Origin of the sequence: Bradyrhizobium sp. 6(2017) (genome assembly GCF_011058295.2) — a bacterium.
GTDB classification, from domain to species: domain Bacteria; phylum Pseudomonadota; class Alphaproteobacteria; order Rhizobiales; family Xanthobacteraceae; genus Bradyrhizobium; species Bradyrhizobium septentrionale.
In genome coordinates, this window is record NZ_CP049289.2 from 3,938,514 (window position 1) to 3,996,184 (window position 57,671).

Below are 57,671 nucleotides of genomic sequence, written 5' to 3' on the forward strand. Positions count from 1 at the left end.
GTGCGGCCAACGGCTCAACCGTCGGCGTTACCGTGTCGTCGAGCGACGTCAACGGACCGGCTGTGACCTATTCGCTGACCGGGGACACCTCGGGCGGTGGCTTCACCATCAACGCGGCCACCGGCGTCATCACCGTCGCCGATGCCAGCAAGCTCGACTACGAGTCCGCCGCAGGCCACGCCTACACCGTCACCGCGCAGGCTTCGGACGGCACGCTTTCGAGCTCGCAGACCTTCACGATCAACGTCACCGACGTTGCCCCAATCGGTGTGAATGATACCAGCGCCAGTGCGGGAGCGACGGCCGCGACCGAAAAGGGAGGGACCAACAACGGTTCCGGCGGAGCCAACGGTACTGGCAACGTATTGACGAACGATACCGATATTAATAGCACCAGTGCGGTATTGTCTGTTGCTTCCTTCCGAACGGGAAATCTGGAAGGATCCGGCACAGCGGGCACTCTCGGCTTCGGCCTGATCGGCGCCCACGGAACGCTGACGCTCAACAGCAACGGCAGCTACAGCTATGTGGTGAACGAGACCGACGCCAGCGTTCAGGCGCTTAACGTCGGCCAGTCGACGACCGACTCGTTCAACTACACGGTCAGCGACGGCAGTCTGACAGACACGGCGGTGCTGACCGTCACCATCAACGGCGCCAACGACGCGCCGGTCAACACCGTTCCCGGATCGCAGAATGCTGCCACAATTAATACGAATGTCACATTCAGCGCTGCCAACGGCAACGCGATTTCGATTTCGGACGTCGATGTCGGCGCCGGAACTGAATCTGTCTCGTTGACGGTTGGACACGGCGTATTGACCCTGGCCACGACAGCTGGCCTTAGCGGACTATCTGGCAACGGTACAGGAACGGTGACATTCACCGGTACCGTGACAAACATAAACAATGCGCTGAATGGTCTCGTTTATAACCCAGCGGATACGTTTACGGGTACCGATACCTTGGCGATCACTACGACAGACACTGGCGGTCTGAGCGACAGCGATACTGTCAACATTGTTGAAGGGACGAACGCGGCCGCTCTCACGACGGGCCCCGATACCGTGAACTTTGTATCTGGCACAAACTCCGTCACAAGCGCGAACACTGCGGGAAGTATCACACTTACCAACGGCGACAACCTGACGGGTGGCTCAGGTAGTGACACACTTTCGGTCACAAATACCGGCACTAACAGTCTTACTTCGTTTAGCTATACCATCGGCGATGGAGCTCATTCGGACGTCGGTCTCACAAATTTTGAAACGTTGTCGATATCGGGCACCGGTAGCAATGGTGGGCATTCGATCGACGTTTCATTCACGTTCGATGCCAATTACAGCAATGGTGGTCAACTGACCGTCGATGCCACCGGGCTATCCGCCAATATAAATTCGTTCGTGTTTAACGCAGGTGCAGTTACAGCCGCGTCATCATCGTTTGCGGTTACGGGCACCGATCAATCGAGCAACACATTAATTGGCGGCGCGGGCAATGATACCTTGGTTGGAGGTAGCCAAGCTGACCTTCTCGTCGGCGGAGGAGGTAACGACACCCTCACAGGCAACGGCGGAGCCGATCAATTCCGGCTCCGAACGGACAAAGGCACGGATACGATAACCGACTATACGGATAATACCGATAAAATTGGATTCCTTGGCGGAGCGGTAGCTGGCGGATTCACGTTCGGGAATACTGTTGCTTCATCCGGTGGCACGACGCTCAGTGCAAGTGACTTGACCCAACGTGCAACGATCAGCGCTATCAGCGGGGCCAATGACGATAATCAGGTGATCGTGATTACCGGCTCTCAGAACAATTCGGCCATTACAACAACTACCGTGAGCGGCGCGACTAACTTGTACGTTATCGTGTTGGACTCGACTACCGGCAAGGGTGAAATCTGGTTCGATAGCGATTGGGGTGACACGGCAAACCGTGTGCAGGTGGCTACGCTAAACAATGTCACTACTACCGCGGCTGTCACTGCAATCACCAACACGGATATCGTTGTCTACAACGGCAGTGTGTCCCCAGCAGGTATTGCTGGGGAGCCCATCAATCTCGGGCTTGTCGCTCCTCCCGGCTACGTCGATGCTGTTACAGCAGCCATCTCGGGTGTTCCAGCCGGTTGGACACTCAGCGAGGGCTCGCTGAATGCCGACGGCACCTGGAGCGTGCAAACCAACGATGTCAGCACACTGAGCATAACAGCGCCTGCCGGATACGTGGGTGCACTAGCACTTCAAGTTACGTTGCCCTGGATAGATCCTTTTACAGATTCCAACACACTTGTGGACAACGTCGAGGCCTACGCGCCTGGCTCTCCAATCTTCGCCTGGTCCGGCAACGACCACCTGACCGGCTCGAGCGGCCACGACACGTTCGTGTTCTCGCAGCCGATCGGCAACGACGTCGTGCACGGTTTCGAAGTGTCCTCCGACGTCATCGACCTGATCAGCTACGGCTGGCAGAGCTTCAGCGACGTTCAGGCCCATACCGCCGACGACGCCAACGGAAACGCCGTGGTCACGCTTGCTGATGGCCAGACAATCACACTCGACGGCGTCCACACGGCAGACCTAACCGCAGCAAACTTCGAATTCGACGTGACGCCGACGGTCGAAAATCCGGGCGCGATGACGATCGGCGACGGCGCGATGCTGCCGCTGTCGGGCGTCATCCACAACACCGGCGAGATCGACCTGCAGGCCTCCGGCGACAACACGCTGCTGCAGCTGATCCAGACCGGGATCACGCTCAACGGCGGCGGTCATGTGGTCCTGTCCGACGATGATCACAACGTCATCGCCGGAACGGTCTCGAATGTCACGCTCGACAACGTCGACAACGTGATCTCCGGAGCCGGGCAGATCGGGCAGGGGAGCCTGACCCTGAGCAATGAGGGCATCATCGATGCCACCGGAACCCATGCCCTGGTGATTGACACCGGCGCCAACGTGATCACCAACGCTGGCACGCTGGAGGCAACCGGTGCGGGTGGCCTGGTGCTCGCCAGTGCCGTGGCCAACAGCGGTCTGATCTGGGCCAATGGCGGCGCCGTCGCCGCAGAGGGCGAGGTTACCGGCAGCGGCAATGCGCTGATCAGCGGGGCCGGCACCATCGAGTTCGGGGCAGCCTCGGCGGCAGGCGTCACCTTCGATGTGACTGCCGCCGGCCATCTGATCCTGGATGACGCCTTCCACTTCTCAGGCACGGTGAGTGGCCTCGATGGCAACGACGACATCGACATCAAGGGCATCAGCTTCGGTGCTGGCACCACCTTGAACTTCACGGAGAACCAGGCCGGGACCGGCGGTACTCTGACGGTGTCGGATGGCGCTCACACGGCGAACATCGTCCTGCTCGGTCAATACGATCCGAATGGTTTTGCCGAGAAGGCTGACACCACGAACGGCACGGTGATCACCTATGATCCGCACCACATCGCTTGAGGGGCGTGAGCGCATTTACTATGGGAGAGACCACGCGGGGAGGAGGCGAACCCCGTATGTTTACCCTCCTGCCTGTTTTGTGCCGGCGGCGGCTATCAACGCGGCCGCCGCCCATGCTAAATGGGGGGATTGGATGATTGATTTATTTGAATCTTTCGACTGCTGCCCAGGGGCGGCCAGCGATCATGTTTAGAAGGTGGCTCCGGCCAATTTCCGCGTGAGTATCCTCCGTAAAAAAGCGGACGAATTCCGGCAGTCGCTGCAAGCCTGCCAGAGCTATTTTGTCACTGCGGCCATATTCAGCCTGGCCATTAACCTTCTCTACCTGGCTGGCCCGCTGTACATGCTGCAGGTCTATGACCGCGTGATCTCAAGCGCCAGCGAGATCACGCTGCTGATGCTGACGCTTGCCCTGTTGCTGGCGTTCATGGCACTAGCTGGACTCGATGCGGTCCGCGCACGTGTGCTGACACGCACCAGCATTCGCCTCGATCGGATGATCGCGCCGCGGGTGATGACCGCAATCATCGACCATTCGGCAAAAATCGGTGGCGCGCGCAGTCAGCTGCTCCGCGATTTTGATACGTTCCGCCAGTTCATCACCGGGTCTGGAATTCACGCGGTCTTCGATCTGCCGTGGTCGCCGATCTACATCGCGGTGATCTTTTGCCTGCACCCGTTCCTGGGCGCATTTGCACTGGGATGCTCGATCATTCTGGTCCTGATGGCCTTTCTCAATGAATGGATCGTCAAGCCTCCGCTCTCCGAATCCAGCGAGGCGGCAAATCGAAATTACAGTTTCACCGAGATGAGCCTGCGCAACACCGAGGTGGTGCGCGCCATGGGGATGACCGCGGGCCTCCTGAATCGCTGGAGTAGGGACCGCGACCGCATGCTTGAGCGCCAGGTCGCCGCAAGTGATCGCGCGGCGACGATGCAGAGCATGATCCGTTTCCTGCGGCTGTCGATGCAATCCTTGATCCTCGGTCTTGGAGCCTATCTGGTGATCGAGCGCATGACCACCGCCGGTGCCATGTTTGCCGCCAGCATCCTACTTGGCCGCGCGTTGCAGCCGATTGAACAGATCGTTGGATCCTGGCGCAGTCTCGTCTCGGCCCGCGGTGCATTCCTGCGGGTGCGCGACCTGTTGGGAGCCAATCCGCCGCGCCAATCTGGACTGACGCTGCCGCGGCCCGAGGGCCGTCTTTCCGTCGAAGCGCTGTCTTTTGCCGCGCCCGGAACATCAAAGCCCATTCTGCGCGGCGTCACCTTCCAGATCGAACCGGGTGAAGTATTGGGGATTATCGGCCCCTCTGGCGCCGGCAAATCCACGCTGGCGCGTCATATTGTCGGCGTTCAGGCGCCATCCGCAGGCGCCGTTCGCCTCGACGGGTCTGACGTTTCGAGCTGGATCAGGTCGTCGCTCGGCGAGCATCTTGGCTATCTACCCCAGGATATCGAGCTGTTTGCCGATACGGTGGCCGCCAATATTTGTCGGTTCAAGGACGGAGACGACAAGGACATCATTCTGGCGGCGCGAATGGCTGACGTACACGAGATGATCCTGCGGCTCGTCGATGGCTACGATACCCAGGTCGGGGAGGGTGGCGCGATCCTGTCCGGAGGCTACCGCCAGCGCATTGGCCTCGCACGCGCCGTCTACGGCAATCCGAGCCTGGTCGTGCTCGATGAGCCCAGCTCGAACCTTGATGCCGAGGGCGACGCAGCGCTGGCCGACTGCATCACGCAGCTGAAGAAGCGCGGGACCACGGTGGTGATCATTTCCCATCGGCCGGCCACAATCGGCGTGGTCGACAAGATACTGGTGTTGCGCGAAGGCGTGGCCGAGATGTTCGGACCACGGAGCGAAATCCTGGCGCGCCTCACGCGGCCTGTGCCGGTTCCTGCAGTTCGGGGAGCGACCGGTTAGGAGAAATCATGACATTGCTTGATGTCTCAGATCCGTCGATGCGTCCCGCTGCTGCCCCACGCGGGACAAAGCGCGCGAACAAGGATGGCGCGCCAAACGACTCCATTCGCAAGGTCGCCGGAGCGGGGTGGTTGATCATTGCCATCTTCTTCGGCGGCATCGGCACCTGGGCGGTGACGGCGCCGCTCAACGGGGCGGTGGTCGCCAATGCGGTCGTGAAGGTCGATGGCAACCGCAAGAGCCTCCAGCACCTCGACGGCGGTATCGTCAAGGAATTGCACGTCAGGGAAGGCGACAGGGTGCTCGCCGGCGACCTGTTGATCGTGCTGGACGAGACCCAAGCTCGCGCGGAGCACGAGGTACTAACGCAGCAATACGCCGTGCTTCGCGCATCGGAAGTCCGGCTGCTGACCGAGCTCGACCATGGCTCCCAGCTTGTCATGCCGCCGGATCTGAAGGCGCGCTCTGACGATCCGTATTTCAAGAGCGTCTGGAACGGACAGCTCAGTCAGTTTGACACCCGCAGGGCCTCGCTCGAAGGGCAAAGAAGCGTCGTACGCGAGAAGATCAATCAACTGGGATCGCAGATCGTTGGTGCGGAAGCGCAGGTGAAGTCGTTCACCAATCAGATCGATTCAGTGCGCAAGGAGGCCAAGGACGTCGCTCCGCTCGTCGAGCGAGGACTGATCGCCCGTCCCCGCATCCTGCAGCTGGAGCGCACAGCGTACGGTCTCGAGGGCCAGATCGCTGATGCAAACGCCAACATCGCCAAGGCCCGCCAGGCGATCGCGGAGCAGGAGCAGCAAATTGCCCAGTTCGACAACGATCGGATGACCGACGTCACCAAGGACTTGCGCGACACCCAAGCCAGACTCCTGGAGGTGATTCCGAAGGCGATGAATGCCAAAGCGGTGCTGGGCCGGATGGAAATTCGCGCTCCCTATACCGGGCGGGTGGTTGGCCTCAGCGTGTTTTCGATGGGAGGCGTGATTCAGCGCGGCGACAAGATTCTGGACATCGTGCCGGACGAAGATTCGCTGACAATCGAAGCCCAGGTCGCCGTCGAGGACATCAGCGATGTCCACCCGAACACGCGCGCCGAAGTTCACCTGACGGCCTACAAGCAGCGGATCGTTCCGATCATTCACGGCGACGTCATTCAGGTCTCCGCCGACCGTCTGACGGATCCCAAGACCAACAATCCCTATTACACGGCCTACGTTCGGATCGACCAGGACGAGTTGGCAACCATGCCCAACATCCACCTTTATCCGGGAATGCCGGCAACCGTAATGATCCCGACGATTCAGCGAACCGCGTTTGATTACATCGTCGGGCCGCTGGTCATGTCGTTCAATCACGCGTTCCGGCAGAAGTGAGTCTTGGACCGATCCCTTGAGGCCAGTCTGGTTCCCTGGCGCTTAATTGTTTTGAAGTCGCTGTTGCCCCCCTGCCACCAATAATGCTGCTGTGCAGGTCTATGCTGCTCCCTGCAACAGGGCGCTCTCATGTATGACGTATACTTGGGTGGGAAAAACGATCTGCTGGTTATCCGGCGTGGACTTCCCATCCCTTCGAAATTAGGCGGAAACTGGCGCAAAAAGAAGCGCACCGTGCGATCGGTGAGCGAAAGAATTCAGGAGGACGTCGAAAAGCGTGGCTACCACTGGCGCAAGCTGGCCAGTCGGGTTCGATGAGACAGGTACGTTGAAGAGCACGTCCTGCTCTACGCTCGCCTTAAGGCTCTGGTTGCCGTTTTCGGCCAGCATTCGCTATTGCAGGTAGGTCGCGATCAGCGACAGCGAAGGTTCGATGCAACGTGAAACTCCGACAGCCCGGTTGGCGGTCTTTCTCGTGGGGAGGCCCATTATGATCAAGGGCTTCGCGGTAGGCCGCATTGGTGGTGCTGGGAGCATCGCAAGTAATGTCACGCATGGTCGGTACACCGACGCGACGCTGGCTATGCTGAGGCAGATCAGGCACTCATTTCGCATTTGAAACGCGCGGCGCGCCAACACACGCACCAGCTCCAACCTGTCCGCGCCAATGTTGCGGGAATTCCCAGCAATCTAGATTCAGCCGGGGAGGACAATCATCCGGCGCCGCTCAGGCGAGTAGGCTCGGCCTCGCACGGACGCAACGCGTCTAGGCGGGAGCATGCGTTCGTTAGGCGCTAACCGGTGACGTCGGAACGATTCAATCTCAGGGAAAGCACGCCGTCGCCGAGATCGGAATCACCAATGTCCTGGAGCCCACATTCATTGAATAGTTGACCGACGCGCTGACCGAATTGCCGCAAGCAGCAGCGGTATAGGTGAAGGTAGGTGATACGTCTGGACCGAAATACCGGCTCTTGGTGTAGGCAACCGTTGTTGCGGCATCCGAGCATACGGTCGTTTTGACTGATGCACACCTGGCGCCGTCTTCTACGGCAAAGTGGAGGCTGCCAATCAGAAAGAGACCAACGCACAGCGTGATGGTGCCGACAAGGAGCGCGATCAGAATGGGCGCGATAAGAGCGAATTCGACCGCTGTCGTTCCTGCTCGATCGAGCCGCAAGGATTTCAGGAGCTTTCGCACGGTTATCCTAATCTGATCATTGCCGTTCCGGTGAGGGGAGTCGGGAGACCGCTGGCGAGACTGAGGCCCGGGAATAATGGCGTGTAGGTAAACGTTGTTTGCACAACGATGTAATCACCAGGCTGCAAGGTTGGCATGCCGGCGGCAGAGCAATCGGCAGGCTTTGACGTGACGTCGCTCACGTATTGCAGCGCGTTCAACGAATTGATGCAGTAATACCCCTCCGACGGCGACCCCGATATCATCGAGACCCGCGTCCCCAGGGACGTGCTCTGAAGGGCATTCTGCATGGCCGTGGATAGCCCGGGGCAATTCGTCGTTGCCGGCAGATGGGATAGATCGCAGCTCTTCCAGGCGGCTTGGCCGGCCGCCTGCGTGGCGTTCTCCACCTGCATCCGCTGGTAGATGTAGAACGATACGTCGGCAACGTTCGCGAGCGCGACCGCGAGGATGATCACGAAAAAACCGAACTCGACCGCCGCGACGCCGCGCGTGTCGGCGGCGATTGCCTTCGTCCCATGAGCGAATCCCAAGGCAGCTTTGCGGGGCGAATCCAGCCAACTCGGGAGCCCAGGTTTCATAAGACCAACGTCGCTCTGCCAGGTATCGTTGTAGAGGGCATCGACAATCCCGCGGGGATACATTCGCCATTCGGCAGGATCATCCCCGTTCCGTTCACGGTGATGTCCTTGACGACCAGGGCAAAGCAGGACTTTCCGAAACCGGCCTTGTTGACGGCGCCGCTCAATGTGACGCTCGCGTTCGGCAGATAGACCAGGCCAGTGATATTCCACGCCGGGCTGTTGCCGGCTGCCGAAATGTCCACACCGCTCGTCAGCTTGGGATCCTGATAGATGGCGACGCCCGACCAGGTCCCGGACGTCGGTGCAGAGATGTCGAGCGAGCCGCCCCCGGTGGGACCATGAGCGTATGAACCCGAATTATTGCCGGAGAAGATCACCGTAAGTCCGGTACCCTTGGTCGTCGCAAACGAGTATCCGTTGGTGTCCAATTGACCGTTCTCGATGACCAGGACCGCCCCGGCCGGCGCATCGATGGAGACGTTTCCGGTGAGTTGGAGGTCACCACAGACCACGAAGGTACCGCCGAGCGACTGCGATCCGGTCCATTGGTTACTGGCCGGTAACGCCGGATCTTTCTTTTTGGTAGGTTCCTGCGGGTAGGAACTGCAGGGGTCGGGTGGAATTTTGCTGGCGAGCGCGGCATAGGCATCGGAGACCGCGGGCACATTCGAATACTGCGATATGCCGCAGCCGTTATTGGTGTTGTGCGCCGCACCGATCGGTGCCCCAAGGTTGCCGCCGTTGCATGTTGATCCGGTGTTCGACATCGCGTTGCAGGCCATGTTGGCCTTTGGTGCGCCGTTGGACCGGATCCCTTGAGGTCCAAGCGCCAGCAAACAAAAGTCCGTCGGAGCGCTCGGCCGTTTTGCAACCGAAGCGGCGCCGATCTGCTTTGCTGGGCCACCATTTAATGTTGCGTCACCTCTGTATCCGACAACCTGCGACAAATACAGCGGCACATAGCCCGAAATGGTCGCGCTATAGCAGTTGTTGCCGCCGCCTGGACATGCTGCCGCGTTGGAAACGGTGACGCTGATGTTGCCGACACCATCTACAAACCCATATCGCGACGCGACCGCCTTGGCCTCGACATCGTAGTTTAAGCCGTTGTTGGTCGCAGCGGCGAGAGCGGCCGCATCGGCCGCGTTTTGCATGCCGCGCGTCCTCATGGACCAGTTCGAAACCTCGAAGCCGATACCGAGGGCTCCCATCAGAGGAACGAGCAGGACACCCATGATTACGCTGACGGCGCCGCACTGATCCGAGCGCAGACGGCGGATATGAAAAAACTTCGAAAAAATGGCCACGACTATCCTCATTGATCATTCACGAGGACCGGAAAGCACAAATCAATGCTTCATCCGTGACGCAAAACCATTAAGAAGTTGCCTGTTTTTCCCGGAACAAGTGATGGAACGACTATTCAATTGCAGCCAGAATCTGAGATGAATTCAGGCCTTTTTGCTAGATCTTCCTCGGAAAGGCGGCCGCTCTCAGGCGCTTCAAATAGCTCTGGTCAGACCCCGTAGTCTTCCGGATCAAGGTTAACTCTCGTGCCGTATCCGGCTGGCCTGTTGCGGGGCCGCTCCCAGGCCATCGAGCAGGAGGCGGAGCCGGCGGCGCACCTGAACGGGCGCTCGCGCAATGCCCCAGCGGTTTCCGGATCAGATCGCACAGGCCGAGGCGAGGGCGTCCTGCGTCATCGGGCGACGGAGTTCGCACGGCCGCTGCTTCCGTTTCCCGAGAGAACGTCCTGCGCAAGGCATTGGCAGTGCAGGTGCAGGCGAGAACAATGTCCCTGCTCGAGGGTCCAAGAGTGAGAGAGACGAGACGGGGAGGTAGGCCCGACACTTCGATCCCCACGACCCACGGGGACGTCACAGCACGCATCCGCACCGGGCAGATTCGGCATAGGCCAAGAGCCTAGGGTCGGTGTCCGGGTAGGCCTCGCAAAAGTCGTCGATGATCGCGGCGACTTTCTCTTGGTATTTTGGCTGCCAATGCCCCAACCCGTGCAGAGCGCTCTCCTGGCAAGCAATCGAGTCCAGTTGAACGGTACGCTGCATGGTACGCAGCGCACAGTCGTGGAGGGTTGGCAAGTTTGGATCGGTAGCAAGGGCGAGAGACGGAAAAACATCCCACCACATATAGCAGACGCCGTTGAGGGGCCCGGCATCGACCTCGCTCAGGTGCGACAAATGTGGGGTGCAGCGCGGCTTGAACAGTCGCTCAAAAAAGGGCCCGATCGCCTCGATGCTGCGGATGCGCTCCTTAACCGGCACCTCGGTCGAGCAAAACCATCCGCTGTCGCCGGATGCCATCGTGTTGACTAGATAAGTCAGGCCTTGCGCGATTTGGCGATCGGCGAACCCTTCCAATGCTGGCTCCGGGTTTTCAAATAAGCGGGTGAGATAGGCTATGGCCTGAGCGGGCGCCGGATCCCACCAATCGTGGCCGGGATCGAAGTACCAAGGTGCCTGCTGAAGGCGAACTGCGCGTCCAAACGCGTGCTCAAGCCATTCCTCAAAAGTGAGCTCTTGCAGGCGCATCACAAAGACCCCGACCAACCAAGTCCGCAGACCAAATTTTCCTGGTGAGTTCAGCGAACTGGCGTTCGAACAATGACGCGGTCCATTCTCCCCCTAATGCAACGCGACAGATCGACCCTTGGCCTCCTGGATGCCGCCGGCAAGGGCCTTAGCGTATAGCTCGCGCGCCTTCGTCACATCGCCGCGCGTTCCGTAGGTCTTCCATGTGGAAAGAACGAGGGGATCATATGTCTCCGCGAGCATGAAGCTCGCCCGTGCGCTGCCCGTCTCGACAGCGCGCTCGAGCACGATCCGCGCTGCACCGATATCTCCCTGGCCGAGCAGGGCGCTGGCGCGCGCCAACAACCTGGCCGCTTCTGGACCGCCTTGCGCCTCAGCGACCGCTGGCTGCTCTGTCGCAGCCACCATCGTGGCTTGAGTCAGCGTGGGTTCGCGACCCGGTGCCGGCGCCTCGGCCCGGTCGCGCTCCTTCTTCGGAGACGGTCGCAGCTCTGTCGCCGCGCTCTTGGCGGCCTTCTTCATCTGCACCGCTTCGTCACCGGCCTTGCTCGACAGCGCCATTTGGGTCTCGAGGTCCCGCCGGGCCCTCGCAAGCTCGCGATTCAGCGCCTCGGCCCTGTCGTGCTCCGTCTTCAAAGACTGTCGCAGCTCCGCGATGGCGCTCTCGGCGGCCTTCTTCGCCTGCACCGTCTCGTTAACTGCCTTGCTTGACAGCGCCAGTTGGGTCTCGAGGTCGCGCCGCGCTGTCGCAAGCTCGCCAGTCAGCGCCTCAGCCCCGTCGTGCTCCTTCTGCAGAGACCGTCGTAGCTCCGCCATCCCGCTCTTCGCGGCCTGACTGAGCTCCGTTGCCTGATCGCGTGCCTTGTTCGCCTGCGCTGCCCGCATCTCAATGATCTGCTGCGCGCTCGCCAGTTCAAGGGCCTCTGCGCGGCGCCGCTCCTTTTCAGAAGACAGTTGCACTTCCGGCTGCATTGCCTCCGCAGCTGGTTTGCCCTGCGCAGTATCCCGCGGTGCATGTGCGATCGCCCGGTCGGCTTGCTGATGAAGCGCCGGATCCCGCGCCGATGAATCGGCCTTTTGCTGGTCTTCGCTTGGGACCTGGGTCTCCTTCTTGACGGCCTCCACATCTGCTATGCTAGGCCAGACGTTATCCTCCTCACCAATGTGTCGCGTCACATAGGCAGCGAACTCGGCGTGGAAATACCAGCCGACGAGCGACGCCCCGACCATCACCGCGGCGATCGAGGAGATGGCGCGCCGCGCGGTCCGTCCGCGCTCCTGTTTGCTTTGCGCGGCCCGCGCTTCAACCAGGACGCCAGTGACCGGGTCCGCGTTCGTAACCAGACGAGTTAATTCCGTCACCCTCGCGCGTTCGGCCAGGCCCGAGGGGAAACAAAAGGAGCGGGGCTCTTGCGACGGCGCGGGGGCGCTCGATCCAGTTTCCTTTGGCAGAATAAATTCATCTTGCAGAGTAAATTCATCACCTTCCGGTGGAAGATGTGTTGTTTGCCAATGCGTCGGTGCGATCTCGCTTGGTTTGCCATTTTCGCTGACCCACCCACGCGTCTCAGCCGACCACTGAGCCAACTCGAAGCTTCCGCTTACGTCATCCTCAAGAATGACGAATTTCCCATCCCTTGGAGCGGTGTCGATCGGGTGGCGCATGCAAAAGACGCCTATTGAAGCGGTTATTCAATTCCCAAGAAAACTTCGTGAATGCACAGACCCTACTCCACAGCATCAAAGGCCTCAAGATAATAGTCATTTGGGTGCCTGAGCTGGAGGCGGACTCGCTGCAGAGCGCGAGTCTCTGGAGGCTTCGGCAGGCCATGCAACCGGTCGGCGTTCGCCCAGAAAAGCAGCGTGACCTGCAATCGTAGATTCTGTTGGCGCACGACGCGTCCTCATCGGGTGCGACCTCGATGTGTCCGGAGAACCTGAAAGGCCTGTATGACCTCGTCGCCATCCTCAGGCACGCAATGCCCAGGTTTCCAGATCGTCATATGCGGCCCGAAGATCTCGGCCAGCTGCTCGTTCCGGAAGTTTGCCGAGGCTTTGGCCGGCAGGACGTCGGCCTTGGCGGCCATATGCTCTTGCCACTTCCCTGGAAAGCACTTGAAAGCAGCAGTAGCTCCGATGACAGCAGCGCAGCTCAAGAAGATATGCGCATAACCGGATTCACTGGCTGCTCCACGCGCTTCTTGCGCGATCAATTTGCCTGCGGGCAGACTTTTCAAAAATCGCCGGTTGGCCAAGACTGTCACGACCTGATTTGTCGCAGGCGCTATGCGCGTCCAACTACAGCTTGCTAAAGCAGATTGCCACTATTTCCCGAAGTGCAAGCCTACGAACTGCCCGTATTTTCACGGGCATTTCAAGGGCAAAGACGCAACGTAGTAGGGGCATTGCCGGAAATTCCGGATTACTTCCGTCTCCACGGTAAGGTTAAGGATGGATTACCAGGTGACAGGTTTTTGGCCCGATACTATAAACGTACTCAGTTGGCCTTGGGTTTGATCCGCCAACGGTTATTGCAAATTCATCTTGAAAAAAGGAATTTTCTCCAATGTTGAAATATTACATCAAGACCACGGAAGCCCTGAAGCGTCTGCGCGCCGACCAGGAAGGCGTGGTCTCGTTCGAGTACATTATCGTCGCGGCTTGTATCATCGGCGCAGTGGCTGCTGCATTCGGTACCGGAGCTACTGGTGCCATCGGGACCGCGCTGTCTGGCGGGATCGCCGCTATCGTCACCAAGTTCAATGCGGCCGTGTAATACGGACTCGGGGGGGCATCGGAATATGCCCCCCACTTGAATTGTACCCATTTGGCAGCACGGCAATGTCTACCAGGCGGTAGTAGTTCTGGTTCATTTTGTCAGAAGGATTTTTCCTATGTCGAAGTATTATATCAAGATCAGCGAAGCGTTGAAGAACCTGCGCACGGATCAAGACGGCGTGGTGTCGTTCGAGTACATTATCGTCGCGGCCTGTATCATCGGCGCGGTGGCTGCTGCGTTCGGTACGGGAGCTACTGGTGCCATCGGGACGGCGCTGTCTGGCGGCATCGCCGCTATCGTCACCGCCTTCAATGCGGCCGTGTAATACGGCTATCTGACGCCGGAGGAGGCATCGGAATGTGCCCCTCCGCCTTTTTACCTTTTTAGATATGCATTTGAATGTGCCCCCCCATTTTTTCGAGGCACGCCTTTCATGGATTGGATTGCTCCCACAGCCGGGTTTCTGGAAATCGTGTTGTTGCTATATGTCGCAACGATCGATATCGCGACACGATTGATCCGAAACGAAATTTGTCTAGCGCTGGCAGTCCTCGGGATCGCTCGTCAACTGGCTAATCCAATACAGGTTGCCCAGTCGCTGATCGTTGCTGCGATCCTGTTGCTGCTGCTGTTCGTCATCTACCAGCGCGGAAAGATTGGCGGCGGCGACGTCAAGTTGCTGGTTGCTCTGGCAATTGGTCTCCCGCTGACGGGCGTAATCCAGTTGTTGACCGTTACCGCTCTGGCCGGCGGCGTTCTTGCCCTGGTGCATCTGCTCATGCGCGTCCTGCCTTACCCCAGGCTCGCGCCTGCCGGATCGTCGCTCGTGCGCCGCGTCTATGTGGTTGAGCGTTGGCGCCACTTGCGACACGCACCGCTACCATACGGGGTCGCCATTGCGTGCGGAGGTATTTGGACCGTTTTGAGCAAAGGATTTTGATATGTCATCCGCATTGCGTCTCTCGATCATCATGGTGCTATTGCTCGCAACCGCTGCGCTCGGGCTTATTGGCTATAACATGAACCTGCCGAAAGTTCAGGTCCCAGCAGTAGAGGTCTCGGTGAAGGTGCCGGAGCCTCTCACTGTCGGGTACTTTGTCGCGGCCCATCCGTTGCCGAGAGGGACGCTGGCCCGCGATGAAGATTTCACAGTACGCTCGGTGCCGTCTGGTAGTGTTCCAGCAGGGGCGATCCTCGATACACCCGACGCCAAGATCGGAATTCGCGGATCTCTGGTTCGCAACTTCCTCGACACTGGCAGTCTCGTCACATCAGAAAACATCTTGCGCCCGCGAGAACGGGGTTTTCTCGCCAGCGTCCTGGCACCGGATAGCCGTGCCATCAGCATCAATGTTGATGCGGCGTCTGGTGTCTCGGGCCTGATCTGGCCGGGTGACTATGTGGATGTCGTGTTGACCCAGGAGCCGACCACAGCGACCGAGGATAAAACAGCTCAACAGCATGGCATGCTGAGTGAAACCATTGTTCATAACGTTCGAGTCGTCGCGATCGACCAGGAGATTGTGCAGGGCGGCCCAGCCAACAACGCCGCGGCCGGTAAGGTAGCGCGCACGGTAACGTTGCAGCTTGCGCCAGAGCAGGTCAAGAAACTTACCGTCGCAGGACAGCGCGGCAAGCTCACCTTGGCCGTACGGTCAGCGGTCGACCGGCAGGATACAGCGGACGCGGATACGACGGTGGTGGTTTATGCCGGCAATAGCTCTACGAAATTCTCAGTCAAGAAAGACGATAGCGGAAGCTCGCGCACCGCGCTGAGTGCAGGGAGGTAGTGGTGAGCGTCAACATGGCAATGGTCAGTCCGCCTGAAGAACTTGCGTCTCTCTCAACACGCAACCGAATCGTCTGTTTCGTAAATGACGAGCTCAGTGCAGCGGCTTTGCGCAAAGGCCTCGAAGATAGCAACTTATCGATCAAGCGCGGCACGATCCGTAATGCCATACGAATGCTTGAGACGGACACCGAGCTATTCGCACTGGTGGCAGACATCAGTGGGATCGATGATCCGTTTACCGAACTGGAAAGGTTGGCAAGCGTCTGCCCACCCGATGTCCTGGTGGCTCTGATTGGTGACAGCAGAGAGATCACCTTCTACCGCGAGCTGATGGAAATCGGCTTGACCGAGTACCTTCCGAGGCCGCTCACGCGCGATATGGTGCTGCATCAGTTGCGCCCGAAGCTGCTTGGCGACGTGAGGCCCGGCGCGGCCGATCGTGGCGGGCATGTGATCTCGATCTGCGGCGCTCAGGGGGGTGCCGGAGCAACCAGTATCGCTATCAACCTCGCATTGCAACTGGCCGAGACCACAAAAGCCAAGGTCGCGCTACTCGACCTTCATCTACAAAACGGCGAAACAGCAGTGATGCTGGGTGTTCGGCCGGGGCCTGGGCTGCGCATCGCTCTTGAAAACCCGATGCGGGCGGACACCTTGTTCCTCGAACGCGCGGCAATCGATATCGACGAGCGGCTTTGCTTGATTTCCGCCGATGAGGAGCTGGATGCGCAACTGAACATCACTGAAGCGGGAGTGAGACATGTGCTGGGCCTGCTCCGTCAGCGGTTCAACTACATCGTTGTCGACATACCAGTCCCGTTTCCGCCATCGATCCATCCGGTGATCACGCTTTCTCGCCATGTGCTGGTGCTGCTGGAAGCCGAAGTGACCGGACTTCGCAACGCCCACGCGCTCCGCAACGCCGTCACCAACATCGCGGGCAAGGATCGGGTCTTTACGTTGCTCAACCGTGCCAATCGGCCCGGGGGCCTCCCCAGGGCCACGATTGTCAAGGCCCTGGGCGCGGAGCCGGACATGGTGATTCCCGATCTTGGCAAGGGGATGACCCAGGCGGTCAATCTCGGAATCCCGGCTCTAAAGCACGTATCAGCACTGCGACGTCACCTTGCCCCGATTGTGCGGGAGATTGCCGGTATCGGCGCCCAGCGGAAGGGATGGTTCAGGAGGCTGTTCAGGTGACGAAAAAATTTGGTACGCGCGAACGCGACGACACGCCAACCCGTTTACCTTCATTGACGCCAAGGGACGGCGCGCCAACTCGTTTGCCTCCAAGCCGCGACGAACCCTCGACCGAGCAGCCCGCGATGCCAGCTTCGCTGCGGGAACGAGACGTGATGGCGGCTTCGCTGCGCGAACGAGTGATGATGCCAGCTTCGCTGCGCGAACGAGTCATTGCGCAGATTGAGCCATCGGTGGCCGCAACTGTTTCGCGCGATGTTCTTCGGCAGCAGATCGAGGAAATCATCCATGGAATAGCCAACCAGGAGCGGCTCGAACTGTCAGGTCGCGAGCAGCTTCTGTTGGCGGACGAGATCGCGGACGACATGACCGGCTACGGACCGCTCCGTCCGCTCCTGCTGGATGAATCGATCAATGATATCATGGTCAACGGACCAAGTAACATTTATGTCGAGCGAAACGGCAAGCTGGAACGGATCGCGATACGGTTCCGCGACAATGATCACATCGCATCGGTGGCGCAGAAGATTGCGTCGCAGGTTGGACGGCGGGTTGATGAATCCAGTCCGATGGTGGATTGCCGCTTGCCGGACGGCAGCCGGGTCAACATCATCTTCCCGCCGCTAGCGATCCATAGCCCCTGCATTTCCATCCGAAAATTTCCAAGTCGCCGTCTGGATATGGCCGGAATGATCAAAAACGGGTCAATGACCTCGGCGATGGGGGAATTGCTGGAGATTGCCGGCCGGTGTCGGCTCAATATTTTGGTCTCTGGAGGTACCGGTTCCGGCAAGACGACGCTGTTGAACGCCATGAGCCAATTTATTGATCACAGTGAACGCGTTGTCACCATCGAGGATGCGGCAGAGTTGCAGCTTCAACAGCCTCATGTGATCAGCCTGGAGACGCGGCCTCCCAGCCTCGAAGGCACGGGGCAGGTAACACAACGCGATCTAGTCTGGAATGCCCTGAGGATGCGTCCTGATCGGATCGTGGTAGGCGAGGTGCGCGGCGCTGAAGCGTTTGACATGCTGCAAGCGATGAATACCGGCCATGATGGGTCGATCTCCACCGTGCATGCTAACTCCGCCCGCGACGCACTGACCCGCATTGAAAACATGGTGCAGATGGGACAGCCAAATCTGCCGCTGCGGGCTATTCGATCTCAAATCGTCGCAGCGCTGGATATTATCGTGCAAGTAGAACGCATGCGGGATGGACAGCGCCGCGTTATCCAAATTAGCGAGGTGATCGGCCTGGAAGGCGATGTGATCACCACCAATGATATAGCGGCGTTCGAGTACAAAGAGGAGGATGTTCACGGACGGATATCGGGCACCTATCGGTCCACACACGCAATCCCGAAATTCAACACCCGTCTTTCCTATTATGGGCTCGATCGAGCCTGGGCTGAGGCTATGAGGCAGTTATAATGGCGCAGTCTTTGATCATCATTGACCTGGTGCTCCTGGTGTGCGCAGCAGCCATGACGTTGTGGCTCGGCGCTCGACAAAGCCGCATTGATCGTAACCTGGCGATAGTCCTACCAACCTCAGAGTCGGCGGGCCTACCCTCGATTCGTCGGTTAGAGGCCGGGTCCCGGTCGATGTTTCTCCACCGCCTAGCCAATTACAGGGCTGGGACAGCTTACGCTTGGCGCCCCGCGTACGTGCTGCTTGCCGGTGTCATCGCCGCAGCGGCAATCTTTTATGTTAATAGCCTGTTGAATTTTTCTATCCTCTACGTGTCTTTCGCGGCTGCGATTGTCGCCATCATGGTGGTGCGAGGTCTATTTGGATGGCAGCAAAATCGCCTCGCCAATCAACTTTTTCGACAGCTACCTGACACGATCCAACTGGTGACAAGTACCGTTCGATCCGGGCTGCCCGTGAGCGAAGCATTTCGCATCATTGCGCGCGAGATGCCGCAACCGACAGCCGGGCAGTTTGCGATCGTATGCAACGAAGTGACTATGGGAAGCTCTCCGGAGGAAGCTGTGGAAGCTGTCTATCGGCGAACCCAAGTGACAGAGTATGGGATCTTTGCGGTGACACTTGCGGTCCAGCTGAAGTCAGGTGGCAGTTTGACCGAAACGTTACAGACTCTGGGTGATACCGTCAGGCAGCGTGTTGCGCTCGCTGCTCGTGCGAAGGCTCTGGCAGGAGAGGTGATCTTTTCCTCTCGGGCACTTTCATTATCGCCCTTCATTGTCGGTGGGTTGCTATACGCGATCAATCCGCAAACAGTCGATCTACTGATCTACGATCCGACCGGAAACATGCTCCTGGCTTACGCGGGAGCCTCGGTGCTTATCGGGACCCTTGTGATACGTTGGATGGTTAGAAGGGAAACTGAACTATGACTTTTAGTTTCAGTTTGGTCGCCATCACCATAACACTTGCGACTGCGGCGTTGGTGTTGATCATTTACGAGCTACACTTTCGTGCGTTGAACATGCGGGTGTCAAACGCCGTGATGGGCGTTCCTGGCCGGTCAGCGCCGTTCGGAGACATGACTGGTTGGCTTTCATCGCTCGGGACGCGGTATCGGCGTTTCTACTCTGCAGAAAATCTGGACCAACTACGAACAATCGTTCAATCGTCAGGTTTCAATTCACATCGAACCTTGCCGATCTGGATCGGTGTCAAAACTGTCAGCATGTTCTTGTTTCCGATCATTGGCTTGTTTGTTGCGCAGCTTTCAGGGAAGTCGCTGACCGATGGGCTTATCTTCATTCTCATTGGCGTGGTGATCGGAATTATGGGGCCGCGGTTGATCCTGTCGGTGCTGAAACGGCGTTTTAACGCCGGCATCCGGCAAGGAACGCCGGATATGATCGATTTGCTGGTTGTCTGCAGCGAAGTGGGAATGGGTCTGGAGAGCGCGCTGGAACGAGTGGCCGCAGAAATGAGCCAGACTAATCCTGCGATGGCCCAGGTCCTGTACGGCCTTCTTGATGATCTCCGGATATTGCCAAATCGCAGCGAGGCATTCGACAAATTAGGATCTACGTCAGAAGGGCTTCGCCGGTTCGGCGTCATGGTTGGCCAAAGCCTGCAGTATGGAACGCCGTTGAGCCAGGCGCTGCGCAGCATCGCTGGCGACCTGCGGCGAGAACGTATTACCAAGCTGGAAGAAAGAGCACACAAGCTAGGCGCCAAGCTGACTATTCCGATGGTGTTGTTCATGCTTCCAGCCATGTTCATCATTCTGGGTGGAAGTCCGTTTCTGCACCTCATACGTACATTCACCAGCTTCGGGATGAAGTAAGCCATGAGCACGGTTGCCTTGTCGATAAACTGGTCTTACGAGCGGACGATGCAGCTGTTTGGCGGCATGTGGTTCATGCTGCTGGCACTTCTGCTCGCCATCAAAATTGGGGTATCGCTTACCGATCCCTGGCCATCGCTTCTGTCGAGTTTTTGTCTTGCCATCTTCTACACGCTTCTGACGGTGTTGATCATGACCAGGCCGCCGGCAAAGGCGCAAGCGCCCGGCCTGCTGCCTAGAGTAGCGGCATTCGTCGGCAGCTATATGCCATGGACAATCACCTTCTTCGGCAAAACCGACCAGGCGTTACCAAACTTGCTATCCACCGCTTGCGTGCTGATCGGCATGATCATGATGCTTGTCACGATCCGACATCTGGGCCGGGCATTCAGTTTGGTACCGCAGGCACGTTCGGTGGTGCAAACCGGTCCTTATCGATGGATCAAACACCCACTCTATCTCTCGGAAGAAATCGCGATAGTGGGTGTAGTACTGCTACACCTGACGCCGGTCACGGTGATCCTGCTGATTCTGCATATCGGCGTTCAAGTATGCCGAATTCTTTACGAAGAAGACCTGCTTCGGCGCAACTTTCCTGAGTACTCCAGTTACGAAGCATCGCGCTGGAGATTGATGCCTTATGTTTGGTGAGTGGTCATGAATGGCCGGCTTGTTATGGAAATGTGTTGATCTGCATCGAACACTGACCAGAAGGGGCCAACGTGCAGCATTTATTGCCCTGTCGAGATAGGCTTGTGAGCCGTAAAGTATTTTTCATCGCGGATCAGCGCGGCGCCGCCGCGTTTGAGATGCTGATCGTTTTCGCTTTCCTGGGGGTAAGCCTGCTTCTGCCGCTTGCCGACGTTGCTGCCGCCGGCTTTCGGTTTGTATCCGCGTGGGGGGCACTACGCTCCTTCGGGCAAAGGATCCAGTACGACCCGCCACCTGACATTACCAACTGGGCAAGCTGGAAGTCGGGACTCCCGACGTCGGTTGCAGGTTATCCCATCAACAATCTCCAGGTCCTTTGCGGTGATGCCATGGCGGCCTGCTCAGCGGCCAATTTTGCTTCGCCCAAATACTATACATACACGACGACCGTCACCGTCTCGCCCATCATCTTAACAGCCGTGTTGTGCGCCAATTCTTGTTCGTACACGCTGTCTTACTCAGAACGGTTTCAATAGGAGTGGTCCATGCGTAGCTTGCTTCGCTCTCGTCGTGGTTCCGTCGCCTTCGCCACCGTTGTCGCTTTGATACCGCTGATCGGAGTGGTCGCACTCGGGGGCGAGGCAGGATCGTGGTACGTTACTAGGCAACACGCGCAGAATGCCGCCGATGCGGCAGCCGTTTCGGGTGCCATGCAGCAATTATGCATATCGAACGCGCCCTGTGCGGTTACACAAACCGTGGACTATCGCGGTAAGCAATCCGCGGCACAGAACGCGTTCTGCAACGCGGGCGCCACCTCCTATCCCGGCTCGGTGTGCAGCGCCAGCCTTCCGACGGGAGTCGCTCAGACCGTCACGATCACTCCGCTCGGTTCATGGAACGGGACGCCCGGAAATTTCGTTCAGGCCACGGTCAGCCAGCAGCAGCCGGCATACCTGGCGCAAGTGGTTGGTTTGACTACTGTCAATATAGGCGCGACGGCCGTGGCCCAAGTAAAAAGTGTGACGTACCCGCCCTGCGTCTTGTCATTGACAGGCTCTATCAGTTTCCAGGGCAGCCCGAACATCAATGCGCCAAATTGCGGCATGGCCTCTAACGATAAGGCCGCCGATGCAATCAACTTCACCGGCGGCGGGATGAGCATGAATCTCGGTTCGTTATCGACTGTCGGCGGCTGCACGGGTGCCGCAACGTTCTGTAACACGGCGTTGAAGTATTTGCCGGCCCCGACCAAGAATCCCTTCTCTGATCTTGATGGCGCCCTCACCACGTTGTGCGGAGCGAACCCCACGCTCCCGACCAAATGCGGTCTACCGCCTTGCGACACAAAATCGGGGCTCGTTGCTTACAACGCGACCGTGACCGCCTTAAAATGCACCAATGACGGTTACAAGACGAAGGGCAATACTCCCCCTCAAACGTTGTCTCCAGGGGTGTACTTCATATCGGGTACTCTGACCATGACCGCGCAGTCAGAGATCGATGGCCCAGGAGTGACCTTCATTCTGCTGCCAGGGGCGCAATTCGACATGAAGGGGGGCGCTTTTCTCAATATCTCGGGGCCGGCAACTGCCCCGAGTACCTCGTCGCTTCCCGCGTCCCTTCAGTCCTATGCGAGCCTATTCCAGTACATGTCCATGTACGTTGCCCCAGTGACGCCAGCGACGTCAGCGCCGCCTATGATCTTCGGTGGCAATAGTAACATCAACCTCACAGGAAACATCTACGCGCCGACCGCAGCAGTGACGTTTCAGGGCAATCCGACAATCGCGGTAGGCGGTGCAGGCGGTTGTGGCCAGTTGATTGCCGCCTCGATCGCGTTCAACGGTAATGCCACCTTTGACACCACAGGGTGCCCATCGCAAACGAAGATCCCCAAAAGCCAGTATGTCCAGTTGGTGCAGTGATGAAAAAGCTCGATCAGCGCGGCATGGCGGCGTTCGAATTCTGCCTTGTCGCCGTGCCGCTTTTCACATTGATGTTCGCCATCTTCGATCTGGGGCGTTACGCAATCACCATGCAGTCGTTGCGGACGCTCGCGAATGCTGGTGCTCGCGCGATCATGATCAACTGCTACACAAATGCGGCAATCCAGAAGACAACTCCCACTTGCAGCGGTGATCCCTTGCCGTCCGATGCGGCCAAACAAGCAGTTGCGCCCTTCCTGTATAATGGCGGTCTCACGCCGACACTGAGCGTACCGGCGGCTGCAGCCTCCCCAATTACTGTCACGGCATCTCAACCAGGTTTCACCATGATTATGCCGATATGGGGGACGACATTGAACGCGCCGAGCGCGTCCACCACAATACCATTCTAACACGTTCCCAGGCCGGGGGCTCCTGCAGGGCGGGGCGGGTACCTGGGCGATAAGATAGAGCCAGAACAATAGGTCGGGCCGTCGGTTTTCGAGTGCGATTGTCGCCGAGCTGGTCGCCCTAGCAGGTCATCGCCACGCAGGCCCGGAAAGTGGTGCCCGCTGGCAACATCCGGAAATTTTCGCTGGCGTTGCCACATCTTCCCGAAGGTCTCTCCTTGCAATCGACGCGTGCGGCGGGGGATGATCTCCAGACCGCGTTTTGCGGCTGGCCGGTGCCCGGGACGGATCCCGGGCTGGGTGAGCTCCTTGCTCAGCGCGCCAGATTGGAATTTGCAAGTAACCATTTGTAGTCGGACGCATTGTAAGCTCTGCGGCGTGGTGGGCGAAGGAGAGTCGCCAGAACGCTGGGAGCCCTAGATTTACGGGATGGCCGCGATGTCAGCGGCGGAGGGGATGCGAAATGAGTGGCGGTCGCGTGTGGGGTAGCGCGGAACGTGGTCTCTTCGCCGTGAGCCTGGTGGCTCTGGGCGCTACGCTTGCCTTGCTCGGTTCGGCTGACCTCACGTCGGCTGCAGACCGACGAGGCTCCTCCGGCGGCGTCTTTGTCAGCGAAATGAACGACGTCCAGCGGGTCAAGGTGACCCTCAACAAGTCACGCACCTTCAGGGTCGACACGGCCTTTTCGACAATCGTGGCCGGCTCGCCCGACATCGTCGACGTGAAGTCGCTGAGCGATCACCTGATCTACGTCCAGGGCAAGAGGACCGGCAGCACCAACGTCATCCTGTTCGACAGTTCGATGAAGCAGATCGGCATTCTGGATGTCGAGGTGTCGCTGGATATCGGCAATCTGCAGCAGAACATCTCGGCCGGCACGGGTGCGCGCGGGATTCGGGTCTCCGCGTCCGAAGGCCAGGTGGTGCTGAGCGGAATGGCTGCCGACGCGGTGGCCGCGGAGAAGGCTATGTCGATCGCCAAAGGCAGCGTTCCCGAGGGCGGCAACGTCGTCAACGCGATGAGCGTTGCGGCGCCGCAGCAAGTGATGCTCGAGGTGCGCTTCCTCGAGGTCAGCCGGCAAGCGGGGCGTGATCTGGGCGTGAACCTTTTTGCGGCGAACGCCAATGGGACCAATGTCGCGAATACGGGGCTGGGCGGTATAAACGTCGCTGGTCGAGCGCCTATCGGTGGTATCAATACCACTCCTGGTGTCATTGGTACCGGGGGAACTCCCGCTACTAGCGCTAACGTGGGCGCTGCCCCTACGGGTAGTCTCCCCCTGCTTGCTACGGCAGGCACGCTCATGGGCACTGCCGGCGGTATAGCTCCTGTTCCGTTCGGAAGTCTGCTGACGAGCATCTTGAGGACCAGCAACGGCAGTTCGGTGGACCTTCTGATAACTGCATTGGAGACGAAGGGACTGGCGCGCCGGCTGGCGGAGCCGAATTTGACTACGCTGTCCGGCGATGCCGCGCGCTTCCTGGCCGGCGGCGAATTCCCGGTGCCGATCCCGAATACGACGACGAACGGTTTTCCGACCGTGACGATCGACTACAAGAAGTTCGGCGTCGAATTGGCCTTCGTCCCCACCGTGCTCTCGCGCGGCGTGATCAACCTTCGGGTCGAACCCTCGGTCAGCGAGCTTGATTTCACCAATGCGGTGACGATCCAGGGGACAACGGTACCGTCTTTGACTCGCCGCGACGCGCGCACCACGGTCGAATTGCGCGACGGCCAGAGCTTTGCGATCGCCGGCCTACTGCAGACCCGCAACCGCCAGGACGTTTCCCAATTGCCCTGGATCGGCTCGGTGCCCGTGCTCGGCAGCCTGTTCGGCAGCAAGTCGTACCAGCAGGAGGAAACCGATCTGGTCATTATCGTGACGCCGCGCTTGGTCGCGCCGGCGGCACCCGGCCAGCAATTGGCGTCGCCGCTTGACTCCCGCCTGCCGGCCAACGACGTCGACTTCTTCCTCAACGGCCAGATGGAAGTCCGCAAGCGTTATGACGACTACGTCAATTCCGGCGGCGAGGTGAAGGGACCCTATGGCCACATCATTGCGCCTGATGCGGTCGTACGCGCTCCGCCACCGGCCGCGGCTGCGAACCAGCCGGTCGTGAAGACCCTGAACTAGAGGAGGCGAGAGATGACGATCAGATATCTGGCTTTGCTCGCCCCCTTCCTGCTCGGCGGCTGCTACGGTGTTTACGGGCATGACGAGATGGACCGCTACGTCCAGCGTTCCGACACCATCACGATGAGCGCCGGCAATGCGAAGGAAGTTAACGCCGTCACCCACACGATCCACCCATGGCCGCGATACGTCGGCGATCGCCGGCTCGCCTACGATGCCCGGCGTGTCGGTGGTGCCGTGACGCGCTACAGCACTCAGCAACGCCCGCTGGATCAGCTTCCCGACATGGGCGATCCGACCAGAGCGATGGGCCAGGCGCCGCCCGTCACCACAATTCAGAACGTCAACACAACCGGATTGGGACCGGGAACCGGAGGGTCGGTGGCCGTCGGGGTAGGGGGAGGGGGCAGGTAACCAGCTGAAGGTTCAGCCTCTCGAGTGGTTCGCCTCTATTCTTGAGGCAGTTCTGGCGAACTTGGTGGCGCTGGTACAGGCAGTTTGGAAGTGAGGTTGTGTCGTTGGGTTCTGGCGCTGACAGTGTTCGGTCGCGCCGTTGTTTCTCTTAGGTAGTTTTCACGATGGTTTTTCGAATGATGCAGGGAAGTCGCCGGAGCTGGGACATGGGACGAGGATTACGGCGTCTCATTCCGGCGGTCGCCTGCTGCTGGCTGGCGGCGGGTCTTGCTGGCTGCGACTACACGACGCGGGAGGCGGCGATCGTCGCGCCGGTGGATCCGCCGGGCGGCGACCCTGTGCAGGAGCCAACCGACGTCAAATACTATCCCTCCGACGAACCGGTGCGGATGGGGCTGGAGCAATACAACCGCGGCAACTACGGCATCGCCCAGCGCTATTTCAAGGACGCCGTCGAGAAATCGCCGAAGGACGTGACGGCCTGGGTCGGGCTCGCGGCGAGCTATGATCGGATCCGCCGCTTCGATCTTGCCGACCAAGCCTATGCGTCAGCGATCCGGCTCGGCGGCGAGACCGTGCAGATCCTCAACGATCAGGGATATTCCCTCATGCTGCGCGGCAATTTGAGTGGCGCGCGGAAGAAGTTCGAGAAGGCGTATTCGCTCGATCCGGGCAACCCGGTGATTGCCAACAACCTCGAGCTCCTCAACGGCAGCCGGAAGTTCATCGAGAGGCCGCCGAACAATCAACCATAATCAGAGGAACCGACCGCAATAGTTTGATTTTTATTGATGTTTAATGTCAGAGAACGCGCTCGCCTAGTGCCGGAGAACGTAAGCTCAACGTATTGAACGTATGGCCCACCGGCGTAGCGACCGCATTACCGCGGTCCCACTGGATGGTTCTGGCTTGGTCAGCGGCGGAGCATTCTATCGAGAATGGCGCCGCGAATGTCGGCATAATCATCGGTCCAGGGCGCTACGCGCGAATCGGGATCGAGGAGCCTCCATCCCGGCCGCGCCGGCAGATCGCCGAGATCACGCACATCCCGAGCAAACACAACCACTTCCGCGGGGACTCGCAACTCGTCGTCGACCGTGTCCGTCGGAAGCGGACCTTTGCCGTAGGCAACGAGGCCCTCCGCAATGCCGATCGCAGCCGCTGGCCGCCACAGCGCCATGTAGCGGTTCGAGATGTGCAACACGATGACACCGTGCGCGGTCAGGCGCGATAGATACCCAATGAAGGCCTCGCGCGTCAGCAGGTGCACGGGAATCGCATCGGAGGAGAACGCGTCGAGCACGATGAGATCGTAGCGATCCGGTGACGCCGCCAGCGTCAACCGTGCATCTCCCAACACGACGCGCATATCCGATCCGCATGTCGAAAAAAACCGGAACAGGGTCGGATCGCGTGCGATGCGGTCCACATGCGGATCGAGCTCGAAAAACGTCCATGTTTCTCCATCTTGTCGATGGCAAGCGAGACTGCCGGTGCCGAGCCCAACCACCGCGACTCGGCCCAACCGCCCCTGCGCGGCGCGCGACGCTGCGATCGCGTCGCCGATCGGGCCGCCGAAATAGTAGTACGTCGTCGGCTCGGGGCGGCCGGTTAGCGGCGTTCCATCCGCAATGCGTACGCGTTCGGCGCCATGCAGGGTCGTCCCATGCATCAGTAGCCGGAACTGGCCCGTGTTGTCCTCGACAACGCGATGCACGCCGTAGAAGCTGCGGACTTGCTCGATACGCGGGAATGCGGGATCGAGGCAAGCGGTGACAAAGGCGAGCACCGCGAGGCCGAAGAACCACGCAGGTTGCCGCCGGACCAGCACCATAGCGCCAGGCAGGAGAATTAGCCCGATCTCGATCGGCAGCACGGCGTTTGCTGGAACACGAACGCGAAGCCAAATGAGGGTAGCGGCCAATGTCGCCAACACCAGACCGCTGCCACTCTGCCGCAGAAACCGACCAGGCCCACCTGCGAACGTTCCGGGCATTGCCAGCAGCGCAGCCAGGATCAGGATTGGATACTCGGCGATGCCGTTGAACACATGCGGTGCGATCAGCCCGGCGAAGATGCCGCCAATCACACCGCCAAATGAGGTCCACAAATAGAATTCCGTCAGCCGCGCTGGCTCCGGCCGACGGCGATAGAGTTCGCCATGACAGGCGAGTGCCAGTACCACGAAGCTCACGAGGTGCACCGCCAGCAGGACGCTCAAAAACGGCCGAATTACCGCAGACCCGGTGGCAGTCAGGGCCACCGCAGCGAACGGCACCAAACTCAATACACGCCCGTGCGTCACCCATGCACGGTCGCGGAAGATCGCCACAAAGGTCAGAAGATAGAGCGACAATGGCAGAACCCAGAGAAATGGCGCTGCCGCCAGGTCCGCCGAGATCGCAGCCGTGACGGCGACCACGAGGCCGGCCGGAATGGCGGCGAACACCGTCCACATTCCGCGTTCCGCCATCGTAGGAGCCGCGACTTTGGCCGGGTCTGGCGTGCCGATCGAAGGTTTGTCTGTGCGGGCGACGATAACCGCCGCCACCGCAATGAGCATGATCAACAGCACATAACCGAACGACCACGTTAGAATCTGTGTGTGTAGCGTAGACAGCGGCTCGACAATGAACGGGTAGGTCATCAGGGCCACGAACGATCCCAGATTAGACGCCGCATAAAGAAGGTAGGGGTTTGCCGCATGCGGATGACCGCTTGCTGCGAACCAGTGTTGCAGCAGAGGTGCGCTCGCGGCGAGCGCAACGAATGGAAGACCGATCGATGTGGCAAACAACGCCAACAGCCAGAACTCGAGCCCGGCCTGCGGCGCAGTCTCGAAGCCATGAGCGATGCCGATCGGCAAGGTGGTTGCAGCAACTGCCAGGAGACCAATGTGAACCAGCGCCGAGAGCGCCAGCGACAGCGTGCGGCTGAGAAGATGCGCGTAGGCGTAGCCGAGCAACAACGCCGTCTGGAAGAAAATCATCGCGATCGACCAGACCGCCGCGGCACCACCGATCCGAGGCAGCACCATCTTGGTAAACATCGGTTGGATCGCAAATAGCAACAGCGCCGACAGGAACAGCGCCCCAGGGTATAACACCGGCGCGAAACGCCCTGCCCGCGCTCGCGTCAGTCGAAGATTAATGTCGTTATCCAAATGCATGCCGTTCCGGTGAAATTAATCAAGTAAGCGGCGCAGAGCTATCGCCATAGTTATAGTTATTGACTTCGGGAAAAGGCATATCAACCTACTCTATCTCGAAGGACCTGAATCCCGGAAGGCTTAACGCTGGCCGCTGAGAACCTAAGCCACAGTATGACGACTCTATCATTCTCAGGATGCAACGGGCTACGGCGGGGTACCGCAATAGGGAAGGCCATCTCGTTATCCGACAGCACATCGCGTGTTCGACCGGATGTGCATCGAGCGCGTACCACGGCGGCAACGATATTGGCCGGCTGCCGGTCACTTACGACTAGTTCATGGAATACAGAATCGATCGGCAAGCGATCGCGCCGGCAATCCGCGAACTAGAGGCTCTGGGCTTCGTAGAGATCACTCAGCGAGGGTAACCGAGCGCGGGGCGAATTCCGCTGGCCGGCATGTGCCCTCGGAGATATGCCTGGGTGCTGACCGCGATCCGGTCGCGTCGGATGTTATGCTGCTCGGCGTGATAGGGCGCCGCCGCGGTTCAGTTCGCGCCTGCAATGAGGAGCAGGTTATTGATCACAGGCGTGGAGAGGAATGCCGCCACAAGCGCGATATTGTAGACGTTCTTGCTGTGCCAAAGCAGCGCCATGACGACGAGCGTGGCTCCTAGTTTTGGGATCAACCACCAGACGCCGAACCATGTCTGAACCGCTTGCATGAACGGATTCGCCTCGCGAAATCCAAGCTCCAGAATCTTATTGGTTGTTGCGATGTCGGCGCACCCAAAAAATAGAACGGAGAGCACCAGAAGAACTTTAACCCAATTCATTTTCAGCCCTCAGTCTCGACGGCCCGGCAGTTAAAGATCCTGAAATTAAAGCTGATTTACTAATTATTTGTTTAAGCGCGAGATTTGCAACGGTAAGCGGCCGAATAAGTTACGAGGTTGTCTGCTCTCGCTATGATCCATATTCGAACGCCAAAGCGGTATCGATAAATCAGCCGGAAACGCCCTTGCTGAAGCTGATCACTTCGTCCCAATCGAGACGCGTGTCGACCCAGCAATCCCAATCGGGCGGATCGAGGCAGTCATCAAGATGCTGGACCCCACCTACAACCAGGGGCGGATCGCGGCAAAGCGGCGGAAGCCTAACCTGTGGTTCAAGCGCGGCACCTACAGGCGAGCGCTGGACGTGCTCAGGACGGCTACGGAGCCGATAACGGCCCCGGAGATCGCAGTGGCTGTGCTGGCTCTGCCCATGGCGTGCAGGACGCCTCCAGGGATGACGACCAGGGTATCGCGCCGGGTAACTGAGCAACTAGTCACCGACTTTCTGTTCGAATCCAAAGAAGCTGCCCAGGGGCAGCGGCCGATAATGGCGGTCGTTCGCGCATGGAGCCCCCGGATCGGGTCTGACGAACAGAGCCCGCCGGTTCACGCCGGGGGGGCCGGGGCGGCGCGCAAAAAAGGCAATCGACGGAGGCTAGGGATACGGCGTAGACTACGTGGACAATGGTCAAGGTCGATCCTTACACCATCGTCTTCTTCGCGATGGCAGTCTTTTTCTTCCTATTGCGCAGTGTCCTCAGACTCCGCACTGGGAGCGAACGGCCGCCTGTGACCGACGTCTTCTTCTATCGCCTCTCTATTATCGCAGCCGTTTTAGGAGCGGTGTTTTATGTCGTCGACAAAGTTCAGCTGTCTTCGCGGCTCGAAGCCGCCTTACCCCCTATCGCCGCACCTACTATAGCCGCACCTGTTGAATCGGCTTCGGTTGCGGACAGCGTGCCGATCTATCCAGCTAACAATGGCACGTCGGCAATGATAGACGTGGTATTGGGTGTCCAGCCGCTTAGGATGCTGTTGGATACCGGCGCAACAACGTGCCTGGTGTCAGAGGCTATCGCTGCCAGAATTGTACGCGATGGTTATGGGGTCCGGAAGGAAGCTGTTCGCTTCAAAATGGCGGATGGCACGATCCGCACCCTGCCAACCCTTCTCATCACGGAGGTGCAGATTGGTCGGCATACTGTCCGCAACGTGTGGGCCGGCATTTCATCTACAGGTGAGACGCTATTAGCCTTCCCCGTAGTCAATGCCATCGCTCCATTCACAATCGACACGCGAGCCAGGTTATTGATTTTTCATACTTCCTCCAACTCAACGGGCGGTCACTTTGCTGCATCCACAACTGCGGCGCCCACCATCATCGGATAGGGAAAAGTACGCCTCGGGCTCGAAAATATAGCGTCCCGGCGGCTCCCCGTTCTTCCAGCATCTGGGCCCTGAAATTCCCGATCTGTATCCCCAACGGTCCCGTCCCAGAGGAAGCGTGCGACGATCAGGTTGCTGATTTGCTAACGGCGGCCTCGGCTTTCCCGCGTCGGGCCGTGAGGCGTTCGAAGAGAGGGACTTGGCCGGCTACCTGCAAACGAGCGTTACCAGCAAACTGCGCCGACTGCTCGATCCGCCGCCGAAGCAGAAGCGAGCCTACAGGTAAACGGAAGCGAGCTAGTTAGTTCGCGCCGGTGATGATGAGCAAGTTGTTAAGTACCGGCGTGCAGCACAGCGCTACCACGAGAGCGATGTTGTAGGGGTTGTTGCTGCGCCAAAGCAGCCACATCATGATATATGTCAAGCCGAGCTTCGGAATGAGCCACCAGGGACCGAGCAAGGTCTGAGCGACGTGCATGAACGGGTTCAATTCGCCGAACCCGAGATTAAGGATTGTGTTCGTGGTGAAGAGATCGGCGAGTCCGAGAAGCAAGACGGAAAGCACCAGGAGCGTCTTGGCCAAATAACGTGGGCCTAGAATGATCTCGTAAGCGAAAGCGACGCCCTCGGGGTCGTTCTGCTTGAACCAAACCTGTGCAGTCTCGTTGGTCGCAAAGACCTTCAGGTGCTCCGGGTCGCCAACGATTTTGCTCGTGTCGGTATAGATCCAAACTTTCATTTCATCAGCTCAAACAGTTCGAGTACATCGGCAAGCCGTAGCTTCGTGCCCTTCGTCATATGCTCCAAGAGCATGTGCCGGGTATTGGCCGCAATCGCGTCACGTTCACCTGATCGTACTCGGCGTGGAATGCCCGCATATCTCCGGCAAAATTGGCGGGCGACTGCGGGCGGGATTTCGAGCGGCTTTCGGGTAATGGGCATGTCCGGAGGATAGGCATGCCGCACTGGTTTGGCGAATCGGCAAGGCTAAACAGTTGCCAGGTCGCCATAGGTGCGGGCATGTCAGAACTTCGGAGTGGGATTGGATTTGACAGCTTGTTGGACATCCAAGGCGGGCTGGCGGCCGCCTCCACGATCGGGCGGGACCGTCGCTCCGTGTGGGCTGAGAGCGGCGGTCCCTCATCGCGCGATATGCATGGTCGGGATGAGGGGGCGGGTCGGCCAATCCCACGACTGGCACATCGTAAATCGACAAATGCCCGCGGCAATTGCCATCTAGCTAGCCAGCGGGATCTAGCGGGAAGGTCAACTCGCGGCGCAAAGGTGGTAGCGCGCCGCACCAATTGCGAATATCCGCCACCGTAAAAACACGGGAATTTCGGGTAAGGAGATAGGGGCGCTTGGCCGCACATTGCGGATGGTATCAATCTTGTCACGAAACTAAAATGCTAGGATTGGAGAGATCGTCAGTCGATATGCGATAAGCGCTTCGAGGAGTTTTTACGTGCAAGTCATACGAAATGGATTTCTATCGCTTCTGGCCTTAGGAGCGTTGACCCTGGGAAGTCACGCGCAAAAAACTCTGGTCGCAGCATTGGAGTGCGATTTTCCGCTCGCCTCCAATGATGATTGGAGCATGGCCGCATCGACCCTGCAGTACTACATCGATACAGCAAAAGGTTGGAGAGTGAACGAAGATTCCTTCTCCTTCGATGGCCCGGCAATCATTAACGTCGGTGGAACGGATCACGCAGCTTCGCTTTCGATCACTATTTCCCGACAGTCAGGCAAAGCTACCAAAACCCTGTCGTCGGATGGGAAATCTCTTACAGCCAGCGGGGAATGCAGAAAAATGGAATCGTCCGGACGTAAATTCTAAGCGTACCCGTCGGCTCGTGCCGGTTCTAACCCGACGGGCGACCAGACGCATTGGGCGGCCAGCGACCCTCGCGACCTTGAGGCGAGGTCGTCCGGCATTGGCGATCTTGCCTGCATGAGCAGGCAGCACGCAAGACTGGCAACAGGGGAGCATGGGCTGATGAAAACCGTGACCCAAAGGCTCGGCCTGCAGATCCCGGCAGGGATTGCTTTAGCGGCTGCGGCCGTGGAAACATGCGGCAAGCGATGAAACCTTCCGCCTGGTCTGATCGGCGCTGACAACGCAGCGGCGGAAGATGTTTTTGAGGATGCCATGGATCAAATGCGAGCAACCTTTGCTCGGATGATCACAATGCGCCCCACGACTATCGAGGGAATGCGAGCGATAGCCTCGGCGGTTTGCCATTTCGAATGGGATGGCGATGTCGAGTCCACCGAAGGGGCCATCGAAGGCGCGGCGCTCGCCGTGCTGGTCCACGCGGAGATTATTGGGCACGACCTTGCCCTCCGGCGTGATTCTGAAACTGTGTCCGTTTCGGCAAGTGAGATCAGATATCGCACATGACGCAAACGCGGCGGCCTCGGGGGAAGGGTCAGAACGACCTCACCCGCATTTCGGGCACAGAAACTTTTGTCAGCAGGTATTGTTGGAGACGCCATCGGGCAAACCTCGAAAACTACGCCGCCGGGCTCGAAACGTTTTGTCCCGGCGCCGGAATTTCAGCTGGTCAGCAATGCCAGCGCCCGACGATAGGAGGAGCGCCGTCTCCGCCGCATTGAGGCGGATCAATGCAATGAGAGCATGGCGATCGAAACGAGAACGGCCGCGTTGGGCCCGTCTTGCCGGAGTGATTTGTAGGCGTCGGTAATGCGTTGATTTTGCTGTTATCAGCTGGCGGCGGCTTGCAACAGGGAAATGGGCACTGGAACGAAGCCGATCCGATACAGAAGCCCTTATTTTACCGGCACAAGTAGTAGCGATCCCGGCAGGATTCGAACCTGCGACCCGCGGAGCAGAAATCCGCTGCTCAAGGACCAGACTTGGTCAACCACCGATTGACCACAGAAACCACGGCTGCGAAGTCCAGCATTTGCAGATGTATTCGTAAGGTGTGGCCTGCAGGGGCTTCAGCAGCCGAGCGTAGTTATGGCCATTGATGAGGTCGGCAAGGTGAGCTTCGAGCTGACTCGGAAGGCGGGCGAACAGCTCGGCCAACTGGACGAGCCCCGAGAGCGGTGGGAAAGCTCTTCGCGCGCTCGGCCTCCCTAAGCATGGGTTGTTTCTCCGAAAGATGGCGCCGAAGCGCTAGTCTGGGGATCGATGCCTCCTGATCTCCCTGATGAGCAGCAATCGTCTCGCCTGTGCGGCATTGAGCAGGCCCTCGAACAAGACGAAGACCTCGCGCGCCTGGACGTAGACGTCGGTGTTGATGGAGTGCTGATCGAAACCGTACGACGCTAGACGCGCTTCGATTTCGGTCGTGGCAACAGGATCGAGCCGCCAACTCAGCGCATTTTGACGTGTGTAGTACTCGGCCTCGTCCTCGAACTCAGGCGCGATCCCGGCCATGTCGATATGGCGTAAGGCGGCCTCAATAGCCTTTTGCCGATAGGTCGTGAGCAGACGGTGGCGCAGGACGCGGTAGCGCTGGATCTCCCAGGAGAGTTCGACGACGTCGATCGCGAGCAGCCACTCGACGGCAGAGCGCGGCGCCAAATCAGCGAAGATCGCCGCGCGTAGCGCGTGGTAATGGTCAAGGCGTTCACCGGGGAGCAGCAGGGGAGGCGGTGCCAACACCTCAAACTCGACCGGCAACTTTGTTGCGGTTAGCTCATGCGCGGCTTGGAATGGCCCATTCATTGTGGGGAGGCCTCCGATCCCTGGCGTGCGGGACCGGCCGCGCTGACGACGGCGGCGTCAAGTGGGCTATGGATCGGACTTGCCGCCCACAGGTCATGCGCCACCTGCAATGGAATGATCTGCAGGTTCGCCCACCAGGCCCTTTCGTTGCCCTGTCGATGCAGTTCTTGGTGATGGGCGCGGCATAACGGAACGGTGTACTCGTCGCTGACCTTGCGACCGAGAGCCTTGGGTTGGGCGAATTTCAAATGGTGAGCGTCGGTGGGGGATTGCCGACAAACAAGGCAGGGTTGTTCTCGGACAAACATGAGGTGCGCTTTGCTGCGCCTGCGGGGCAGCTCCTTGGGATACGCCAATCCGCCCGCCGGCGCATCTGTCAGGGAAGCCGGCACCGCGGCCTCCGTGGCGGCAGAAGGCTGTGGGAGCTGCTCTGGCACTTGGTCTAAGGCGGGCGCCTGTTCGACCATCCCGGATCGGTCGGCTTCCTGAAGCTTGGTCAGATACACGGCCTCGACGAGCTTGGCGTCAGACTCCAAAAGGCTGTTCTTGAGCGGAAGGCTGGCCTTGGCCCAGGTGACCAGGTCGTCGCCGGCAAACAGGACCGAGAGCTGGCTCAACAGCCGCTCCCGAAGCTCGGCCGACTGCGTCGGATCCAGCACCGGCGCGCGATTGAGAACGCCCTTGGCGGGGGTGGCCTTCGCACCAGCGGGTGCTTGCGGCGCCGCGGCCGGCGTGCCCGCCACCGCGTCGGGGGCGTCGAGATCGTCCTCGCCGGCAATTCCGACCAGGGCAAAGAGGGCATAGCGGCGGGCATAGGTGAGCGCCGCTCCCATGCGGTGCGGCGCCTCGACGTCTTTGACGGCGCAGACCGGCAAGTCCGAGGAAATCCATTCCCCGGAGGCATGAGCGAGCAGGGTGGTGAGGTGGATGTGGCCCGTGGTGGTCTCGATCCGGGTGGTCTGAATGGTGGCGATCTCATGCCGGCTTAGGGTCTTACGCACGATGTCGAGGCCCGAGGCGAGCGAGGCATAGCGGAAGGTCCGATCGTCATCGCGCAGGAACGGCGAGCGGATCACAGCGGTCAAGGTCTTTTCCGGGTTGGTCAGTTCGGCCTGCGCTTTGGCGAGCGCGGCTGCGATCGCGCCGATATGTTCACTGGCCTGATGCATCGACGCGCTCCATCTCAAGCGGGTCAAAGCTGATGGCGCCGGATTTCGCGCGCTTGGCACGAATGCCGCAGCCGAACGCTTCCTTGGCATCCTCCGGCACAAGCTTTTTCAACTCGGCCTTCGCCCGCTCGTGGTCGCCATGGGCGACGCGGGTGCGGAGGTAACTTGCCGCACATTCGGCCCACAGGTTGGAGGCGGTCATGTCGACGACCTTGACGGCCGCCAGGCGCGGGCGCGGCGCCTCGCTCCCGAACAGGGCCGGCGGCTCCCCGGTTCGTACGCAGCGCCAGAATTTCTTCTCCGCGGTCAGCAGAAGATGCTGGTAGAGCGGGTCGGCATGCACGGTGATCTCGATCCATTTGCCGCCACCGGTGATCACCGAGAGCACCGCCGACCTAGCCGCGATCACCCACATATTGTGCCGCAGCTGCGCCATGTGCTTTTCCGCTGCTGCTTCCTCACTAAAGGCCCATGGCAGCATGAACTTGGCTTCGAACACCGCGCCGGTTTGTTCGACGATGCCGTCGAGCGTTGCCGCCATCCATGCATGGACGGGATGACGCACGCGCTTCTGGATGTCTTTCAGGGTCTGGCCACTATTGCGTTGATACCAGCTACGATTGAGTTCTTCGGTGGCGGTGCCGAGCTGGACGATAAGGTTGTTGGACAAGTCCTCCGGCTCGCTCTCGCCGCGCTTTTCGCGCCACAGGCGGATCAGGTCCGCCTCATCATTGCCCATGATGATACGAGCATCCGAGCCGCCGATAAAATGACGGCGATCAGCAAGGTTGAACTTGACGAGCTGGAATCGTGGCTCTGTTACGCCACTGCTCTGAATAGCACTCACCGGTATCTCCCGTTATGAACAGCGCGGCGATGGTTGCCGCACTGCGCAAACCTCGCGGGATGCGAGGTGAGATAACGGGGCCATTTCTGTGCCCGGCCGACTCAGTAACGCTCCGTTTGCCGCGGAAGGCCAGTCCTTTCTGCAGCAACAATCTTGCTCTTTTGCCCGCCAAAGCTTGATGCAGATAGCGAACGGAGCAAGGTGGAAGCGTGACCGCTAAAGGAGGACAAGAGGGCATGGCGTCAGTTCGACAAATCAAAGCCAATCGGAGAAATGCCAAGCAGAGCACGGGCCCGAAGACAAACCAGGGAAAGGCCCGGTCAGGCCGGAATGCGCTCCGTCACGGGCTGTCGCGGTCGAAGGCGTATGAGAGCACGGGGGTTAACGCGCTAACGCACGCAATTCTCAATCGATTGGAGCAAGAAGGGCGGCCGTTCGAGCCGGCCGCCATCGTGAGCGCCCAGCAGGAGCTCGCCCGCGTCCGCACGGCTCGTTACGAATTGCTCGCCGCATTCCTGTTGGCTCCGAACACGGCGCTAGCAAAGCGAATTCGCGGCCTTGCGCGTTACGAAAGCACAGCCTTTGCAAAGCGGAAGCGTGTCATCCGGGCCAGCAGGAGCAGGAGGGCGCCCGCAGAAACAACTGGGCTTCCGACAAAAACGGAGCGTTCTTGCAGCGAGGCATAGAGGGCCAACACCGCCTCGACGTTGAACTCTCTCTCGACTGAACTTCGTGAGCTATCCGCTATCCGCGATATTTTTAGTTGCACCATGGATCGAACTTGACTGAAGCAAGTGCGTGATCGTTCACTTGGGCCATACCTATTTGGCCACTTCCGTTCGGTTCTAAAGGAATGCCATTGTAGAATGCCAAGTGCGTTCCGTTCGCTTCTAGAAACGTCGGTCCATACCTGTACTCATCCCATGATCCTCGGGTTACGCCGGAAAGCCAAAGCGGTTTTGCTGTCGCGGGGACCAACCGGCCATCCTTGGCTCTGCACAGTAGCTGCCACTCTAGCCGCTGAGGAGCTGACTTTGCGTCGAGTACAAAGAATTCTTTGCCTCCGATCATAATGCGTGCGGACGTATAAAAGCCGCGCTCGCCGACTTTTCCATGAACACTATAGACAGACCGGCCAGCCGTCCAAGAGATGCCGTCATTCGAGATCGCCTCCAACAAGGAGAACGACGTGTCGCCGTCTTGAACAGAATAAATGAGATTTAGTCCGCGTTCTGACGGCCACAAGACGGGCCGCAGGCCATGCTCCCTGACAATTGGCTTGTCGAGGGTCCAATTCCAAAGGTCGAGAGAATGCGCTGCGAAAATGCTATCGTAAGCCTTTCCGCGTTTGGCTGCTGCCGAGAATACCATAACGTAGCGATGCCGGACCGCGTCGAATATCACCGAAGGGAAGGCGTAGTTGCCTTCGAAAGGAAGTTCATCTTCTCGAAAAAGCCAACCATGTCGATCCCATGTACGACCGTCGTTGCCTGACGTCGCAAGCTTGATGCGCCAACGTGAATCCGTGCCGAACGCGGAATAGAACATGAAGAGCAGTCCATGGCTCTCGATAACCGCAGGATATTCGACGTGGACTCCATCCTCGCCCGGCATAGTCGCGAGAATCGGCTGCTCGCTCGCTCCAGTCAGGAAGTCGAAGGTGCCGCGAGCATCAAATGCCGCTGGCGTCTGCGACGCGGACATTTCCCAGCGTTCAGCAAAGTAAGTCAGTTTGCTTGAACCAAATTCGCTCGCGAGCAATCGTACTAAGGTGGCATTGTCCGCAAAATATCCGGGCTCAATCGGAGGGTGAGTGGGAGCCGACTCTAATGCAGCTCGGAGCAACTCGGAGGAAATTGTGCTCACAGACTTGGCGTCTTGATCGGAGCGCTCAGCCGGAATCGAGGCCACATCAATGTAGACCCCATGCACTAGAAGCTGAAGCTTTAGGGGGGCTTCGGGTATGCCTCGGAATGTGACGGCGATTGTTGCGGGGCCGACGGTGTCGTCCCTGCCTGCGGTCACGGAAAAGGGAGCGTGGTCATACCGACCTAGGTGTGGCACGATTTCCCGGACAGTGGCACCTGCCACGATGCGCGAGGTGCCCCAGTTTTGATATGTTTGATTGAGCCAGATGTAGCTCTCGTGATTGCGGTCGTCATCACCGTTTGCGCCGACGTCCAGGGAGACGGATCGACCGGTCGCAAATGTCCAGGTAATGGAGTCGACCAGGGCTGGAGAGTCTCCGCGCAGATGGAAGAGTAGTTCGTTTCGCTTCGAAGCCAATGAGTACGCTGAAACGGGAAAGGGATAGTCCGGGCTCGTCACATCGTAGCGTGCTATGTTGGCTTCCCACCATGATCTGGCAAGCTGGAGTAAATGCGCCGCCTGCGGATCTCCGAACACCCGGCTAAAATCGGCAAGCGCGAGCGTCGCGATTGCGCCGCCGTTGAGGACGCGAGTGGGCGTGCTGACCGGGTATTCTTCAAATTGCACGCCGTCGCTGTCGAAGCGAGCAAAACCTCCTTGTTCTATAGGCAGACTGAACGTTGCGGCGATCGCCCGCGCTCGGTCAGCGTAATCGGCTTTCTTGGTTGCGACGAACAGTTGCGTATTTAAAGCTAGCGCCAAACCTTGAGAGAGTGCGGAAATCCACGGGCTCTTGAGCGAGTATGGCCAGGGGCCGGTGTAATCGAACTCGAAAGGATAAAGGCGCAGGTTGTCGTGCTGTTGGGCCCTGGCGTCTAGGCGAGCTGCATTGACTTCCGCATCGGCCACTCGATTAGCCGCTATAGCACTTAGCCCCTCCATAGCAAGAATAGTCGGCGAATTCAAAAATTGACCTGCCGGCCCATCTGTCTCTGACGCAACGCCTGCGACTTTGCGTCGGTATACTTCCAATTGAAGCGGACTTAGTCGTAGGAACTCCATCAGCGCGCCCGCTGGCGCCGGCTCCGCTTGAGTAGCTGGCGCCAACTGCACGAGAAAGAAGATGAAGAAAAAGAAGCGCAGTCCAAGCTTCATGATCTGCTCATGTTTCGAACGGGCATTAAGTTGAGTTGGCACGACAAATAACTTGAAAATCGCTAGGGGGCCATCCAGCATTTCGCATCGGTACGCGGCATATTTGGCGATGTCATCGATCGAGACGGCGACGACTTTGCCTGTGAGCGGAATGTGTCGCTTCGTCATACCGCCTGCGCCGTCCACGGCTGCTTTTGCATGAAGTTGCGCGTAATCTGATCGAGCCACATCGTATCCAGGTGCGATCGGCGTGCGAGTCGTCCTCGAGCACCATCTTAATACTGCAAATGCATGTGGTTGCCCCCCGTCGAATGGGCGCCCGAATAACGGTAAAGACGCAGCCGAAATCGAGCTCTGCCCGATGCCAGCTCCAGTCTAGTCCAAAACGCTAAGGAGTGGGCGTTGATCTGACGACATCGTTCTCGCCGCAGGCCAACAGCACCTTCTCAACGTCGATTTCATCGTGGGGACGACGTTTGAGCTGGCGCAGGGTCATCGGGTCGATGATGGTCGTGTGCGGGTCGGCAACAGCCCGCGGTAAGCGTTCGGTCTGCGCCTTCCGATCGAGCTTGGAGCGGCTGGCTACCGCGAATTCGAGCCGTCCAGCATCTCGTCGGATAGTCCAGGAGCCATCCGTTAAAATGCCGGATTCGATGCCCTTCAGGAACGATCTTGAAGTCCTTCCAACAGCTGCTCAAAGCGGTTAGCTTCGCGATGTCGTTCCTCGATCGACAGGAGCCCGCCGGCACAGTGAGAACAATCGGCGACACGGAAAGATTCGAAGCCGAGGTCATGCTTCGCTCTGGCACTCATTGTCCAGGGTCTATTACCGTCGGACCCGTGGGCAGTGGAGGTTTTCCCCCGGAGGTCGCCGTCAGCGCGACAAGCCCGGCCGCCTAGGAAGCGAGAGCTAGTCTGCTGCAGGCGGAAAGAATGTGAAGGCGTATCAAGGAGCTCGAGACCGCAGCGCCTCCACAAAGCCGTGATCAGCGCGGCGGCTCGTACGGCATGTCAGACAGGAACGACGCGGCCATTGTCTTGAAGAACGGATCTCCCGTCAGTGAGTAGAGGTCGTTCTGCTGGTTGATCGTGCGGCTCGGACCGTAATCCAGCGAATCGCCGTAAAGATCATAGTGGTTGGCTTGACCTGGGCGCCGGTACGATTTCACATAGCGCTTGATCGTGGTGATCCCGGCCCGGGCGAGCAGGCAGGCCTCCTCATCCTTGGTCACCTGGCAATAGTCGACGAGCGCGAACGTCATCGTGATGTGGCCGTTGAGCACGTGAGCTTTCTTCGTGCCTTCGAGCGGATATTCCTCGAACCACAGGAACTGGCTGCTGTCGATGTAGGACGTCCATTTCGACTCGACGCCGTCGAGAGCCCTCAGGCCGCGGACTAGGCCGGTCGCGAGATCAAGGAAGCGTTGGTCGTGGGTCTGCCGATAATAATAGACCGACGCCGCGATCACCGACGCTGCGCCATGGGCGCTGACCCAGCCATCGTGGAGCTCGTGATCGTAGAACCCGAAGCTAAAGCGATAGGTCACGAGATCGCCGTCTCGAGTAGGAACCAGATACTGCTTGGTGCGCGCAAGCAGGAAGTCGACATAGCGTTGGTAGATTTCCGGGCGCTCACCCGTCCGGAGGTGGTTGGTGATACCGACGAGGTTGTAGAAGACCGTCTCCGGCGAGAAGGCCTGCCCGCGATCGATGGCCCACGCGCGTGGCCAAGGGTAGGGCAGCGTGCTCTCCGGATCGCCCTCGGGCTCGGGCTGCCATTTCGTTGGCAGCCCGGTGATCCCAAAGTGCTGGAGGTCGACGTCGAGCTCGAAGGTGAATGGCGCTGTCTTGATTCTGCGGCCCTGCCACATTGCCGTGGTCAGGTTCGGCATGTCGGGAGCTTGGTTGACCTTCAGCAACTGGTCAGCGTTCTCTTCAATGCGCGCGAGTTGTGCGGGCAGCGCGGTGACGAGCTTGGTGGCGCTGGCGAGCGCCTGGTTGTTCCGGTCAACACTGGCGTCAAGCGCGCGAACCGTTTGGGTTAGACCGTCGGCGGCCAGCTGGGCGTTCCGATTAAGCAGACCCTCAATGGCGTGGTACTGCTCGCTCTGAGTTATAGCGAGTGCCTCAAGCCGCTTTGCCTGGGCGTCCAGACGATCAATCACCCTGTGATCGAGCGCGGTTTCTCGGCCGGCCCAGCCAGCCGCACAACCTGTCGCAAAGGCGAGCAGCAAAAAGGCCCAAATGCCGAACTTTTTTACGATCTGTTCCATGAGATGTGTTCAAAGGCCGTTTGTGCCTACAAGCACAAGGTGAATCAGTGAAGCCCCACTATCGTAGTGGTTGACGGTTGTCGTTCAGCCTAGCCAGTCTTTGTGACGCCAGTTACCGCAAACCCAACCCAGGCAGCCTTGTCGGGTTAGGCCCCCGGCGGTATCTGGGCCGTGATCTGCGAAGCGACCCGAAAGACAGATTGCCGCCCGATCAAAAACGGGACGGCCGTGCCGCTTGCGAGGCGCACCATCCCTAACCCGCGTCGAAGTCACGACCTTTAGTATGTGCGAAAAACCGAGAATGACCTCATACGCCAAGAACCCTGACGTCGCAATGATGCCGATTACCGAAAGCATCCAGCATTGATTCGAGTGAAACGACTAACCGAGACGCGCCGGCGTCATGGCGAGACATAAAGTGAGATTTGACGAACTGGCCGCGTGCTCGCCTCGACAACGTCGAATCAAAAATAGGTGGCGGTTTGTGATTTCCGGGGGACTACCCCAAATCAGGTGAACTATATAAAGCCCCGCTGCCGGGAAAAGCCAATACCGAAGAAAAGGACGATGGGTAAAGCAATATCAAAACGGCTCGCTAAGGTGTCCCGCGATACTAAGCTTTCGCATACGGTGCCAGTGCAGATCGAACTCAGAACGTATGGTGACGTGGTGGACTATATAAACAGTTTGCCCGTAGCTCGGCAGGTTGCTCCCGAATGGGCTGAAATCCGTTCCTACATCGAAGGAAAAGAGCCGGCTACCAAACCGTACACGACGCGGCTCATCGAGGTAGCGCTCAAAAAGAGACAGAGCCGCTGATGCGTCCCATTCTTGTCAAGCATCCAATGATTGAGGCCGGGACGCGGCTCCTACGATTTATCTAAGGTGGTGCAGCGGTCAATGAATGCGAATCGAATCCAGCCTTTGCCCAGATATCTCGGAAAGGCAAATGATCATTCATCGCACGGCGAACAGGTTTCCGGACTGTCAGGGAATGCATAGATTGCGTTGAGGTTTCGCGCTCGTTTTTCGTGCCCGCCGGGGCGCATTCACTCGCTGGCTGCTCCTTCCAACCAGCCTTGGACCGTTGCCATTGCGCGTGGTGTCGACCGGCAGAATACGCGCAGCGGCAGCTGCGCGATCCATGTCTAGTGCAAACTCCGTTCGGTAGGTCGAAGCACTGCTCACATTTCTATTTTACAAACACAACAAATCTTCTCTGCTCTCCGAGGTCGTCCGCGAGAGAGAGAAGGTTCAGTCCGACGTTCTGCGCGAGCTCTTGAACCTCCCCAGTTGAAAAAGCAAACGCACAAGACGCATAGTTAGAGTCGAGCTCGGCGCGGGCTGGATGAACCACGCCTTGTTCGATGTTTGGATTCGGCAGATAGAAGTCGGCACATATCCTGCCACCCCTACTAGAAGCTCCTTTGCAAGCCTCAACACTTGCATCGCATTCGGGAAATTTTGATGGATGAAGAATTCTCTTCCGAGAACAGTGTCATACTTGCCAAATTCCTGAGCGATTAAGGTGCGCTCTCCAATGTGCAGGTACGAACAATTCGGTCCCGAGTTTCCTCTGGCAATGGCGAGGGCTAGCTGACTGACATCGATCCCCAAGTACCTTGTTGCTATGAGACCGATTTGCTTACCCAAGAATCCCGCACCGCATCCAATTTCAGCCACGCTCCGTTGAACAAGCTCGCTCCCCGTGGCCCAAATCCTCAAAGGCGCCATTGGAATGGCATCAGCGGTCATCGTTAGGCTGGTCGCAAATATCTCCGCACGCTCCAAGTGCCGCACGTCTGTTTGAACGCGAAGCTTCGATGATTGGATTAAGTGGGGCCACTTACTCTCAGTAGAGAGATAATGCATCCACTCTTTATCCCACCTATCGACCACCGAGGCATCGACGAGCGGGATAGTACCTTGAAGGTCGTCTGACATCGCAAACCTCTAGTGCTGGCGTTTGGAGGAGATCGCTTTTGTCTCGATATCGATTTCGCGACGAAAAGAGGTTGGCGTAACTCCAACGAATTTTTGAAACACTCGATTCAGTTGAGTCACGTCATTAAATCCTACCGCGTGTGCCACTTCTGAAATCGAGAGACTGTTGGTCGATAATAGCTCTTTTGCGCGGCTAACCCTTTCTGAGAGAATATACTGATAAGGTGAAAGCCCCACGGCCTCGCTGAACGCACGAATGAAGTGAAACTGGCTCAATCCGGTCACGGCCGCAAGATCAGATACAGTCATTTCATGGGAAATTTGCGCGTCTACGAAATCCTTGATGCGTTTCAACTGAAGGGCAGTTAAACCACCGCGAGCATTTAGTTGCAGCTGCTTTGAGCTCGTAGCTTCTCTTAGTTCCCACAAAAGCATCAGCCCGAGCGTTTCCACATACGCGCTGTCGTTTATTCCCGAACCATCCAGCGCGCCTTGAAGTTTTAGAAGCGTCGCTTTGAGATTGTTGTCTTCGAAATACAGAGATGGAGGAACGCTCGAGACGTCACTGGCGCGGTGATCCGTTAAGGGGGCAACGAAGTGAACCGCCAAGACGGAAGATATGCGGGTCTTGAACCGATTCCAACCTTCGGCTGAGGCGCCGGCGGGTACGAACGTCAACTTGTTACGGACGTCCTTGAGAGTCGAGCGGCTGCGGCCGCTTATCGTCGTCTCCCCATCGGAGCGAACGAAATCATGCAGGGCTAAATACGATGAATCTCCGCTTACTTGATATCCCAATTCCGTTGGACGAAGGCGGACGAGTTCGGCGGAGAACCAGGACCAAGACAGGCGTTTAACTTGGAATGGATAAACAGCGTTTGGATTTCGCTGATGCCACTCGATCTTAGTAGTAGGTCCCAAAGTAAGTTTCCCAAAATTCATCGCATAGGACGCATATAGAGTCGTGTTTGACCGAGATTGAGTCTGGGCAATATCACAACTGTTGGAGCAAGCAGTACACGGCAAATTTTGCGATAAATATCAAAAATTGCTCTGCCGAGAACGGCGACTTTAAAAAATTTGCGCGGAATGGCCTTTGTTGCGCTGAAGTGTGATGTTGAACTGACGTCCGCATTGACTACCCAGCATCCATCAGCGATCCCGATTAAGACGAGTGGGCCGGAACTGTTAATTGGGACTTCCGCATCAGGACAAGAATACCTGCCGTAGCTCAGTGACGCACTGCGGCTCGCTGAGACGTGTATTCCGATCCTAACCCGCGACGATACAGGGCGAGTCACCGTTCGCGGATGGGGAGCCGCTGGCGCTTGTCACGGTATGATTTGGTGGGCTCAAAGTCCGTTGGACTTGGGAATGCCTTTGGGGGATTGTTAGTTTGTGCGCTAAGGCTGTTGTCTTCGTTACTTCCGACCGAACAATTGACAGACGTATTTTACTTGAGGCCGACGCTATCGCGGCTGACGGTTGGGATGTGTCAATCGTGGCGATGCCGAACCCGAACGCGGTAGGCCACGAAGACAATCGAGTCGTCCGTTTAAGCAATCGCAAAAAGAGTGCCTTGCGTATCGGCGGGGTTGGTATGTACAGGTGGTTGCGCCGGTATCTTTTCGAGGGCGCTGCGAGCTGGTTCAGGTATCTGGCGGTTCGTTTCGTGGAAGATCCAGAGAAGCTCTTCTTCAGCCTATACAGTGACGCGTTGTCCTCGATAGAAGCGAGCGTCTTTGTGGCCATTGATCTTCCAGTTCTGCCCGTAACTCGTTGGGCTGCTGAGCGATCGGGAGCGGCGCTGATCTACGACAGCCACGAGCTATTCTCTGAACAAGAACTGTCAGGCTGGGAAAAACGAAAGTGGCGGCAAATTGAGAAAAAGCACATTGGTGCGTGTGATCAGATCATTACCGTCAACGAGTCGATAGCCCGTGAGCTTGAAAGTCGCTACTCCGTGGGCCCTGTTCACGTCGTCTACAATGCAGTTCGGTTGAGGCGTGATAGTACGCGATCAAGGGTGTTCCACGACGTTTTCGGGCTCTCTCCTGATGCGAAGATTGCTCTTTATCAGGGAGGGTTATCGCCTGGAAGAAACTTGGAGGCGTTGATTAAGGCGTTCGAGCTTATCGATACGCCCAACTTGCATCTTGTGTTGTTGGGGGACGGTGAAATGCTCCGCCGCCTCAAGGCGAGGGTTGATCGTTGTCGCCTGCGTGATCGAGTGCATTTTCACCCGGCAGTCCCTCAAGATGTGCTTCTATCGTATACCGCCGCGGCAGATATTGGAGTGATCCCGTATCAGCCGACGTGCCTGAACAATCTGTTTTGCACCCCGAACAAGTTGTTCGAGTATGTCGCGGCAAGCCTCCCCATTGTGTCCAGCGATCTTCCTGAAATTCGCCGCATCGTGCAGACGCATGACGTCGGCATGCTTGGTGACATGAGCAGCCCGCGTGCAATCGCGACGTTGATTGACGGCGCTCTGTCATGTCCAGACCGGCTTGAAAGTTGGCGCTTAAACTTAGAGATTGCTCGCAAAATTCTGTGTTGGGAGCGTGAGGAAGAAAAGATAGCAAGCCTTTTCGCAGCACTGACAGCGGTCTCGTCCAAAGTAGCTTCTCACAATGAAGCAAGATCGTTCAGTTCTTAGCTCCTGAATTGGGGCTTCAATAACCTGCGCTCGGCACCTGATGATTGATCTTCCGATCCTGCGGCAAGCAAGAAAGCTTATGCCTTGGCTAGAGCCGACCTTGGTTGGCAGGCTTGTGCCCTCATGGCTACGGCGCCGAGTACCGTACTCGGCTTCGCCAGAGAGTGGTCAACAGACGAGCCGGCCCCGCATTCTCGTGCTTTCTCACATGTACCCGCGCGATCGCTATCCTACGGGCGGCATCTTTGTGCACGAGCAGGTCAAGGCACTCCAGAGGCTGGGCTTCGAGGTCGTGGTTCTTTCCGGAGAGCCGTTCTGGATTTCGACTTATAATCCGCTCCACATCCTACGGGCACTGCACGCTTGGCGGAATCAACCCGTTCGCTGGAGCCGGTGGGACGGTGTGCCCGTTATGTATTTCCCCTATTGCGTGGGTGGGATTTTTCGCGATTGGTGTCACGCGTGGACATATTTGCAAGGCGCGCTTCGGGTAATGCAACAAGTGCGCGCCCGTGTCCCATTCGATCTCGTACACGCTCACACCTCATTTCTTGACGGATATACTGCCGTTCGAGTCGGAAAGCGCTTCGGTTGTCCAGTGGTCCTGACAGAGCACATGGGGCCGTTTTCGGTGCTGACGCGCAACGCTGCGTTCCGGCACTTCACGAGAGCCGGCGTAAATGGCGCCGACCGGGTGCTCGCCGTCAGCCGATCGTTGAAAAAGGATATGCTGGCCGAGTTGGGAAAGTCGGCCGAGCGCGTGCAGGTCTTGGGGAATGGCTTCGATCCCGCTGTTCACAGTCCAACTCCGCCGGCGGAACCCTCGGGAGCAGGGCCGCGGATGCTTTGGGTCGGACACGTCAGTCCGATCAAGGGAGTCGATCGCCTGATCAGGGCCATGAAGCGAGCTAGCACGGAGGCTCCGGGACTGGAACTGACGCTCTTGGGCGGCAGTGAGGGCATGGATGCGGTGCGCGAACAAGCCTCGGCGTTGGGTATAGAGGATCGCTTGAGCGTTCTCCCCGCCGGTACGCGGGCGGAGGTCGCAGCGGCGATGCGGGCTCACGACTTCCTGGTGGTCTCAAGCTTCAAAGAAACTTTCAGCCTTGTGGCGCTCGAAGCGCTCGCATGCGGACGCCCGGTACTGACGACCGCTTGCGGGGGGCCCGAGGACTTTGTCCTGCATGGTGAAAATGGGCTCATCGTTCCGAACAGTGAGGAGGCGTTGGCCAGCGGCATCGCGGAAATGGCGAGAATCTATTCTCGCTTTGACATGACGCAGGTCGCGGCTCGATTTCGAGAGACGTACAGTTGGGATAAGGTGGCCAATAATCTGGCGCAGATCTACAAGAAGCTGCTATCCGCGCGGCCGCTTGCGCCCGTAATCTCGAGTGTCCCTCGCACGCGGGTCCTCATGATCACAACCGATCATCTGATGATCGACCGGCGCATCCTCCAGGAAGCAGACACTCTGCGCAAGGCCGGCTACGAGGTGGAAATTCTTGCTGGATTCGAGTGCCCCAAGGCCGAAGATTATCGTTGGCGAGATGTTCATATCTCTCGCTTCGTATTTGATTGGAACGACACGCGCGCACAACGGCTCTTGCGCTTCGTGAAGCGTCGCAATAACGGGCTTTGGCCATATCTTTGGCGGGCGACCTGTAAATTGCTGGCGCTGACGACGGGGCTTAGCAGCTTCGAGCACTACGTATTGCGCCAGGTCGAGGAGCGTAAGTTCGACGTGCTTCACGTTCATGATTATCCGTTGCTCCGAACCGGTGTCGAGGTAAAAAGACGACGCGGTTGTACCCTTGTCTACGATGCCCATGAGCTTTATCACGGACAAGCCCAACTTCCTGCCGAAGTCAGGAAGCGTTATCGCCGCAGGGAAAAGCGACTGATCCATGCTGCCAACGTCGCGATCACCGTCAACTGGTATATTGCGGCGATGATGGCGCGCGACTATCGGTGTCAACTCCCGCAAGTGTTGCTCAATGCGGCACCGCAGGTATCGCTGGAGCGACCCCAATCAACGCTGCGTGCAAGGCTGGGACTTGCCGAAGAGGCGCGTCTTGTACTTTATCAAGGCTGGATGTCGGCGGAACGCGGCATAGACTCCCTGGTTCGAGCGGCAGCCTATTTCCCAGCGAACATTCATCTCGTGCTTATCGGTTATGGAGACTGTGAGCCGCAGCTCAAAACGATCAGCCACGAGCAAGGAACAGATGATGGCCGGGTGATCTTTATGGGACGAATCGAGCCAGAGCTCTTGGCGACCTTGACCTGGGAAGCTGATCTGGGGGTCATTCCGTACCGCCCGGTGGATCTTAATCACTTGTACTGCAGCCCCAATAAGCTGTTCGAGTTTGCCGTGGCTGGCGTGCCATTTCTGGCAAACGATCTACCCTTCTTGCGCGACATCGCAGAGGAACACGGTTTCGGTGTCATCACCGATCTCGATAGGCCGGAGTCCATTGCCGCTGCGGTCACATCGGCTCTTGCCGATTCCCACCGTTATGCCGAACTCAAGCGCGCAGCCGTCGAAGCCGGCTCACGCCTCAACTGGGAAATCGAAGGAGGGAAGCTTCTCGATATCTATGCTCAGCTGCCGGCGGCGGCGAGACCAAGCGGCGCAGCATGACTGGAGCTTCCCGCCTCAAGCTTCTTATCTGCGCCGGAGTGATCGTCTGGGCTCCCGCTTTCGGCTCTACGGGGGACAATCCGATGCGTGTCGGCGGCACTGCGAAGGGCCGGCCGATGTCTTACGGTATGGCCTTCGAAAACAGCAAGAAGGTCGGTGATGCATTCTTCAATAGTATCTGTGCCCCTGGGTTAGGGGCGGGCGGCGCAATGCGGGAAGCCGGAGTCTGGAGTGTGCTAAAGCAAATCGAAATTACGCCATGTGCGGAGGCGCGAAAGTGATGTTTGTTGCGCCGCTTCGACTCATTTGGTGCAATCGATGGATGGTGCTAGCAACGTTTCTGCACGACCTTCGCCAACGCCATGGAGCAAGCTTCTTTGGTTTAGCGTGGACGGTCCTGTTTCCCGTGATCTTTTTGGGACTCTATAGCCTCGTGTATAATCTCATCTTGCAGGTGCGGATACCAGGCAAGAGCTCTTTTGAGTACACTCTCATCATCTTTTCAGGACTCATCCCATTTCTCGGATTTAGCGAGGCTCTGTCTTCCGGCGTGAGTAGCCTCGCCGATAATCGCTCATTGCTCAAGGGAACGATCTTCCCAGTCGAACTTGTTGCCGTGAAGTCGGTGCTGGTTTCTTCGGTAACGATGTTGGTCGGCCTTGTCCTGCTGCTTGCTATCCTAGCGGCGCGGGGAGAGATGCAAGTTACTCAACTGGCCTTACCGCTGGTTCTTTTTACGCAGTTTGTCTTCACGGTCGGCCTCATTTGGGTTCTGTCCATTTTCAACATCTTCTTCCGTGATATTGCCAATCTGGTGTCCCCACTCCTGTTGTTTCTCATGCTGGTTTCGCCGATCGGCTATACGGACGAGATGATCCCACCGCACATGATGCCGATCATGGTCGTCAATCCGCTCTATTACATGATCTCGATATATCGTGATCTGATTCACTTTGACCACATTCCGGTAGGGAAGCTCGCGGCCTTCGGTGCGGTCTCGCTGGCGCTCTTCGTCCTTGGCTTCCATCTCTTTCAGCGCCTGAAAACCTTGGCCGCCGATCATGTCTGACCTCGCTATCCAACTTCACTCCGTGAGCAAGCGGTACCGCTTATTTCGCTCCAAGGGCTGGCGGATGGTGGACGCGCTGGGCCTGCCGACGCCCAAGGATACGGCGTGGGATTTCTGGGCACTTAGAGACGTGAGCCTTTCTTTGAGACGCGGCGAGCGCGTCGGGCTCATCGGCCGCAACGGCGCCGGGAAGAGCACTCTCCTCAAATTGATCGCTGGACTGATTCGGCCGAGCGGCGGATCGCTGCAGGTCTCTGGGCGCGTGACCGCGCTTATGGAGATGGGGACCGGCTTTCATCCGGACCTTACTGGCAGCCAGAACGTGCGCGCGTCGCTCGCCTATCTGGGCGTCACGGGTAAGGCAGCCGACAAGAAGACCGACGAGATTATCGAATTCGCTGAGCTCGGTGATTTCATTCACCATCCCTTCCGCATCTACTCGGCGGGCATGCAGGCCCGTCTCACCTTTGCGGTCGCCACAAGCGTCGAGCCCGATATCCTTATAGTGGACGAAATTCTGGGCGCGGGTGACGCTTACTTCTCCATCAAGGCCGCGGCCCGAATGAAGGACCTCACGGCGAATGGAGCTACGCTGCTGCTGGTCTCACATGACCTCGCCTCCGTACAGATGATGTGCGATCGAGCCGCCTGGATTGATCGGGGACGATTAGCGGCTGAGGGAGACACGCTCACGCTCTGCAAATCGTATATGTCCGCGATCCGGCTGCGAGAGGATGCGCGGCTCAAGGCGGCCGAAGCGGGTACTGGCCTTAATGGCAGTTCAAGTGCGGAAGGTCATATCGTGACGGGCCGCTTTGTCACCGGCGCGCCAGCAGCTCCGAAAGAACGCCATCCTATCCGTTCGATTCGCCTGTTATTGGACGATAGGGAGCAAGCAAATTTGCGCGTAGGCGACGCGCGAGACAATGATCCGGCGGAGGCGGTTTATCTGACGGACGCGCCCGGCTATACGAACTGGTCTGCCCCAAAGTTCGGCCAGGACAACGTGGTTTGGCGGGAATTCAGTGACGAGAAAGGACGCTACTTGCATGCTCCTTTTGCAATCCGGGTTCCCTCTGAACTGGTTGCGTCCGCAATTTTGGAGATCGAGCATGCGGCCGTTGCCGGTGAAGACGTGCGGGTGGAGTTTACGACCGGCGAAACCTATTATCTGGCTGGCACGCTCTCTCCTTCACCAGATGGTGCGTGGAGGGCCGAGCGTCTGCGGTTGCCAGCCGGGCTGTCGTCGTCCCCTGGTTCAACGACGGAGTCCCAGCCAACCGAGAGCATAGACCACATCGTGGATGGCGACTCTTATGGAGCGGGTGAAGCTCAAATCACGGCAGTCCATTTCTTTTCTCCCGACGATGAGAGCGAGGAGCGTCGAACGTTCATATGCGGCGAGGTGGCGGCGGTGGAGATAGACTGGGAGGCCTCGAACACTATCGAGCATAGTCGACTAGTCCTCGCAATCTACCGATTGGATGGACGCTGCGCAGCGCAGGTTGTCAGTCCGGCTTCCACCCGGACGGCAGGACGGCACCGCGATCGCGTATCGCTCGTTCCAATTCGACTTGGACCAATGGAATATATCGTGTCCGTTGGCGTTTTCAGAGATCTTCACGATGAGCATCGTCATGGTGCGGATCCTCTACATGTGCTTGATCGACGCTTTCGTCTCAAGGTCATGAGTCCTCCAAATATGGGCCTTGAAACCGGCGACTTTCTCCATGATGCAACGTGGCAATCCTACAGCTAGAGTAGTGCGGCGATGATAAAGCCCGATTCGTCAAGTTACTATCAGCAGGAAGCGCTTTGGAGCGAAGATATTGGCACTTCCGCGAGAGAGGTTCGCGATGCCGTCCTAGCTATGATCCCTGAAGATGCTCGAAGCATTTTGGACGTCGGTTGCGGAAACGGAGCTATTACCAATCATCTACCTGAGGATCGCCGCGTCGAGGGCTGCGATATCTCACAAGCAGCGTTAGCCCATGTCCGTTATCCTTCGAGGGTTGCCGAGATCACCGCCTTGCCATTTGCGGATGGTGCATTCGACCTTGTGCTAGCAACGGATGTATTGGAGCACATCCCTGAGGGCGAGTATCGCAAGGCTCTCGATGAGCTCTATCGCGTATCGGCACGATGGCTGTTGGTTGCAGTTCCATACAACGAGATTCTCGACGCCGCGACGGTCGACTGCGCCTCCTGCGCCTGTTGTTTTCATGTGCATTGGCACCAGCGGTCCTATTCAGCAGAGAGATTATCGCGGCTTTGGGAAGGAAAGGCCGGCGTGGTCAGCCATGCCTTTTGCGGCGCGCGCTGGAGGTGGAGTTCACCACTTGTTGTTCAGCTGCTGCATCTCATCAACGGTCGCCACTACGACTTCGAGCATGCTCAATGCCCGAACTGTGGTACCACCTATCAACCAAAGCCGACCGAACTATCGGTTGCCCTTGAGCGCCGGGTAGAGGCACTGCATTATGCGCTCGCTCTGACGGGGCGAGTCGCTTGGCCGCAGCGCTCGGAAATGGTCATGCTTTTCGACAAGACAATTGTCGCATCGAAGCCTGACGTGTTGACTGAAGATGATCACAGTCCTCCAGGAACCCTGCCGCTACAAATCGCGCGCGAAGATCTCTCGTTGCTTGCCGATCCCGATAACTATAAGCGGGCGCCTTACCTGGTCCCGGGTCTGGCGAAAACGGCTACAATCTTTCTGCCGCGGTTGCCCGCACGCGTTCGCACGACGCCCAATTTACCGTTGGCCTTGTACGATCCCGTTACTCAGCAAGAGGTGTCGCTCCAGCCGTCCACCGAAGGATGGCACAGCGTCCCCGCTGTTGCCGCTTCCCGCTCTGGCTATCTTCTGCGTGTCACTGAGTCGCTTGCGCCGATGGCTTCTATTTTGTTCGAGGGCGAGGTGGATCCCTTCCTTTCTGAAGCTTCTATTCGCTCTCGTGATGCTGCTCCTGAGCTTCGAGTCATTGAGTTATCAAGACTCAATGAAGAGCTCGAAGGCAAACGTGCGGCCGGCGAAGAGCGGATCGAGGCGATCCTTCGCCTTTGCTCGGAGCTCGAAGCGAGCCGCGTTCAGGCAGAGAAGCGGATACAGGAGTTGTTGAAGTTCGCGGAAGAGCTCGAAGCAAAGCGGTCGGCCAGCGAGGGTAGAGTCGAAGAACTTCTTCATCTTTGCTCGGGACTTGAGGTTGGTCGAGCTGAGTCAGAGCATCGGATTCAGGAACTCTTAAGACTTGCTGAGGAGCTTGAGGCCAAGCGTGTAGCAGCTGAAGAGAGAATTCACCTTTTGCTAAAGAAGGAAGCTCCGGACGCTAAAACTGAATGACGGGCAATAAGGTGCCGAGAATAGCTGACTCCACATTTCAATGTTCCGACGATGTGCGTAGCGCAGGCTTCTTCGTAAAGGTGAAGCTCCGCACCGCGGCGTACCTCCTTCGAAATCCTGATGTGATCGAGCGCGTCTAACACGGCGAGCGTGATCGTGACGCTACCGCGCAGTACTATAGTGCCGCCCATGAAATTTGCGATGCTTGAAAGTCTCGATACCATAGAGGCATAATATCGATAGCCGATTAGCCAGGCTAAGCCCGAACCGATCGTTCGGCTAGCGATCCTCCTTTAGTTAGAGAAGCGTATCGGCATTGTGAATCTGATTAGTCAAATGAACGGCCCCAGTTCGGGAGGCGCAGGTTGAGGTCAAGGTTCGGGCATCCGCGAGGGGCGTCATTTGAGATGATACTTTCTGCCATTTGTGTTTGGGTCGGTGTTGTCGCTTGTCGAGAACACCAGGACGGGGCCGAAATAGTTCGTTGCGCGCTCTGTTTCTCGATAAAATAAGAAGCGGCCTGCACCTTTGTCGATGATCTCTTCCTTGGAGCTATTTGCCGGGCCGAGCGGCCGGTCATCTTCATACAGCTGGGCAGCATCTAGCGGCCCGTCATAGTACTTGACGGGGATCAAGTAGGCATGTCCCTGGTAGTAGGGATGAAAACTGCCACGCAGCAGGTGTCGGTCGATCGGGCTCGGAGGAATGAGGTGGAGGAACGCGCTCGACGCTAGCGCAAACAGCACTGAACCGATCGTGACGCGAATGCTCGCTGTTATCTTGTGCGCCAACTTCGGGCCCTTTTTTGCGAGGCTTCCCATCTGAACCAGGCGGCCTGATTCCGTAAAGTCGACAGGAATCCGCCAAGCCCGGTTCGCGGCCGTCCTGGATGCCGTGCTGGTAGAACCAGGCGTGCGCACAGACAAAGTAGCGCAACTGAAGCAATGGCGAGGAGGGGTACGGTTTGCATGAGCCGGGTCGCGGGATACTTTAGGCTGGCTTTACTGCATGGCTCATCTGCTTATGCCAACCTATTTCGTAAACGTGTCCATCTGCACTGCTGGCTATTTGTGGCGTGTTAGAAGGGGAGGTGCCAGCCATACTTTTGCAGAATGGCTGCGAAGCTTGCGGTTGCTATCGCAACCCCGGCATTCCAGAAAAGTGACCCGCCGCGGGCAAGCGCTCGCGAAGCGTAGAGACAGGAAGGCATCGATCGCCGGCTTCAGGGATCTCAGCGTCACTGCGACCCCGCCGGTGCACCGACTGCCAGTTGCGGCCAGGATAGCGTCGCTTTCGGATGCGGCCATTGTCGCTGCATTGTTGCGTGAGCGCAGTCGTCACGGCCAAAGCTTCCTGATTTGTCCGCGCATTCAGGATCTCGCCCCGATGTTGGCACGCGTGCAGGCAGTGGCTCCGGATCCGCGTTCGTCTGCCGCCATGGCAAGCTGGCAGCCGACCGATCGATGACCGCATGATGAGTTTTGTCGAAGATGACGCGGATGTTCTCCTGGCAACCAGCATCGTGGAGAGCGGTCTCGATATTCCAATACCATCGTGGTCTGCTGGCCCGAACGGTTCGGATTTGCACAGCTTCACCAGCTCTGCGGCCGGTGGGGCGAGGCGGAACGCGGGCGTTCGCCTACCTGTTGACCGAGTCCCGCTCACAACACTCCGAGAAGCGTCTGGCCGGTCTCGTGGAATTCAGCAGGCTGGGCGCCGGCATTGCCATCAGCGAACACGATCTCGACCTCCGACGGGCCAGGCGACCTGTTTTCGGGGCGGCAGTCGGGCCATGTCCAGGTGTTTGGGCCGGTGTCTATAAGTCACCTCCGAAAGTGGCCTCGAAGAAAGCTGACGACGACGCCAGCGATCTTTGGGTGCCCGATCGGAACCTGCCACTGAGGGACGCGTTGCCCGAGAGCTACATGCAATCGGCGGCGGTGTGCCCTCGAAATCTATGGTCGCCTCGCCAGGTGCCGGAGCGAAGAGGATCTCGACGATCTGGTGCCGTCGTTTCGGCAGCCGCCGCCGGCCCACGCTTGCTTCGCCGCAGCAAGGCTGAGGATGGAGTGCGAGCGAAGGGGCATCATCAGGCTCGACGTCGGGCCGGAGGCCATCGCTGCAAGCTTCCTGCCCGGGCGCCGGGGAAAGCCGGGACGCGGACGCTGCAGCGCGATGGAGACCGCGTCGCCTGCCTCTGCCCGACTCATGAGAACCCATTTGACCGGGTTGAGGAGTTCCTCGACCTTCTGGACAAGTGAATCAGAAGTTAGCTCTCACATTTCTTGGGACATCGGCAAGCGTTCCGTCCGCAGATGCAACCACCCAGGCCTCTTGGTGGAGGCGAGCAGCCAGCGCGTTCTGGTCGACCGTGGCGAGGGCACCCAGCGATAATTGCTTCGCAGCGGCACAGATTTTCGCCGGCTTGATCGCATTCTCTTGACTCACGGTCCTCCGGACCATGTGCTTGGCATTCCCGGACTCCTGTCCACCCCGGTTGCGACAGGGGGCCGGCGTCATGACGATCCACGGCGGCCCGGAGACGCTCGATGTCGTTGTGCGGATGCTGGCAGGCTTCTGGGGCGAGGGGAGCGCGCCGCTACCCCTGGGAGCTCATTCCCTTGACGGAGGGGCAGGTTGGCGCCGCCAGGGAATTCGCGATCAGCTGTTTCCGGTTCGCCATCGCGATACCGATAGCTTCGGCTTCACACTCGAAATCCCCGCCCGCCGTCACCTTGAGCCCGATCGTCCGGTGGCGCTCGGCGGGCCGGATGGGCCGTTGCGCAATTGCGCGGCCCCGCTCGAGCAGAGCGAAGCGAGTGCGATTGTACCGGCGCGGGGCCGTCGCGAGGAAATCCGGTATAGCCAAAATCGGGGGCCGTCCCAACTGGGACGCTCGCTGAGGTAGAACCGCCTTGACTCCGTACGCAGTTTATATTTCATTTTATGTTTTATTGTTTCAAGAAACCCTTTTTTTGAAGGATTTTTACAATGGCGCTGAATACACTTACTGCAGTCGATGGCACATCGCTGACTGGCAAGACCACCCTCCTCAACTATCTTAACACGCTGACGGCCGGTGGGTTGAGCGGGATCAGTATTTCAAGCATCGATTATGTCGGCGGTACCGCATCAACATCGACGTTCGACTCGCTGAACCTCAGCGGGACCGTAAATTTCGGCAAGGGCATCCTGCTGACGTCCGGCAACGGCACGCCGCCGCGGACCAACACTTCGTCCAGCTACGGCGTTGATCTTGGCCTTCCAGGCAACACAAGCCTGACTACATTCGCACAGAATGCCTTCCCAGGTGCCGGTTCAACACACGATGCCAGCGTTATAACGCTGCATATCAACGTCACCGACCCGAACGTTCAATCGATCAGGTTCAATGTCGCGTTTGGCTCGGATGAATATCCGGAATTCTCCAACACATCATTTGTCGATATCGGTGCCGTTTGGGAAAACGGCGTCAACTATGCGTTGATCAATGGCCAGGCCAATCAACCGCTCAGCGTCACCCAGACAAACATCAACCTGAACAATTTTATCAACAACCAGTCGGGTGCGCTGGCGATCGAATATGACGGCCTTGTCAATGCGCAGACCGTATTCGTTCCAGTGCATTTCGGTGACAACGTCGTCAGCCTCGGCGTGGCCGATACTGGTGACGGCATTTACGATTCCGGCCTTTTCATTTTAGGCTTGGCGTCTTCTACATCCAGCGCCGCTGGCACGTTCCAACAAGTGTTGGGAACAAGCGCGAGCGATATATTGGTAGGAAGCACGAACAACGAATTATTTGACGCTGGCGCGGGTAACGACGGCATCTGGGGATATGGCGGTAGCGATCTCGCCTATGACGGTGATGGTAACGACGTGTCCGTCATGGGCAGCGGGAACGACCAGGTTTTCGGTGGGAATGGCAACGACTACGCCTATCTCTACGGC

General features: G+C 58.3%; 45 protein-coding genes and 2 pseudogenes (2 of these 47 cut by a window edge). 29 read left to right on the plus strand and 18 right to left on the minus strand.

Features of this window, described 5'->3' with window-relative positions:
- The 3 genes from G6P99_RS18250 to G6P99_RS18260 form a co-directional block, all read left to right on the plus strand.
- Nucleotides 1-3,458, plus strand: partial view of a cadherin domain-containing protein gene (locus tag G6P99_RS18250; RefSeq protein WP_334262070.1) — the final stretch only. 5,233 nt of this gene lie to the left of the window's left edge; the window shows 3,458 of its 8,691 coding nt (coding positions 5,234-8,691); its start codon lies off the left edge, out of view; its stop codon occupies nt 3,456-3,458.
- Between the two features lie 223 nt (nt 3,459-3,681).
- A complete protein-coding gene (locus tag G6P99_RS18255; RefSeq protein WP_414645596.1) occupies nt 3,682-5,388 on the plus strand; it encodes a type I secretion system permease/ATPase in 1,707 nt (568 codons plus the stop codon).
- A gap of 8 nt (nt 5,389-5,396) precedes the next feature.
- On the plus strand, nt 5,397-6,767 hold the full coding sequence (locus tag G6P99_RS18260) for an HlyD family type I secretion periplasmic adaptor subunit (RefSeq protein WP_246709570.1): 1,371 nt from the start codon (nt 5,397-5,399) through the stop codon (nt 6,765-6,767).
- Between the two features lie 823 nt (nt 6,768-7,590).
- On the opposite strand, the gene G6P99_RS18265 is transcribed toward G6P99_RS18260, so the two are convergent.
- From G6P99_RS18265 to G6P99_RS18290, 6 genes are all read right to left on the minus strand, one after another.
- Nucleotides 7,591-7,968, minus strand: coding sequence for a TadE/TadG family type IV pilus assembly protein (locus G6P99_RS18265; RefSeq protein WP_165123043.1), 378 nt, complete (start codon nt 7,966-7,968; stop codon nt 7,591-7,593).
- Nucleotides 7,969-7,970: 2 nt separating this feature from the next.
- Nucleotides 7,971-8,501, minus strand: coding sequence for a TadE/TadG family type IV pilus assembly protein (locus tag G6P99_RS18270; RefSeq protein ID WP_165123045.1), 531 nt, complete (start codon nt 8,499-8,501; stop codon nt 7,971-7,973).
- 44 nt (nt 8,502-8,545) lie between these two features.
- Nucleotides 8,546-9,859, minus strand: a complete 1,314-nt coding sequence (locus tag G6P99_RS18275; RefSeq protein WP_165123047.1) for a TadE/TadG family type IV pilus assembly protein — start codon at nt 9,857-9,859, stop codon at nt 8,546-8,548.
- Nucleotides 9,860-10,429: 570 nt separating this feature from the next.
- Nucleotides 10,430-11,101, minus strand: coding sequence for a hypothetical protein (locus G6P99_RS18280; RefSeq protein ID WP_165123049.1), 672 nt, complete (start codon nt 11,099-11,101; stop codon nt 10,430-10,432).
- A 93-nt stretch (nt 11,102-11,194) separates the two neighbouring features.
- Entirely contained in the window at nt 11,195-12,766 is a 1,572-nt protein-coding gene (locus tag G6P99_RS18285; protein WP_165123051.1) for a hypothetical protein, read from the minus strand.
- Nucleotides 12,767-13,005: 239 nt separating this feature from the next.
- Nucleotides 13,006-13,356 (minus strand): hypothetical protein, encoded by a 351-nt coding sequence (locus tag G6P99_RS18290; protein ID WP_165123053.1) that lies wholly within the window; start codon nt 13,354-13,356, stop codon nt 13,006-13,008.
- A 311-nt stretch (nt 13,357-13,667) separates the two neighbouring features.
- Between G6P99_RS18290 and G6P99_RS18295 the strand changes: the two genes are divergently transcribed.
- The 15 genes from G6P99_RS18295 (at nt 13,668) to G6P99_RS18365 (ending at nt 26,434) form a co-directional block, all read left to right on the plus strand.
- The gene (locus G6P99_RS18295) at nt 13,668-13,877 is read left to right on the plus strand and encodes a hypothetical protein (protein ID WP_165123055.1); all 210 of its coding nucleotides are present in this window, start codon (nt 13,668-13,670) and stop codon (nt 13,875-13,877) included.
- A gap of 118 nt (nt 13,878-13,995) precedes the next feature.
- A complete protein-coding gene (locus G6P99_RS18300) occupies nt 13,996-14,205 on the plus strand; it encodes a hypothetical protein (protein ID WP_165123057.1) in 210 nt (69 codons plus the stop codon).
- A gap of 108 nt (nt 14,206-14,313) precedes the next feature.
- Nucleotides 14,314-14,820 carry an A24 family peptidase gene (locus G6P99_RS18305; RefSeq protein ID WP_165123059.1) on the plus strand — a complete coding sequence of 169 codons (507 nt, stop codon included), beginning with the start codon at nt 14,314-14,316 and terminating at the stop codon, nt 14,818-14,820.
- A gap of 1 nt (nt 14,821) precedes the next feature.
- Nucleotides 14,822-15,670: a Flp pilus assembly protein CpaB gene (gene cpaB / locus G6P99_RS18310; protein WP_165123061.1), complete on the plus strand. Its 849-nt coding sequence runs from the start codon at nt 14,822-14,824 to the stop codon at nt 15,668-15,670.
- A 2-nt stretch (nt 15,671-15,672) separates the two neighbouring features.
- Nucleotides 15,673-16,872, plus strand: a complete 1,200-nt coding sequence (locus tag G6P99_RS18315) for an AAA family ATPase (protein WP_246709571.1) — start codon at nt 15,673-15,675, stop codon at nt 16,870-16,872.
- 182 nt (nt 16,873-17,054) lie between these two features.
- Nucleotides 17,055-18,305 carry a CpaF family protein gene (locus G6P99_RS18320; protein WP_165128903.1) on the plus strand — a complete coding sequence of 417 codons (1,251 nt, stop codon included), beginning with the start codon at nt 17,055-17,057 and terminating at the stop codon, nt 18,303-18,305.
- 236 nt (nt 18,306-18,541) lie between these two features.
- Nucleotides 18,542-19,234, plus strand: a complete 693-nt coding sequence (locus G6P99_RS18325) for a type II secretion system F family protein (RefSeq protein WP_246709572.1) — start codon at nt 18,542-18,544, stop codon at nt 19,232-19,234.
- A complete protein-coding gene (locus tag G6P99_RS18330) occupies nt 19,231-20,142 on the plus strand; it encodes a type II secretion system F family protein (protein WP_165123063.1) in 912 nt (303 codons plus the stop codon). The genes G6P99_RS18325 and G6P99_RS18330 overlap by 4 nt, the downstream gene beginning before the upstream one ends.
- A gap of 3 nt (nt 20,143-20,145) precedes the next feature.
- Entirely contained in the window at nt 20,146-20,793 is a 648-nt protein-coding gene (locus tag G6P99_RS18335) for a methyltransferase family protein (RefSeq protein WP_165123065.1), read from the plus strand.
- 104 nt (nt 20,794-20,897) lie between these two features.
- Nucleotides 20,898-21,329, plus strand: a complete 432-nt coding sequence (locus G6P99_RS18340) for a hypothetical protein (RefSeq protein ID WP_165123067.1) — start codon at nt 20,898-20,900, stop codon at nt 21,327-21,329.
- A gap of 9 nt (nt 21,330-21,338) precedes the next feature.
- Nucleotides 21,339-22,721 carry a pilus assembly protein TadG-related protein gene (locus tag G6P99_RS18345; RefSeq protein WP_165123069.1) on the plus strand — a complete coding sequence of 461 codons (1,383 nt, stop codon included), beginning with the start codon at nt 21,339-21,341 and terminating at the stop codon, nt 22,719-22,721.
- Nucleotides 22,721-23,134, plus strand: a complete 414-nt coding sequence (locus G6P99_RS18350) for a TadE/TadG family type IV pilus assembly protein (protein WP_246709573.1) — start codon at nt 22,721-22,723, stop codon at nt 23,132-23,134. The genes G6P99_RS18345 and G6P99_RS18350 overlap by 1 nt, the downstream gene beginning before the upstream one ends.
- A gap of 460 nt (nt 23,135-23,594) precedes the next feature.
- A complete protein-coding gene (locus G6P99_RS18355; protein WP_165123073.1) occupies nt 23,595-25,265 on the plus strand; it encodes a type II and III secretion system protein family protein in 1,671 nt (556 codons plus the stop codon).
- A 12-nt stretch (nt 25,266-25,277) separates the two neighbouring features.
- On the plus strand, nt 25,278-25,679 hold the full coding sequence (locus G6P99_RS18360) for a hypothetical protein (protein WP_165123075.1): 402 nt from the start codon (nt 25,278-25,280) through the stop codon (nt 25,677-25,679).
- A 206-nt stretch (nt 25,680-25,885) separates the two neighbouring features.
- Nucleotides 25,886-26,434: a tetratricopeptide repeat protein gene (locus G6P99_RS18365; RefSeq protein ID WP_246709574.1), complete on the plus strand. Its 549-nt coding sequence runs from the start codon at nt 25,886-25,888 to the stop codon at nt 26,432-26,434.
- A 158-nt stretch (nt 26,435-26,592) separates the two neighbouring features.
- Here the strand turns inward: G6P99_RS18365 and G6P99_RS18370 are convergent, their stop codons facing one another.
- Both G6P99_RS18370 and G6P99_RS18375 read right to left on the minus strand, forming a co-directional pair.
- A complete protein-coding gene (locus G6P99_RS18370; RefSeq protein WP_165123077.1) occupies nt 26,593-28,848 on the minus strand; it encodes a fused MFS/spermidine synthase in 2,256 nt (751 codons plus the stop codon).
- A 529-nt stretch (nt 28,849-29,377) separates the two neighbouring features.
- Nucleotides 29,378-29,665, minus strand: coding sequence for a DUF5658 family protein (locus G6P99_RS18375; protein WP_205751500.1), 288 nt, complete (start codon nt 29,663-29,665; stop codon nt 29,378-29,380).
- 684 nt (nt 29,666-30,349) lie between these two features.
- Between G6P99_RS18375 and G6P99_RS18380 the strand changes: the two genes are divergently transcribed.
- A complete protein-coding gene (locus tag G6P99_RS18380; RefSeq protein WP_205751501.1) occupies nt 30,350-31,054 on the plus strand; it encodes a retropepsin-like aspartic protease in 705 nt (234 codons plus the stop codon).
- Nucleotides 31,055-31,352: 298 nt separating this feature from the next.
- Here the strand turns inward: G6P99_RS18380 and G6P99_RS18385 are convergent, their stop codons facing one another.
- The gene (locus G6P99_RS18385) at nt 31,353-31,790 is read right to left on the minus strand and encodes a DUF5658 family protein (RefSeq protein ID WP_165123079.1); all 438 of its coding nucleotides are present in this window, start codon (nt 31,788-31,790) and stop codon (nt 31,353-31,355) included.
- Nucleotides 31,791-32,516: 726 nt separating this feature from the next.
- Here G6P99_RS18385 and G6P99_RS18390 point away from each other — a divergent pair.
- Nucleotides 32,517-32,891, plus strand: coding sequence for a hypothetical protein (locus G6P99_RS18390; protein WP_165123081.1), 375 nt, complete (start codon nt 32,517-32,519; stop codon nt 32,889-32,891).
- Between the two features lie 210 nt (nt 32,892-33,101).
- Here the strand turns inward: G6P99_RS18390 and G6P99_RS18395 are convergent, their stop codons facing one another.
- From G6P99_RS18395 to G6P99_RS18420, 6 genes are all read right to left on the minus strand, one after another.
- Nucleotides 33,102-33,386: a hypothetical protein gene (locus G6P99_RS18395; protein WP_165123083.1), complete on the minus strand. Its 285-nt coding sequence runs from the start codon at nt 33,384-33,386 to the stop codon at nt 33,102-33,104.
- Nucleotides 33,387-34,196: 810 nt separating this feature from the next.
- Nucleotides 34,197-34,751, minus strand: a complete 555-nt coding sequence (locus G6P99_RS18400; protein ID WP_165123085.1) for a hypothetical protein — start codon at nt 34,749-34,751, stop codon at nt 34,197-34,199.
- Complete coding sequence (locus G6P99_RS18405; protein WP_165123087.1) at nt 34,748-35,920, minus strand: ERF family protein; 1,173 nt, start codon at nt 35,918-35,920, stop codon at nt 34,748-34,750. Before G6P99_RS18405 ends, G6P99_RS18400 begins: the two co-directional genes overlap by 4 nt.
- Entirely contained in the window at nt 35,904-36,758 is an 855-nt protein-coding gene (locus G6P99_RS18410; protein ID WP_246709874.1) for a YqaJ viral recombinase family protein, read from the minus strand. The genes G6P99_RS18405 and G6P99_RS18410 overlap by 17 nt, the downstream gene beginning before the upstream one ends.
- Before the next feature lie 768 nt (nt 36,759-37,526).
- Nucleotides 37,527-39,959 (minus strand): D-glucuronyl C5-epimerase family protein, encoded by a 2,433-nt coding sequence (locus G6P99_RS18415; protein WP_165123091.1) that lies wholly within the window; start codon nt 39,957-39,959, stop codon nt 37,527-37,529.
- Between the two features lie 818 nt (nt 39,960-40,777).
- A complete protein-coding gene (locus tag G6P99_RS18420) occupies nt 40,778-42,064 on the minus strand; it encodes a D-glucuronyl C5-epimerase family protein (protein WP_165123093.1) in 1,287 nt (428 codons plus the stop codon).
- Between the two features lie 567 nt (nt 42,065-42,631).
- On the opposite strand from G6P99_RS18420, the gene G6P99_RS18425 reads away from it, so the two are divergent.
- Complete coding sequence (locus G6P99_RS18425; protein ID WP_165123095.1) at nt 42,632-42,883, plus strand: hypothetical protein; 252 nt, start codon at nt 42,632-42,634, stop codon at nt 42,881-42,883.
- 435 nt (nt 42,884-43,318) lie between these two features.
- On the opposite strand, the gene G6P99_RS18430 is transcribed toward G6P99_RS18425, so the two are convergent.
- Together G6P99_RS18430 and G6P99_RS18435 are read right to left on the minus strand one after the other, a co-directional pair.
- Entirely contained in the window at nt 43,319-44,008 is a 690-nt protein-coding gene (locus G6P99_RS18430; RefSeq protein WP_334262074.1) for a class I SAM-dependent methyltransferase, read from the minus strand.
- A gap of 9 nt (nt 44,009-44,017) precedes the next feature.
- On the minus strand, nt 44,018-44,950 hold the full coding sequence (locus G6P99_RS18435; protein ID WP_246709575.1) for a helix-turn-helix domain-containing protein: 933 nt from the start codon (nt 44,948-44,950) through the stop codon (nt 44,018-44,020).
- A gap of 559 nt (nt 44,951-45,509) precedes the next feature.
- Here G6P99_RS18435 and G6P99_RS18440 point away from each other — a divergent pair.
- From G6P99_RS18440 to G6P99_RS18460, 5 genes are all read left to right on the plus strand, one after another.
- Nucleotides 45,510-46,667, plus strand: a complete 1,158-nt coding sequence (locus tag G6P99_RS18440; protein ID WP_165123099.1) for a glycosyltransferase — start codon at nt 45,510-45,512, stop codon at nt 46,665-46,667.
- A gap of 208 nt (nt 46,668-46,875) precedes the next feature.
- Complete coding sequence (locus G6P99_RS18445) at nt 46,876-49,308, plus strand: glycosyltransferase (RefSeq protein ID WP_165123101.1); 2,433 nt, start codon at nt 46,876-46,878, stop codon at nt 49,306-49,308.
- A 280-nt stretch (nt 49,309-49,588) separates the two neighbouring features.
- A complete protein-coding gene (locus G6P99_RS18450; RefSeq protein ID WP_165128913.1) occupies nt 49,589-50,377 on the plus strand; it encodes an ABC transporter permease in 789 nt (262 codons plus the stop codon).
- Nucleotides 50,370-52,136: an ABC transporter ATP-binding protein gene (locus G6P99_RS18455; RefSeq protein ID WP_165123103.1), complete on the plus strand. Its 1,767-nt coding sequence runs from the start codon at nt 50,370-50,372 to the stop codon at nt 52,134-52,136. The genes G6P99_RS18450 and G6P99_RS18455 overlap by 8 nt, the downstream gene beginning before the upstream one ends.
- A 12-nt stretch (nt 52,137-52,148) precedes the next feature.
- Nucleotides 52,149-53,720 carry a class I SAM-dependent methyltransferase gene (locus tag G6P99_RS18460; protein ID WP_165123105.1) on the plus strand — a complete coding sequence of 524 codons (1,572 nt, stop codon included), beginning with the start codon at nt 52,149-52,151 and terminating at the stop codon, nt 53,718-53,720.
- Between the two features lie 398 nt (nt 53,721-54,118).
- Here the strand turns inward: G6P99_RS18460 and G6P99_RS18465 are convergent, their stop codons facing one another.
- Entirely contained in the window at nt 54,119-54,511 is a 393-nt protein-coding gene (locus G6P99_RS18465; RefSeq protein WP_246709576.1) for a hypothetical protein, read from the minus strand.
- 415 nt (nt 54,512-54,926) lie between these two features.
- On the opposite strand from G6P99_RS18465, the pseudogene G6P99_RS18470 reads away from it, so the two are divergent.
- The 3 genes and pseudogenes from G6P99_RS18470 to G6P99_RS18480 all read left to right on the plus strand — a co-directional run.
- Nucleotides 54,927-55,981, plus strand: a pseudogene (locus G6P99_RS18470) (helicase-related protein); the annotation flags it as partial.
- Nucleotides 55,978-56,553: pseudogene (locus G6P99_RS18475) on the plus strand (MBL fold metallo-hydrolase); the annotation flags it as partial. The pseudogenes G6P99_RS18470 and G6P99_RS18475, both read left to right, overlap by 4 nt.
- A 158-nt stretch (nt 56,554-56,711) precedes the next feature.
- Nucleotides 56,712-57,671 carry the 5' portion of a choice-of-anchor L domain-containing protein gene (locus G6P99_RS18480; RefSeq protein WP_165123107.1) on the plus strand. 705 nt of this gene lie beyond the right edge of the window, so only the first 960 of its 1,665 coding nucleotides appear in the window; its start codon is at nt 56,712-56,714; its stop codon lies beyond the right edge, outside the window.

What these genes read in the sequence shown, in the direction of transcription:
- G6P99_RS18415 (WP_165123091.1), bottom strand. Translation starts at nt 39,959, where the DNA reads ATGACGAAGCGACACATTCCGCTCACAGGCAAAGTCGTCGCCGTCTCG.
- G6P99_RS18385 (WP_165123079.1), bottom strand. Translation starts at nt 31,790, where the DNA reads ATGAAAGTTTGGATCTATACCGACACGAGCAAAATCGTTGGCGACCCG.
- G6P99_RS18360 (WP_165123075.1), top strand. Translation starts at nt 25,278, where the DNA reads ATGACGATCAGATATCTGGCTTTGCTCGCCCCCTTCCTGCTCGGCGGC.
- G6P99_RS18285 (WP_165123051.1), bottom strand. Translation starts at nt 12,766, where the DNA reads ATGCGCCACCCGATCGACACCGCTCCAAGGGATGGGAAATTCGTCATT.
- cpaB (WP_165123061.1), top strand. Translation starts at nt 14,822, where the DNA reads ATGTCATCCGCATTGCGTCTCTCGATCATCATGGTGCTATTGCTCGCA.
- G6P99_RS18420 (WP_165123093.1), bottom strand. Translation starts at nt 42,064, where the DNA reads ATGGAACAGATCGTAAAAAAGTTCGGCATTTGGGCCTTTTTGCTGCTC.
- G6P99_RS18450 (WP_165128913.1), top strand. Translation starts at nt 49,589, where the DNA reads ATGTTTGTTGCGCCGCTTCGACTCATTTGGTGCAATCGATGGATGGTG.
- G6P99_RS18345 (WP_165123069.1), top strand. Translation starts at nt 21,339, where the DNA reads ATGCGTAGCTTGCTTCGCTCTCGTCGTGGTTCCGTCGCCTTCGCCACC.
- G6P99_RS18455 (WP_165123103.1), top strand. Translation starts at nt 50,370, where the DNA reads ATGTCTGACCTCGCTATCCAACTTCACTCCGTGAGCAAGCGGTACCGC.
- G6P99_RS18370 (WP_165123077.1), bottom strand. Translation starts at nt 28,848, where the DNA reads ATGCATTTGGATAACGACATTAATCTTCGACTGACGCGAGCGCGGGCA.
- G6P99_RS18335 (WP_165123065.1), top strand. Translation starts at nt 20,146, where the DNA reads ATGAGCACGGTTGCCTTGTCGATAAACTGGTCTTACGAGCGGACGATG.
- G6P99_RS18305 (WP_165123059.1), top strand. Translation starts at nt 14,314, where the DNA reads ATGGATTGGATTGCTCCCACAGCCGGGTTTCTGGAAATCGTGTTGTTG.
- G6P99_RS18380 (WP_205751501.1), top strand. Translation starts at nt 30,350, where the DNA reads ATGGTCAAGGTCGATCCTTACACCATCGTCTTCTTCGCGATGGCAGTC.
- G6P99_RS18400 (WP_165123085.1), bottom strand. Translation starts at nt 34,751, where the DNA reads ATGAATGGGCCATTCCAAGCCGCGCATGAGCTAACCGCAACAAAGTTG.
- G6P99_RS18280 (WP_165123049.1), bottom strand. Translation starts at nt 11,101, where the DNA reads ATGCGCCTGCAAGAGCTCACTTTTGAGGAATGGCTTGAGCACGCGTTT.
- G6P99_RS18300 (WP_165123057.1), top strand. Translation starts at nt 13,996, where the DNA reads ATGTCGAAGTATTATATCAAGATCAGCGAAGCGTTGAAGAACCTGCGC.
- G6P99_RS18330 (WP_165123063.1), top strand. Translation starts at nt 19,231, where the DNA reads ATGACTTTTAGTTTCAGTTTGGTCGCCATCACCATAACACTTGCGACT.
- G6P99_RS18320 (WP_165128903.1), top strand. Translation starts at nt 17,055, where the DNA reads ATGATGCCAGCTTCGCTGCGCGAACGAGTCATTGCGCAGATTGAGCCA.
- G6P99_RS18375 (WP_205751500.1), bottom strand. Translation starts at nt 29,665, where the DNA reads ATGAATTGGGTTAAAGTTCTTCTGGTGCTCTCCGTTCTATTTTTTGGG.
- G6P99_RS18295 (WP_165123055.1), top strand. Translation starts at nt 13,668, where the DNA reads ATGTTGAAATATTACATCAAGACCACGGAAGCCCTGAAGCGTCTGCGC.
- G6P99_RS18405 (WP_165123087.1), bottom strand. Translation starts at nt 35,920, where the DNA reads ATGCATCAGGCCAGTGAACATATCGGCGCGATCGCAGCCGCGCTCGCC.
- G6P99_RS18435 (WP_246709575.1), bottom strand. Translation starts at nt 44,950, where the DNA reads ATGAATTTTGGGAAACTTACTTTGGGACCTACTACTAAGATCGAGTGG.
- G6P99_RS18460 (WP_165123105.1), top strand. Translation starts at nt 52,149, where the DNA reads ATGATAAAGCCCGATTCGTCAAGTTACTATCAGCAGGAAGCGCTTTGG.
- G6P99_RS18350 (WP_246709573.1), top strand. Translation starts at nt 22,721, where the DNA reads ATGAAAAAGCTCGATCAGCGCGGCATGGCGGCGTTCGAATTCTGCCTT.
- G6P99_RS18425 (WP_165123095.1), top strand. Translation starts at nt 42,632, where the DNA reads ATGGGTAAAGCAATATCAAAACGGCTCGCTAAGGTGTCCCGCGATACT.
- G6P99_RS18430 (WP_334262074.1), bottom strand. Translation starts at nt 44,008, where the DNA reads ATGTCAGACGACCTTCAAGGTACTATCCCGCTCGTCGATGCCTCGGTG.
- G6P99_RS18445 (WP_165123101.1), top strand. Translation starts at nt 46,876, where the DNA reads ATGTACCCGCGCGATCGCTATCCTACGGGCGGCATCTTTGTGCACGAG.
- G6P99_RS18365 (WP_246709574.1), top strand. Translation starts at nt 25,886, where the DNA reads ATGGGACGAGGATTACGGCGTCTCATTCCGGCGGTCGCCTGCTGCTGG.
- G6P99_RS18355 (WP_165123073.1), top strand. Translation starts at nt 23,595, where the DNA reads ATGAGTGGCGGTCGCGTGTGGGGTAGCGCGGAACGTGGTCTCTTCGCC.
- G6P99_RS18260 (WP_246709570.1), top strand. Translation starts at nt 5,397, where the DNA reads ATGACATTGCTTGATGTCTCAGATCCGTCGATGCGTCCCGCTGCTGCC.